The organism is Pseudomonas fluorescens, from assembly GCF_001902145.1.
GTDB classification, from domain to species: Bacteria; Pseudomonadota; Gammaproteobacteria; order Pseudomonadales; family Pseudomonadaceae; genus Aquipseudomonas; species Aquipseudomonas fluorescens_BV.
In genome coordinates, this window is the sequence record NZ_MRST01000025.1 from 631,108 (window position 1) to 677,705 (window position 46,598).

A 46,598-nucleotide genomic window follows, 5' to 3' on the forward strand; every position below is an offset into this window, starting at 1 on the left:
CTCCCCTACAACGCTTCCAACCACCGTTAACCTTAACCCAGTTATCCCGCACTGCTGGTTGTTCTTCTTCCGTTAATGCCAGCACCACTCTCAACGTATTCCCGGGCAATCCGGTACGGGACACATAGCCGCCAGCACGAGCTTTCGTAAGTTGTCCGCTGGTACTCAGCGAATTGCATTTAAGTCCCTTAATAAGGGCATGCTGAGGACCAACAGTACGAAACAACCACTGACATTGCCCAAGGAGCTCTTGGATATAAGTTTCGGTCATCAAAGTCATTCCGGACTCCCAACGATCCCGAATATAAACAGCGGCGTAATCCCGCCCGACATCCGACCAACGTGTCCCCCACTTTGCATTAATCGCAAACACAACTTCACGTAACACCAGCGAACAACCTTGCACCTGCTCTGTCAGCGGCACCTCGAAACTCACTCTATTCGCTACGGGTTTGCTGGCAGCCGTAAATATTTTGAGATCCGGTCGCTTGCCACGTTTTAGGAGCAATTTGCACGTATCGCCCGTTGCAGGGGTGTAGGACGCATCGCCCACAAGGCCAAATTGCGCCGGCAAATCCACCTCCAATGTAAAACTCTCCACCGCCTTCCCCGTACATCCCGAAAGCACCGTAGCCATTAGCAACACCCCTCCCATCCATCTATTCACCACTCCCTCCCTCCCTACGCCACTGCTCTACCACTCGTTCAAAATGCTCCCCTGGCGCCTCGCCGGCCCTCGGCTGCCAATGGATAACACTGCTTCGGGTCGCCTCTGCCAAACGACGCACCACCAGAAATTCGAGCTTCTCCGGCTCCCGCCATTGCCAGGTGCGCGCCTGCGCCAGTACTTGAGCCAGCCAAATTCTCGGGTCTTGGTATTCGACCAATGCCACCAGGTCTTCACTGTGCTCCGCCAACAGGTAACGCAGGATATTGGCGTTCAGGATGGCTTCGGCCTGGGGGTTGGGTGTATCGAGCCAAGGCGGGAGCCGAGGCGCTGGGTAATCGCCCGGTGCAGGGTTTTCGTGATGGCACCAATGGCCTTCGTGCCAATAGCACACACTGATCAGCGGCCCGAGGTAGACCGGCCAATGCTCTTTGGCCAGATGGGCCAAGGCGCGGGCCAAGGTGCGGTTGTCGTGAATGCGGTAAAGCGCCTGCTGGCCCTCTGGCCCTATCAGGAGCCTTTCGCGCCAATGGCGCGCCACATCCGCCAAGTCGGTAGTCGACAGGCTGGCGAGCCACCCCCAGTTTGACTCCGGGTGTTGCAACAGGTCAGCCAGGGCGGGTTCATTGATCTGCTCGAGCAAGAGGATGATCGGGCCAGAACTCGCCAGCTCCGCAGCGGCGGTATCGCTATAGAGGTTGCAATAGTGCGACGGGGCACAACCTGCCAATAGAAGCTGGCGAGCCTCGTGGCTACCCTCCACTATCAGGCACAATCGGTGCCCGTTCTGCTGCTGTTGGGCCATCCAACGACGGGGCAAGCTGTCCATCAAGCCGCCCTCTGCGTGATATCGCACAGGCCTTCGCGGCAGCGCTCGCACAGGGGGCAAAAGTCCGCGTCCAGTTGCCTGGCCAAGTCCATGACGACGCTTTGCGCTGCCGATAACTGCGCGCCAGCGAGCAAAGCCGGGCTCACCGAACTGTTTGCGACCGACGAACCGGCCTGGGTGAGGGGCCTGCTGCTTGAGATACTGCCCGCTTGCATCACCAAGTGTTCCCCGCCAGCCATCAAGCTCAGTTGCGCACCGGCCTCAATGACCAGGCTGGCACCGGCCTTGAGGTGAACCTGCTGCCCAGCTTCGATCACCAGACTCTGGCCAACGCGAGTCAGGCTATCGCCCTCTACCTCCAGGCGACTGTCATGACCCACCCGTTGCTCCAGGTCACGCTGGGCGCGCAGGTAGATGAGCTCTTCGCCGCGTCGATCTTCAAGGTGCAGCTCGTTAGCCCCTCCGTCATCCGGTGAACTGCGGCTACGCAGCACACTGCGTGTCTTGTGCTGTGGCAAAGGATAGGCCGGCAAGTTTGATGCATTGGGCAGGCAACCCGTGACGAGGGGGTGGTCCGGGTCGCCCTCCAGAAAGCTCACCAGCACTTCCATGCCTACCCGTGGAATCACCATGGCACCAAACCCGTCCCCCGCCCAACCGGACGCCACGCGCAGCCAGCAACTGCTCGTCTCCTCGCGTTTGTCCACGCGATCCCAATGAAAGCGCACCCTTACCCGACCATAGGTATCGCAATGCACGTCTTCGCCCGCAGGCCCGGTTACCGTCGCGGTCTGGCTGCCACTGATCGTCGGCCTGGGATGCTTGAGGGCAGGTCGATGCACTGCGCGCCAGGGTGTCGCAGTGAATCGGTTGCGATAACCCTGGAATCCACTGGCTTCAACTATCGACTCTTCCAACACCTGCGGCTGGTAACCCTCATGACGCACCGAAGTCAGCAGCCATAAATCGTTGCAGAGGGGGTCCGGGTGATCACGCAGCTCAAGGAAGTGACCACTGCACAATGCCGGCTGATCGCTCTTGCCCAACACCCTGTGGCGATCACGCTGGTGACGCTCCAGGCCGCGTCGCGCCAACTGCGCGCCGCGCGCATGCCCCGTAAAACCGGCAGGGTAGTCATAGTCTTCCAAAGCTTGCGCCTGCCCGGCACCGGCATGCTTTTGCAGGCAAAATGAAGGATGCTCGAAGTCATAGTCACGACGTACGGTGCGTCGGCTGCGCGTCTCCAATCGCAGGTCGAAGCGCTGTACAACACGGCTCTGGAGCGCCGGATCAGGCGACGAACAATAACGCTGCACCGGCAACCGTCGAAATACTGTCTGGTCATCACCGAACACCAGCAGATGATTGTCCACGCTGTGACGAAAGTGATAGTGGATGCCCTCCTCCTCACACAGCCGCTGGATAAAATGCAGGTCGGACTCCCTGTATTGCACGCAAAATGCGCGTGGCGGATACACCACCGGCCCGAGTTCAAAGGCATAGGCGTCAGCGAAGATGCCGTGGTGTTCGAGGACCGTCGCAATGATCTGCGGTACGCTGCGCTGCTGGAAAATCCGCTGGTCGCAACGATGGGCAAGGGATGCCAGGCGTGGAGCCAGCGTGATGTGATAACGGGTGAGTCGCGCACCAGGCTCGTCCCGACCGATGGCGTAGACGTGCCCATGCAGGCCCTGGCCTGCTTCCCCGAAGTCCAGATAGGCGGGTTTATGAAGCAATGCCTCCAGGTCAAGAGAAGGATCTTCGCTGACTAGCTGCACCTGTATGAAGTAAGGCTGATCGAGGGCTTCGCTGCCTTTGAACGCTACTACCTGAAGATCTGTATTTATTTCTGAAAGGATAAATTTGAAACATGACGAAAGAAAATTGTTAACCATCCTTTGTTACCCGCTATCAACTTTTCGATTGAACGACTCTCTTTCGCCAATGCCAGCCGGATTGCGAAAAAAGCACCTGAACATGCTCAAGCTTAGCGATTTCAGGCGATTTTCGGCCCACCTTGAATAAAAAAGAAGTTTCGTACAACGAGGATGGAAGTGTCTTCTTACAAAATGTTAATACTTCCCATAACAAACAGAAAAAGCGGACTGCTGCTTGTCTCTTTACAACTAAGCTTTAAGGAAACTGCTGACACTAATTCAAGGCATCTGCTGTTCCAAGGTTTAAATATTCAGTCGCGCCGTCCCGAAAAGACTAACGCTCAGCACATTTCCAGACTCGGTCTGCAATCGCACTGGCGCCGTGCCACCCGGCATCACCACCGCCACGTTGTCGCCCTCAATCCAACCCGCGCGCCATGCCGCGCATGCTACTGCGCTGGCGCTGGTCCCCGAGGACGCGGTAGGCCCCTCTCCTCGCTCAAATACGCGCGCGATGACTCGATTGCCAGCGTCTCGAGCAACCCATTGCAGGTTGACCCCGCCAACACAGAGTTGACCGCACCCTGCCGGCGGTGCAAAAGCGATGGCCTTCAACTGATTGAAAAGTGCCAACTGGTGCATCGTGTCATTGCCCGGCAATGCCGACACCTGTTCAACCAGCGTTACACAATGAGGGTTGCCTATCCGGACAAATTGGCTGCTTCCCCATTGCGCATTGATCGACGCCAATGCCGCCACGTGGCTGAATTCATGATGTGCCGCGACCACAGGGCTCACACCGACCGCCCCCACCGCCAAGGGTCCAAACTCGGGCCTGCCTAACGCCAGCCAGAAGCCTGGTACCTGTTCATGCTTCGCCGGCTCGACATAGGTGATCACGGGCGATACCGCATCCGGCTTGTCGTGATGCACCCGCAACTCGCTACCGTGGGCCATTAACCCCTGGTCAGTTAGCGCCTGAGCAAAAATGGTCAGGCCATTACCACTGCGTTCAGCGAGAGAGCTGTCGGTATTAATGATCAGCAGATCAAACGGTGGCCGTGCCTGAAATGGCCCGACTAACAAACCATCACAGCGATACGCTTTGGCACCGGCCGGTGGTGGTAATGCGCCCCAGCCACATTCGGACGCAATGGCAGATGCGGCCCACATCTTGCGCGTACTTGCAGCCAAGCGGGCGTTGTCGGGCACCTCGATACCCAGGCCGCGCAAACAGGCCGGGCTGACCACTCCGTAGATATTCCCGCGTGCATCGTAGAACCGAGTCATGACCACGCCAGCCTGAGATTTTTCATCGGTTCGTCCGTTCACTTACCTGCTATCGGGACAGCAGCGTATTACAGAACGGTCGATCTGTGGGAGGTGGGCGAAAAGGCAGTAACCCACTGCAAGAACCTGGGGTTCAGCCACTCCCGCAGGGAGTACATACCTTCCAGACCACCTCCTACAGGTTCGACCATTCCTACGTGGTTACCCGACGCCAAAGCGTTCCATTTTCGTAAAAAAAAATGTTCGCAATCTGCGCTTTTAATCCTGATCACAAAAGGAACCCAGCTCGCTCGAGAGGGCCTGATGTGCAAGGATGTCGCGCCGGACATCGTTCGTTGAACGCCAAACCAAGGATTTTTCATGACTGCCATTCCCACCCCTGCCCCCGTGGTTCCCGGGCGGCTGGAACAGATGTCCACCCGCATCGCTTTTTTTATCGCAGGTTTTGGTATCGCCGCCTGGGCGCCTTTGGTGCCTTACGCCAAGGCGCGCGCGAATCTGAATGAAGGCACCCTTGGCCTGCTGTTGTTGTGCCTGGGGGTGGGGTCGATCATTGCGATGCCGGCTGCGGGCGTGCTGGCATCTCGCTTCGGCTGCCGACGCGTGCTCACCGCAGGGACGCTGATGATCTGCCTGGCCCTGCCGATGCTGGCCACTGTCAGTTCGATCCCGCTGTTGATCGCGGGTTTATTCCTGTTCGGCGCTGGCCTGGGCACCGTGGACTCCACCGTCAACCTGCAAGCGGTGATCGTTGAGCGCGCCAGTGGCAAAACCATGATGTCGGGCTTCCACGGGTTGTTCAGCCTGGGGGGCATTATCGGCGCAGCGGGGGTTGCGGGGTTGCTGGGCCTGGGGCTGTCGCCATTGCAGGCGACCCTGGTGGTGGTCGTTATCACCGTGGCGGCACTGCTCAAGGCCGCACCGCACTTGTTGCCTTATGGCAGTGAAAGCTCAGGGCCGGCATTTGCAGTGCCCCATGGCGTGGTGTTGTTTATCGGTTGCCTGTGTTTCATCGTCTTTCTGGCTGAAGGCGCCGTACTGGATTGGAGTGCTGTGTTCCTGAGTGCCGAGCGCGGCCTGGATGAGGCTTATGCGGGCCTGGGGTACGCGGCATTTGCCTTGACCATGACCGCTGGACGCCTGACCGGCGATGCCATTGTTCGCCGCCTGGGCGCTACGCGAGTGATCGTGATCGGTGGCACGCTAGCCTGTAGTGGGTTGCTGCTCACGACGCTATTGCCCGCCTGGGAAACTGCGCTGCTTGGATATGCATTGGTGGGTGCAGGCTGTTCGAATATCGTGCCAGTGCTGTACACCGCCGTGGGGAAACAAACCGTCATGCCAGAGCATATCGCGGTGCCGGCCATCACCACGTTGGGTTACGCAGGCATCCTCGCCGGCCCCGCCATGATTGGCTTTATCGCCCATGGCAGCAGCTTGAGTACTGCCTTCATCCTGATCGCGGTATTGCTGGCGGCAGTAGCCATCAGTGGAAAAATTCTCAAGGTATAAGTCCAAGCTTCAACGCGCTTTGCGAGCATCGTCCTGCTCCCGCCAACGTTCGAGGCTTTTGTTGCTGAGCCACCCGTCCTTGTGAGGCGGGCCAAACAGTCGTGTGCCGTTGGCTCGCTCTAATGACGACAGCAAACCCGGACGGTCAAGAATATTCTTCGCTGTGTAGACACTCAGTTCGCTGTATTTGGACCTGGGCATGCCCGTAGACGTATCCAGCACAGGCGCGCCTTGTTGATCGACCTCATACGGGTCTCGCATCACCGACCGAAGCTTGGCTATTTCAACGTACTGATGCGTTTCGAAGAGATAGTTTCGATCCAGGGTCTCGTCTCGCAAGTGTGCAAACTGGCTTTGCAGCGCCTCCACCACCTGTGCATTGCTTTGGGCATGAAACGGATCCTGGCTGAAAACACTTGGAGAGCTGTTGCCCTGCAAGGTCTGGGCAGCCGCACTGAGGCTGTCGCGTGTGATATCGCCATCACGGCTGAAGATAGCGTCGCTTAACCGAGGGCGCTTGAGAATTTCTCTGACGACCTGGATCGCGTTGTCCAACGCCTCGTTTTCACCCGTAGGCTGAGCAGCGATCCGCTGCAAGGACGTCCAAGTCAAGCGCCCGCCATTCAGGAATGGGTGCACCACGCCGAAGGACTTTTCCAAGGCCTTTGCCAACTGGCTATCCTTTGTAGTCGCACTCGGCAGGGAACCACTTGCCCGTTCAATAGGGGAGTTCTGCAAGTCTCGATAGCGCAGAGCGGATAAGGTCCCACGCAAAAGAAAGGGTTTGGGCGAGCCTCCAGCCGAGGCCGTGGATGGGGTTTCATGCCAGGTTTCAGAGTGGCCGACCGGTGGTGGCGTGGTTGATTGTGCGGCCAGCCTGTCGGGGGGAAGCGGCCGGCCGCAAGGTACTGCACCCTTAATTGTCATGGGTTTTCTCCAACTCTTTTCAGATGCATATCCGCTGGGTGGTCTGTGCCGTGATGGGCAAAATCAACGAATAGACTCTACTCAGGCAGGTACCTCATGTGTGGTTGGATGGGCTCGACAGTTCCGAGTAAACGGCTAATACCAATGACAATATGTAAAACCGTGATCAACCACGCTCATCCAGCCTTCGCCTGCGCCACCAGCCTGCCAGGCTGTTGATCAAGCCGGTGTCTTTCAATGAATCGCCACCGCTCCCCGGCTCCTGCAACTCCGCCAGCAGGCCCCGGGAAAAATCATCCGAAACGGGCGCCTGGAATTTGCGCTCGCCGGCATAAGCCTTCATGCGCCGCGCCTCGGCCTCATATTCGGTCGACGCAAAGGGAAGACTTCGCGACGCTGCGCACTCCTCAGACATTCCCAGACTTGCTTGCTGGGTGTTGCGCAAAAGCTCGAGAGGGCCAGGTTTGGGGGAATTAAACGAGGTTGAAGTCATATGTTTCCCTCATTCTAAAGCTGAAAAACGGCGTGCCAAATCACTACCGCAGGTATCACCTATGTGGCAATCGGGCATAATTCGTTCCTTGAAACATATAAAACTGGCGCCACCTCAAACAGGTGGCGCCGCAAGCGCGGTCAGCGGGACAACGAGTACAGCCCTCTACGGCTGATCTTCCCATCGCCGTCTTTACTGAAGTGGTTATCCATTTCTTCGAGCACATCACTGCGCTTGAGTATTTCCTGGGATAACTGAATCAGATGGTCCTTGGCTGCATCGCCAGTGAGCGGCATGCGCGCCCACTCTTTCAGCTCGCTGATTTTCAGGCTTGAGCCCCCGCTCCTTTTCTTCAACTCGTCGAAATGATTAAGCAGCTCACCGGCCAGTTCCTTGTCAGTCTTGTACTTGAAGTAGTTGTCTCCTTTGATCACCATATTCAGTTTTTGCCGGTCGATAAGACCATCCAGAGCGCCGGTGGAACTGTGCCGATCCATCGCTTCCATCAGTTCGGGACGTCGTAGCAGCTCATTGGCCAGGCGGATGTTCTCGTTCATGACGGGGTTAGGCGACCCCCCTCTTTTCGCCATCGCAAGAATGCTGTCAACGCTGACGTAGCCAGGTTTCTTCGGGTCTCTGAAGGCATTGAAGCTGTCGAGCAGTTGCTGGGCCAACTCTTCGCGACTCTTCAACGCGTACTGCGGATCCGGCCTGCAGGGCGCAGGCGGACACGGTCGACATGTGGTGGGGTCCGGTCGTGGTGGTGGATTGCTCTCAATCGGATTCGGCCTGGGGGGCGGGTTGCTGCAACCTGGGTTCGGCCTTGGCGGCCGATGTTCACAGCCAGGATGCGTGGGCGGCCGATGTCCGCTGAAACAATGACCGACCCAGTGCTTTAATTGGCTCAGCAAATTCGGCGTCCCCTGCGGGCTGGCGTGATGCCCAGGCGCGTCAGCCGCGGTGGTTGGGGCCTGAGGGCTACCAAATACCGGCCCGCCCTTGTTCTCCCTGGATTGGAAATTAACATGGGCAGCATTCTGGCCATTGAAAGAACGCGCAGCCGCAGCCTCGTTAGTGAGTTTGATGTCAACCTTGACCGGTGGAAGGTCAGACGTTGCTGAAGCAGAGACGGGTGTATCCAACATCGATACCGACATAAGTTTCTCCATGACAGTGGGCGATTTTCAGCTTGTCGCTCCAACGTAGTGTCGAAGCCCATCAGCTTTCCCATGTGTGGTTTTACGTCGGAATCAGTTCCTGATTCAGCAACAATATGTGCGATCGAGGTGTAGGAAACAGCTTGGACAGCGGTGATCTTCTCGCGCTGAATGGGCGACACACCTGGCCCAGGCCAAAAAATCGCGACCTTTGAAATCGCGACTTTTCTTCAACGGCTAAAGCTCAAAACCCCACGCTTGCCTGTACGAAAAACGTGCGAGGCTCACCCAGGTACAACCCGGCATTGTTGTCGCTAGAGCGTGTGTAATGCTGCTGGTCGAAGACATTCTTCACGCCCACGCCCAGTTTCAGGTTCGACAGTTGCGCGCCAAAGTCGTAACCGCTGCGCAGGTTGACCGAGACATACCCGGGGATATCACCGTATTGGCCATCAGCAGTGCCTTGGGTGATATAGGTGGTGCCGGTGCCGGGCGCGCGCTGGCCGGACTGGGCATAGACGTCCAGGTTGTGGGTCCAGTGGTTGACGTCGTAGCGCAGGCCCAGGGTCGCCACTTGGCGGGAATACAGTGGCAGGTCGCGGCCTTTGAACGGCACATCGCCTTCGGAGGTGGCCTTGGTGTAGGTGAAGCCCGCGTTGGCGGTCAGGCCGTCGAGGCGCGGGTCGAGGTTGGACAGGTCGTAATGAGCCGATGCTTCGATACCGCTGTGCTTGGTGGCCCCAAGGTTGGTCCAGCCCACGTCATTGCTGACATACTGCAGCTCATCCGAGAAGTCGATGTAGAACAGCGTCACTTCGCCGCCCCAGACGCTGTCGTTGTAGCGCGTACCGATCTCGTAGGTCTTGGCCTTTTCCGGGTTCAGGCCGTTGGCCGTCTGGTCGCCGGTACCGCCCTGGCCCAGTTGAAAATACTGCAGGCTGCCGAAGGAAGTTTCGTAGTTGGCGAACAGTTTCCAGGCGTCAGACACGTGGTACATCACGCTCAGCGCCGGCAGCGGTTCGTTGTTGTGGACCTCACGGCGTTTTTCCTCGGTACGCTTGCCATTCAGGGCCACGACCGGGCGATCATGCCATTCGGTGCGGATGTCTTCGAAGCGAATGCCGGGGGTGATGGTCCATTTGCCGATATCGATTTTGTTATCGATATAGAAGGCGTTGGCTTCGGTGCCCCCCGTGCGGTCCTGATACACGTGACCATCGCTCTGCCCGCCCGGCGTGGGTACGTTGTTGACCAGGTTCAGGCTGGTGGCCTCCTCGTGCATGCCTTCCTTGAGGTAGCGATAACCCACACTGACTTCCTGGGTACTGGGCCCAAGGTCAAACACATGGGAAACGCGCGGTTCGATGCCGAAGGTGTAGTAGGTGCGCGGGTAGGAGCTGAGGGTCTTGAGGTCGCGGTTGGCGATGTTGCTGCCACGGAAACTGTCGGAGTAGTAAGTCAGCACTTCGGCCTGGGTGCGGTCGTCGATCTGGCGGATGTACTTGAAGGACACATCCTTGCGGCGCCCGCTGAAGTTGTCCCAGTCACGCACCGATTGGTACGGGTTGGCATCGAACTGCTGCTGGGTCAGGCCCCCGGGCATATCGGCACTGGCATCGTAATAATGGAAGTTCAGCGAGAAATCGTCTTGATCGGTCGGCGCCCAGTGAGTCTTGAAGATCACGTCATCGATGTCGTTGCCGTTGTTGCTGTTGCGGTAACCATTGCCGTTGACTCCGGAGTACAGCAGCGCGGCGCCAATACCATTGTCGGCAGTGCCACCGATGAAGGCATTCTCCACATGCTTCCAGCCACCGTGGGCAGACGTTTGCAGGGTGGTGCCGACTTCACCGGAGAAGTCTTGCGGGATCGCGCGAGTCACGAAGTTGATCACGCCGCCGACGTTCTGTGGCCCGTAACGTACCGAACCGGCACCGCGGACAACGTCGATACTTTCCAGGTTACCGGCAGAAATCGGCGCCATCGACAGCTGTGGCTGGCCGTAGGGAGCGAACGCAGCCGGTACGCCGTCAATCAGCACGGTGGAGCGCGGTGACAGGCGTGAGGTCAGGCCGCGTACACCGACGTTGAGGGAAATATCACTGCCACCGGTGCCGTTGGATTCCTGCACTTGCACGCCAGGCACGCGGCGCAGGACGTCACCGACGTTCATCGCGCCCTGCTCTACCATGGCTTCGCGGCGAATGACCGTGCGTGCGCCGGGATGGTTCTGCACCACTTCGGCATCGGCGTCGGCAAGCCAGTCGCCTACCACCTTGATGTCGGTAACACCCAGCACCAGCGGCGAGCCGGCTTCACCGGTGCCGTTGCTCATCGGGCGCAAGGTCACGGAGCCGGCGTCAATCTGGTACTCCAGGCCACTGCCTTGCAGCAATTGGCGCAGGGCTTGTTCGGGCGAGAGGTTGCCATCGACCGCGGGGGCTTGCTTGCCGGCCACCATATCGGGGCTGAAGAACACCTGCAGCGAGGTCTGCTGGCCCAGTTGGCTCAAGGCTGCGCCCAGGGATTGGGCACGAATGTGGATGCCCTCGGCAGCCTGTGCGGTACTGATGGCAACGGCCAGGGCCAAGGGCGCCCAGCGGGAAATTTTATTCTTGTGGGGAGCAAGTTTTTTCACGTCGAACCTAGTCCTGTGATCGCAAGCATGCGCGGCCGTTAATGCAAACCAGTTGCAGTTGCAGGAGAAGACGAAGAACTCGAAAAAAACCTGAATGTCAGCGCGAAATAATTTCCTGGCTGCCGTCCGGCAAGGTGCGCAAGGCGACCGGCAGGATGTGGGGCAACGCCTTGAGCAAGGCGTCGGTGTCGCTGGATTTGAAGACGCTGGTCAAGCGCAGGTTGCCCACCGCTGCCGTACTGACACGCAACGGTTGCTCGCGGTAGCGCGACACTTCCCGCGCCACGTCGACCAGGGTGGCGTTGTTGAACACCAGTTTACCGCTGCGCCATGCGGTGAGCTCTTCAGGGTTCACCGCGTAGGCCGCTGCCACTTGGCCTTGAGGGTCGACATGGGTGCCATGGCCGGCGGTGAGCGTGACGATGTGATCGGATGCCCGGCCCTGCACCTTGACCGTGCCGGCTTCGACCGCCACGCGGGTCTGGTCCGCCTCCCGACGTACATCAAAGCGCGTGCCGGTGACGGTCACCTGCCCTGCCCCGGCTGCGACCACAAACGGGCGCCCGGCGTCATGCTGCACGCTGAACATCGCCTCGCCCTGCTTGAGCTCCACGCCCCGACGGCCCTTTTCGTAGTGAACCGCGACCACGCTGCGGCTGTTGAGGTCCATCACGGAACCGTCGGGCAAGGTCACCTGACGATGCTCGCCCAACCGCGTACTGAATTCGGCATTGTAGGGCTTTGGCTGCCCCAGCCCGCTGTACGCACCCAGGCCCACTGCAGCGGCGACCACACTGGCGGCCACGGCATAACGCAGCAGCGCACGCCGTCCAAGGCGCTCGGTCGGCGCATCGCCCATCGCCTGCAAGCGGGCCTTGGGCAGCAAATCCGTCGCACTCCATAACCCTTGCAGCACATCGATTTCGTACTGATGCGCGGGCTGCGACCTGCGCCAGGCATCGAAACGTTGACGTTCCTGGGCGCTCAATGGGCCGTCTTGCAGGCGCACAAACCACTGCGCGGCCTCATCACGGACACGGTGATCCATCGTGGAAGGTCCTGTTTCAAAGCCGGTCATGGCGCGCTCGCATCCAGTCGATCACGCAGATGCCGCAGGGTGCGGATCATATACTTTTCCACCATGTTTTTAGACAGCCCCAGGCGTGTGGCGATTTCCTGCTGGGTGAGCCCTTCGATCTTTTGCCAGATGAAAATCCTGCGACAGTTGAGCGGCAACTCGGCCAGCGCCCGCTCGATGGCGTCGGCCAACTGGATCGCGTGCATGTAATGCTCCGGGTCGCCACTGTGAGGCGTGCTGTGATCAACCGCCTGCAGCGTCAACGCCTCGCGACGGTCTTCGCGGCGGTAGGCATCCACCGCAATATTGCGCGCGGTTTGATGCAGGTAGGCGCGTGGCTGCGCAACCTCGCAGGCAGCGGACTCAAGCACCCGCACGAAGGTGTCGTGCGCCAGGTCTTCGGCTTGCTGACGGTTTCTCAGGCGGCGCGTCCAGGTTCCGATCAACTCTTCGTAGTGCTCGAAAAAGCCTGTTCTGCGGGGCGGCTGAGGGATCATCGCGGGAGCACTGGGGAGGCGGGGCGTGAATAGTAATGCTTCCTATTAAGCAGGGCAATTGCTGCTCATCGCCGGATGCCGCACCCAGCCTCATTATTTTTTGTTTACCCGAGTGCCATGCCCATCCCCATAGTCGGGGCGTAGACGCCAAGCGGTGAACTTCCACTGCCCGCCACCAGTCAGCAAAAAGGACTCTCATAAAACGGTGGGTGGGCGATGCAGATTTCCTTGCAGCAACAAGTGGCCCTGGTCACCGGTGCCAGTTCCGGCATCGGCGCGGGGGCGGCCAAAGCCCTGGCCGCAGCAGGCGCGGCGGTGGTGCTCAACTACAACTCCCAGGCGGCACCGGCTGAGGCCCTCGCCGCGCAGATCAATGCTAACGGCGGCCGGGCACTTGCGATTGGTGGCGATGTGTCCAAGGAGGCCGACGTCGAACGCCTCTTCACCCAAACCCTCGACGCTTTCGGCCATCTGGATATCCTGGTGGCCAACTCCGGCCTGCAAAAAGATGCCAACCTGGTCGATATGACCCTTGAGGATTGGAATACGGTGATTGGCGTCAACCTCACCGGGCAGTTCCTGTGCGCGCGGGCGGCGGTGCGCATCTTCAATCGCCAGGGTATTCGCGAAGGTGTGTCACGGGCCGCCGGCAAAATCATCCATATGAGTTCGGTGCATCAACTCATCCCCTGGGCCGGGCATGTGAATTACGCCGCGTCCAAGGGCGGCGTGGAGATGCTGATGCGCACCCTCGCCCAGGAAGTCAGCGAGCAGCGCATCCGTATCAACGGTATCGCACCGGGGGCCATTCGTACGGCGATCAACCGTGCGGCCACCGAAGGCGCGGCAGAACAAGAGCTGCTTAAATTGATTCCCTATGGTCGTGTCGGTGACGTCGAAGACGTGGCCAATGCGGTGGTGTGGCTGGCCAGCGATGCCTCTGATTATGTGGTTGGCAGCACCTTGTTCATCGATGGCGGTATGAGCCTCTACCCGGAGTTCCGTGGCAATGGTTGATTTCAAGAACGAACCTCAAAGCGCCATCGATGCCCACGGGATCATCGGCGACATGCGCAGCGCGGCACTGGTGAACGACCGCGGCAGCATCGACTTCTTCTGCTGGCCGGAATTCGACAGCCCTTCGGTGTTTTGCGCATTGCTCGACACGCCCGAGGCCGGCACGTTTCAGCTTACCCCGGACCTGCCCAACGCCCGCCGCGAGCAGATCTACCTGCCCGACACCAACGTGCTGCAGACTCGCTGGCTGAGCGATGAAGCGGTGGTGGAGATCACCGACCTGCTGACCGTCAGCGAAAACATCGATGAACTGCCCTTGCTGATCAGGCGGGTACGGGTGGTCAGTGGCAAGGCGACTATCCACTTGAGCTGCGCCGTGCGCCACGACTATGCCCGCGCGCCCACCGAGGCGAAGACCGAGGCAGCCAGCGTGGTGTTCACCGCCAGCGGCCAGCCCGGCCTGCGCCTGATTGGCAGCCAGCCGCTGACCCTCCAAGACAGCACCGCCATCGCCACCTTTACCCTCGCCCAGGATGAAGGCGCCGAATTTGTCCTCGGCGGCCAGGAAGATGCACGGGTCACCAATGACTGTACCGACCTTTACCTGGAACGCACCCTGAAGTTCTGGCGCGGTTGGATCGGCCAGTCCAACTACCGCGGGCGCTGGCGCGAAATGGTCAACCGCTCGGCCCTGGCGCTGAAACTCCTGACCTCGCGCAAACACGGCGCCATCATCGCCGCGGCCACGTTCGGGCTGCCGGAGACGCCGGGCGGCGAACGCAACTGGGACTACCGCTATACCTGGATCCGCGATGCCTCGTTCACCGTCTATGCGTTCATGCGCCTGGGTTTTGTCGATGAGGCCAACGCCTATATGCGCTGGCTCAGGGGCCGGGTCAGCGACTGTTGCGGCCAGCCGACCAAGATCAACATCCTGTACGGCATCGACGGTCGCCAGGAACTGCCGGAAACCACCCTCGACCACTTGAGCGGCCACGGCGGCGCCCAACCGGTGCGGGTGGGCAATGAGGCGTTCGATCAAATCCAGCTGGATATCTACGGTGAACTGATGGACGCGGTTTACCTGGTCAACAAGTACGGCGAAGCCATCTCCCACCAAGGCTGGAAACACACGATGGAAGTGGTCGACCAGGTGTGTGAGATCTGGAACCACAAAGACGTGGGCATCTGGGAAATGCGCGGTGAGCAGCACCACTTCCTGCACTCACGCCTGATGTGCTGGGTGGCCCTTGACCGCGCCATCCGCCTGGCCTCCAAGCGTTCGCTGCCGGCCCCGTTCGCACGCTGGGACCAGACGCGCCAGGCGATCTATGCCGACATCTGGACGAACTTCTGGAACGAAGAACGCGGGCATTTTGTGCAGCATATCGGCAGCACTGCCCTCGACGGTTCGATGCTGTTGATGCCGCTGGTGCGCTTCGTCGCCGCCACGGATCCGCGCTGGCTGTCGACACTGGAAGCGATCCAGAAAAGCCTGGTGCGCGACGGCATGGTCTACCGCTACCGCAATGACGACAGCCAGATCGATGGGCTGCAAGGCGTCGAAGGCGCGTTTGCCGCCTGCTCGTTCTGGTACGTCGAATGCCTGGCGCGCGCCGGGCAAGTGGAAAAGGCCCATCTGGAATTCGAACAGTTGCTGCGTTACGCCAACCCGCTGGGGTTGTACGCCGAAGAGTTCGACAGCCAGGCCCGGCACCTGGGCAACACGCCCCAGGCCTTGAGCCATTTGGCGTTGATCAGTGCGGCTACGTTCCTGGACCGCAAACTCAGCGGGGAGAAGACCGTATGGCAACCGTGACCACCCCGCCCGCACTGCTGTATGTGCGCACCACCCTGCTTGATGTGGCTTACGAAACCCACGGCCCCATCGATGGCGAACCGGTGATCCTGTTACATGGCTTCCCCTACGACCCACGAGGCTACGACGACATCGCGCCGGTGCTGGCTGAGCGTGGTTATCGGGTACTGGTCCCGTATTTACGCGGTTATGGCCCGACGCGATTTATCAACACGCAAGTGATGCGCTCCGGCCAACAGGCGGCGCTGGCCAAGGACTTGCTCGACTTCATGGATGCATTGTCGATCCCGCAAGCCACCCTCGCCGGCTTTGACTGGGGTGGGCGCGCCGCCTGTATTGTCGCGGCGCTTTGGCCGCAGCGGGTACGCGGACTGGTGACCGGCGATGGCTACAACATCCAGGCCATCAGCCAGTCGCTCAAGCCCAGGCCACCTGAGACAGAGCACCGGCTCTGGTATCAGTACTACTTTCACACCCAGCGCGGGGTCGACGGCTTGACGGCCAACCGACGTGGACTCTGCCAATTGCTCTGGACGCTGTGGTCACCGTCCTGGGCCGAAGGGCCAAGCCGCTACGCCTTGACCGCGCCGTCGTTTGATAACCCGGATTTTGTCGAGGTGGTGATTCACTCCTATCGCCATCGTTTCATGTACGCGCCGGGTGATCCCGCGCTGGAATACATCGAGCAGGCGCTGGTGCCGCAACCGCCGATATCAGTACCGAGTATTTCGTTGTGCGGGGCCGACGATGGCGTGGGCCCGCCGTCGCTGGAGGATGATGACGTGGACCACTTCAGCGGTTTTTATCGCCGCCAGGTGTTGCCCGGTGTGGGTCATAACGTTTTCCAGGAAGCGCCCCAGGTCACGCTTCAAGCTTTGCTGGAACTACTGGAGCGGTGAAAAACGCTCCCGATAAGCCTGGGGCGTCACCGACAAAGCCCTTAGAAAGCTGCGGCGCAAAGTTTCTTCACAGCCAAAACCGCATTGCATGGCGATACGTTTGATGGAGGTTGTGCTGTCTGCCAGTTGCCGGCGTGCGTTTTCGACGCGAATCAGTTCCACGGCCCGCGCCGGGGTTTGGCCAGTCTCGGTGCGGTAGTGGCGCACAAAGCTTCGCTCGCTCATGCCAGCCTGGGCCGCCAGTGTGGCGATGCACAGATCCAGCGTCAGGTTATCGGCGATCCAGGCATGCAGCTCGGCAAAACGGCTGTCGCTCTTTTGCAGGGATAACGTCACGCTGAATTGCGACTGACCGCCAGGGCGCTTGAGGAACACAACCAAGTGGCGCGCCACCTCCAGGGCAATCGCACGCCCCAGGTCATCCTCTACCAGGGCCAGGCACAGGTCGATCCCGGCGGTCACGCCGGCAGACGTCCACACCGCGCCTTGCTGGATGAAAATCGGATTGGCCTCCACCGTGAGCGTGGGGAACTTGCGCGCCAGTTCTTCACAGCGCGTCCAGTGCGTGGCCACGCGGCAACCATCGAGCAAGCCACTGGCGGCCAGCAGAAAAGCCCCGGTGCACACCGAAGCCATGCGCCGGGTGTAATGGGATTTATCGCGCACCCATTGCACCAGCGCCGTGTCCTCGGCAGCGCCGTACACGCCCCAGCCACCGGCGATCACCAGGGTGTCGCAGGGCTGGTCAATGGCCGGCAGCGGCTCGGCCAGCAGCGCCAGGCCGGCTGACGTCATCACCGGTTCAGCCTGAGCGGCGATGACGTTGACCGCGTAGGGCAACGGTAAACCACGCTGGCGCGCCAAATCGTTAGCCGATGCGAACACCTGTAGAGGCCCGGTGACATCGAGTACCTGGGCATTCTCAAACGCGAGTACATGAATAACTTTAGGCATGATTGGCGAGATTAGTGGGCTTAATGGCGTATTCGCCAAAGCCTAGGCTTCTACAGTAAGGACGTCCATTCCTTTCGGAGCTTGAATCATGACCTTGCAGATCGGCTTTCTGTTGTTCCCCGGCATCCAGCAACTGGACCTTACCGGCCCCTATGATGTCCTCGGTTCGCTGCCAGACGTGAAGCTGCACCTTGTGTGGAAAGACCTCGCGCCGATCACCTCCAGCACTGGCCTGGTGTTCACGCCGACCATCACGTATGCCGACTGCCCGAACCTGGATGTGCTTTGCGTACCCGGCGGCGCCGGTGTGGGCCCATTGATGGAAGACTCGCAAACCCTGGATTTCCTCAAGGCCCAGGCACAGACAGCACGCTACATGACCTCGGTGTGCACCGGCTCACTGGTATTGGGCGCGGCAGGGTTGCTACGCGGTCGCAAGGCCACCACCCACTGGGCCTACCACGACCTGCTCGCCCCGCTCGGTGCCATCCCCGTACAGGAACGTGTGGTGCGTGACGGCAACCTGTTGACCGGCGGCGGGATCACCGCCGGTATCGACTTTGCCCTGACCCTGGCAGCAGAGTTGTACAGCGAAGCGGCGGCGCAACTGGTGCAGTTGCAGATCGAATACGCGCCGGCCCCACCGTTTGACTCAGGCCGCCCGGAGACCGCGCCCAGGCATGTGCGGGAGGAAGCCAACAAGCGCACGGTGGAGTCACGCAGAGTGCGTGGAGAGATTGTTGCGCGGGCGGCTGCGCGGTTGGGGTGAATGTTCATCCGTGGCGAGGGAGCTTGCTCCCGTTGAGGCGCGAAGCGGCCTGTCCGGTTGTAGCCGACAGTAACCACGATGCGAAGCGAGTCGCTCTTGATCTTGATCTGCTTTTGATCTCAGGCGCCCCGTTAAACCACGCTGGCCGGAATTCGACAGGGATTTGGGGGGTAAACCGGCAGGGATGCCGGTTTAGCCGCCCCGCGCCATGGATGGCGCGTGGCGGCGGCCCCCCAAATCACTGGCGAATTACGGGCACACCGAGCCTGGGCGAGGTGCCGAGTGGTGGGGCAAGAGCCCTTTGGTTACTTTGGGGCTTTTTTCCAAAGTGACCCGCCGTCAGGGCGGAACCCTAAGTGGCCGTTACCGCAGGAATGGATATGTACTCGTTATAACAGCGTCGACTGTCAGGCCGTCTTCGCAGGCAAGCCAGCTCCCACATTTAGACCGTGGGGTGTCAGGTAGATGAGCATCGGCTGTCGTCACGGGAGCAAGCTCCCTCGCCACAAAGAAACTTGCTTGGCTTCCGGCGTGGCTTCAGGCAGGACGCGACATCACCGCCAAGCGCACGGCCAACGCCATCAGCACCGCCGCCAAGCCCCACTTCTGCAGCCAGGCGCTTTTTGTGCGTTTGGCGAAGAAGCGGCTGAGCGCCCCGCCAAACAGGCCCAGCAGCACATGAAACACGCTCGCGATCAACGTCAACACACCGCCCAGCACCATCAATTGCAAGGCGATAGGCCCCGCCTCGGGCCGCACAAACTGTGGCAGGAACACCATGAAAAACAACAACGCCTTGGGGTTGAGCAAACTGTTGAGCATGGCCTGCACAAACACCCGCCCCAAAGCCTCGCGGCGCACGGGAGCAGTGTCCAGGCCGGAGCGCTTCTGCAAGGTTTTAAAGACCAGCCACAGCAGGTAGATCACACCCGCATAGCGGATCAGGTCGAATGCTGGCGGCCAGCTGGCGACCAACGCCGTCACCCCCATGGCGGTCAACGCTGTCAGCAACAGGTCGGCCACGCCAATGCCCAGGGCCGAAGCAACGCCGCCGCGCCAGCCATGGGTGACACCCTGACTGATGACAAACGCCATGTTCGGCCCCGGTGACAGCAACAACAGCAACACAGCGCCGGAAAAAACGCCGAGTGTGACAAGACTGATCATGGTTGAACCGTCCGCTGGAAAAAATCCAGATTAATCGGCGCTTGCAGCCCCTACAAAAAATTGTGCTGGATACATTGCTCACGCAGCGAACCCAGTGATTGCTCAATGCCACAACCAACGTCTAGAATGCGAAACATTATCAATTAAGCCTGCTGCGCCAGGATGACCATGTCGAGCGATCACCCACTGGACCCAACTGCCATCGGCCAGCTTTACCAGGCCCACCATTCCTGGCTGCGGGGCTGGTTGAGCCGGCGCACGGGCTGCCATGAGCGCGCAGCTGACCTCGCGCAGGACACCTTCGTGCGCCTGCTCAACGCGCGTCAGCAACAGACTTTGCAGCAGCCGCGCGCGTATCTGAGCAGCATCGCGCGCAGCTTGATGATCGACCAATACCGGCGCCGCGAACTGGAACGCGCCTACCTGGAAAGCCTGACGCACTTCCCGCAAGTAGAGGTGCCGAGCGAAGAAACAAAGCGGCTGATCCTCGACAGCCTGGAACGCATTGACCGTTTGCTCGACCAGCTCAAGCCGAGGGTGCGCGAGGCGTTCCTGTTGGCCCAATTGGACGGCCTGACCTGCCCGCAGATCGCCTTGCGCCTGGGCGTGTCCAAGGCAACGGTGGAACGCGACCTGTCCAAGGCGCTGCACGCCTGTTACCGGTTGCGCTATGCCGAATTCTGACCCGCGCCTGGTCGACCAGGCCATCGAGTGGATGATCAAGCTGCGCTATAACACCGCTGACGACGCCGCCACCGCGGCCTTTGACCAGTGGCTGCACACCAGCGAGGCGCATCAACAGGCGTGGCAACGGGTCGCCACCATGAATGACGATTTCAACCACTTGCCAGCGCATGTCAGTCGCCATGCACTCGACGGCGCACGCCAGCGCATCAGCCGTCGTGAAAGCCTGAAAATGCTCGGGCTGTTCGCCGGCGCCGCAGGTTTAGCCTGGCTGGGCCGCGACTACACGCCCCTGCCCGCCTTGATGGCGGACTACCGCACCTCCACTGGCGAGCGGCGCTGGGTAGCATTGGAGGATGGCAGCAAGGTCCAGCTCAACAGCGCCAGTGCCGTCGACATTACCTCCAGCGCCGAACAACGGCTGGTGAACCTGCGCCAGGGTGAAATATTGATCAATACCGGCGCCGACCAACGCCCGCTGTGGGTGCATACCCGCGACGGTTACCTGCGCGCCCTCGGCACACGCTTGCTGGTGCGCGAAGAACCCCAGGGCACCCTGCTGGCCGTACAACAGGGTGCGGTGGCGGTGTTTGCCGATCGCCATGACGGCGCCGCACGCCAGGTGATCAAGCCTGGGGAACAGGTGATGTTCAACCGCAGCGACATTCGCCCGTCCCCCAACAACGGCCTGGACCCCTGGGCCTGGAGTGACGGCGTGATCAGCGCCCACAACATGCGCCTGGACGACTTCCTGGCCGAACTGGGCCGCTATCGCAATGGGTTGCTGCGTTGCAGCGAAGCCGTGGCAGGGTTGCGGGTTTCGGGCACTTACCAACTGGATGACACCGACCAGGTGCTCAAGTTGGTCACTCAATCGCTGGCGATCGATGTGACCTACCGCAGCCGCTACTGGGTAACCGTCTCCGCTCGGGTGTGACGGGCAAAAATAAATGAGGTGAATTCTCATTGCCATTCGACCTGTAAGGAAAGGCCGATCAACAGGCCGGTTTTGTCCACTTCCTTCAGGAGCATCCGCGGTCATGCAAGCGTTCCCCTCCAAACGTTCTCCCCTCAGACACGCCATCAATGCCACCCTTCTTGGCGCGTGTGTGGCGGCCAGCGCCTTGCCGTATACCGCAACCGCCCAGGAACCCGGCAGCGAGCGCCAGGCCCGCGCCTGGAACATTGCCCCTGGCCCTCTGGCGGGCGCCCTTGATCAGTTTGCGCGGCAGGCCGGCATCAGCCTGTCGTATGACGCAGGCAGCGTAGCCGGCAAAAGCAGTGCTGGGCTGAGCGGCACCCTGGAACCACAACAGGCCCTGAGTCGACTGCTTCAAGGCCAGGGTTTGCAAGCTCAAAGCCAGGGTCCGAATGCTTGGTTACTGTTGCCCCAACAGGCCGCCAACTCGGCGCTGAACCTGGGCGCCACCACCATCACCGGAGAGCGTCTGGGCGCCACCACCGAAGGCAGCGGCTCCTACACCACCGGCGCGGTGACCATCGGCAAGGGCGAACACAGCCTGCGACGCACGCCGCAATCGGTGAGCGTGATGACCCGCAAGCTGATGGATGACCAGAACATCACCACCATCGACCAATTGCTGGAGCGCACCCCGGGGATCACCAGCTACGAGTCGCCCATGGGCGGCAAGTATTTTTACTCCCGGGGCTTCAAGATGCTCGGCCAGTACCAGTTCGATGGTGTGCCGCTGGACATCGGCAAAGACTACATCCAGGCCGACAGTTTCAGCGCGAACATGGCGATCTATGATCGGGTGGAAGTCCTCAAGGGCGCTGCTGGCATGCTCAAGGGCGCCGGTACGGCCAGTGGTGCGGTGAACTTCGTGCGCAAGCGGCCCCAGGACAAGCCCACCACCAGTCTTGGCCTGTCAGCGGGCACCTGGGATAACTACCACGCCGAACTCGACACCGGCGGCCCGTTGAATGACAGCGGCACGGTGCGTGGCCGCGCGGCGGTCAGTCAACAGAATCGCGGTTCCTACATGGACCTTGCCAAGCGTCAGGACCAAGCGTTTTACGCAGCCCTGGACATGGATGTCAGCCCTGACACCACCCTAGGCTTCGGTGCCAGCTATGAGGATGTCGACTCCACGCCGTGCTGGAGCGGCCTGCCGCGCTACCGCGACGGCAAAAGCCTCGGCCTGAGCCGCTCCACCTGCCTGGGCCAGGCCTGGAACGATTGGCAAAGCCAGCGCACCACGCTGTTCGCCGATATGACCCATCACTTCAATGACAACTGGAAGCTCAAAGTCAGCGCCGTGCACAGCCGCAACCTGCAAGACATCAAATATGCCGCCAGCGAAAGCACCGTGGACTATGGCAACCCGGCCCCAACGCTCACCAGCTACGCGGCATTGTTGGACTACGATCACAAGGACTACGGCCTGGATGCCTATGTCGACGGTCAGTTTGAAGCCTTTGGCCTGCAACATGAGCTGATCCTCGGCGCCAACGGCAGTCGTGGCACTCAGGACGATGTCTATGCGATCCGCAATCTGCCCCAGCGCCAAAGCGTTTTCAACCCCAACCACCACTTCCCGGAACCTGCCGACGATACGTTCTGGCCCAACATGTACCGTGGCGGCACGGTCAAGGAAACCGCCACCCAATACGGCGCCTACGCCACCTTGCGCCTGCGCCTGGCCGAACCGTTGATGCTGGTGCTCGGCAGTCGCGTCAGTTGGTACGAAAACCGCCGCGAGTCCTTGAACCTGGCGTGGGGCGAGTGGGCCGACCAGGACGCACGCACCAAGGAAACCGGGGTAGTCACGCCGTTTGCCGCATTGATCTATGACCTCAATGACAACCTCTCGGTGTACACCAGCTACGCCGATATCTTCCAGCCGCAAAGCTCCTACGCCACAGTCAGCGGTTCGGCCCTGAAGCCGAAAGTGGGCGAGAACTATGAGTTGGGCATCAAGGGCGAATGGTTTGACGGGCGCCTGAACAGCTCCGTGGCGCTGTTTCGCGCCATCGAAAAAAACGCCGCCCAAACCGATTTCGAGACCCGCTGCGGCAGTTCCTCGGACGGCTACTGCTATACCGACACGGGCAAAGTGCGCGCCCAAGGCGTGGAAGCCGAACTGAGCGGTGCACTGCTTGAACGCTTGCAAGTATTCGGCGGCTATACCTACACGCAAACCAAAACCCTGAAGAACATCGATAGCAATGCCGAAGGCGCGGTCTCTAACACCTACGTACCCCGGCATATGCTCAGGGTGTGGGGCGACTATCAGTTGGACGGCGCGCTTTCGAAATGGACCGTCGGCGCAGGGGTCAACGCCCAAAGCAGCAACTACCGGCTGCAGACCATCAAACTGGAACAGGCCGGCTATGCATTGTGGAATGCGCGCCTGGCGTATCAGGTGGACGACACCTGGACGGTGGCGATCAACGGTAACAACCTGTTCGATAAAAATTACTACCAGACCGTGGGCACCTCAGGCTGGGGTAATCTCTATGGAGAGCCGCGTAACCTTACGCTGAGCCTCAAAGGCAACTTCTAAGCACCGCACATCCCCTTCCTGCCCTCCTGTAGGAGCGAGCTTGCTCGCGAAAAACGTCAACGATAACGCGTGCTTCCTGAATAAACGCGGCGTCTGTGAGTTTTTCGCGAGCAAGCTCGCTCCTACAAAAAAGCCCCTCTTACAGCCGTCAAAAGCTTTTCGTCGCTGGCAGGCAAATACCTACGTTTGTTCCTACACTGCAAAAAGCCATCATCGATTCTCGATTATTCTGAAAAACCCGCCATACACGTCAACAAACCGTCATATCATAAAGACATTGAGAGGGTCATCGAAGAAAAAGGACAAAAAGCCAAATCATTGACACAAATCCTCAAAAGCGCCACCATTTAGCCATCACCCAGTAAATGCCTGCGTCTAGACAGCCATTACGTATTACCCAGCAACAGAAGTCGTTCGATTTGCATCACTTGTAAAGCACACATGCCTTATGGATGAGCAGACGAATAGGAACGTTCTGGTGGTGTATTGAGGATCTGATTTATGCGCGGTAAATCGTCGGTTGATAGCCTGTTCTTGACTCGCACCGGTTTCGTTGAGTTTTTTGTTGTTTTCGTAAAACTGCTTCACGGGCTGACCGCAATCTCGCCGGCGATCATCCTGCTGTTCTACCCGGACCCGGTCGCGGAACACATGCGCACTCACTATCTGGGCCTGCTGGCGTTCTTTGCGATCCTGACCATTATCTTGTTCCAGGCCCTGGGGGTTTACTCCGATGACCTGTTCAGCAATCGCCTGCGTTTTCGCGTGATGCTGGTGGCCTGGGTCTCTGCATTTTGCATCCTGTTGTTCATGTACCAGATCCTGCTTCTGTTCCCGCAGTTGAGCCCACGCAACCTGGTGTTCTGGTTTTCCGCGAGCCTGCTGTTGTTTGGCCTGGAGCGGATACTGATGCTGCGCCTGTACCGCCATCTGATGGACAACGGCAAATTCCTCCAGCGCACCGTGATCCTGGGCTTTACCGATACGGCCGTGCATGTGGCTGAACACCTGTCGCGCAACAGTGATATCCGCTCCGGCCTCATCGGTTTTATCGACGACCGTACCGAGCGCATTCCCAAGGAGTTGAGCCGCCTGCCGTTGCTGGGCAATACCCGCGACCTGGAAAAGCTGATCCGCTCCGAACAGGTCAACCAGGTGATGATCACCCTGCCTTGGGCCGCCGAGCAGCGCATCAACGGGCTGGTCAAGCGCCTGCGACAGATGTCGGTGAACGTCATGCTGGTGCCGGACATGGCCGCCCTGCGCTATGGCCATAACCGCATCACCGATGTGGGCGGCATCCTGATGTTCAACACCTCGCAGTTACCACTGCGGGGCTGGTCGCCCTTTATCAAGCGTTGCGAAGACCTGCTGCTGGCCAGCATCGGCCTGTTGCTGCTGTCGCCGGTGATGCTGGTGACGGCCATCGCGATCAAACTCGATTCCAAGGGCCCGGTGCTGTTTCGCCAGAAGCGCTTTGGCTACAACGACAACCTGATCCGGGTGTTCAAGTTCCGCTCGATGTACGTCGAGCAGACCGACCTCAACGCCGAGCACCAGACCACGCGCCAGGACCCGCGCATCACTCGGGTCGGCAGGATCATCCGCAAAACCAGCATCGATGAGCTGCCCCAGCTGTTCAACGTACTGCTGGGCAATATGTCGATGGTTGGCCCGCGCCCCCACGCCACGGCCACCAAGGCCGCCGGGATTCCGTTCGAGGAAGCGGTCAGCGAATACAGCTCGCGCCATCGGGTCAAGCCGGGCATCACCGGCTGGGCGCAGATCAATGGTTATCGCGGCGAGACCGATACGCTGTTCAAGATTCAGAAACGGGTCGAATACGACCTGGAATACATCGCCAAATGGTCCGTGTGGCTGGACCTCTACATCGTTTTCATGACGGTCCCGGCCGTTCTTTCCACCAAGGAAGTCTATTGATGAACCCACTTAACGGATTGATTCCCTGCATCATCTCCGGTGGTTCGGGTACGCGGCTGTGGCCAGTCTCGCGGCAGAACATGCCCAAGCCCTTCATACGCATGCGCGACGACCAGAGCCTGTTGCAGAAGACCTTCCTGCGGGCCAGTCACTTGCCGGGCGTCGACAGCATCCTGACCGTGACCAACCGCGACCTGCTGTTTCGCACCCTGGACGACTACCGCGCGGTGAACACCCAGCGCCTGGGCCTCGACCTGCTGCTGGAGCCGTTTGGCCGCAACACCGCCGCTGCCATCGCCGTGGCAGCCTTGCATGTGCAGGAGCATTTCGGCGCAGACGCGCAGTTGCTGGTGATGCCGGCCGATCACCTGGTCCTGGATGAAAGCGCCTTTGCCCAGGCAGTGGAAAAAGCCCGTGCGTTGGCCGAGGCCGGTTACCTGGTGACCTTTGGCATCCAGCCCGACCGTGCCGAAACCGGCTTTGGCTATATCGAACAAGGGCCGGCACTGGGCGCTGGGTTTCGGGTGCAGCGCTTTGTCGAAAAGCCCGACCAGGCTACCGCCCAAGGCTACCTGGACGGCGGCAAGCACCTGTGGAATGCCGGCATGTTCTGCTTCAAGGCGGCCGCCCTGCTGGAAGAATTGGCCAGCCACGCCCCGGCGGTCCTGGAGGCGGCCAAGGCCGCACTGGAGCACAGCCAGAGCCTGCAAAACAGCAGCAGTCGCCAGCGCGAACTGAGCCCGGAAGGTTTCGGCACCGCGCCGGATATCTCTATCGATGTGGCCCTGATGGAAAAATCCGCCCAGGTCGCGGTCGTGCCCTGCGACATTGGCTGGAGCGATATCGGCTCCTGGGAAGCCCTGCGCCAACTCACCCCCAGTGACGACAATGGCAACCAGATCAATGGCGAGGCCATCCTGCACGACGTGCAAAATTGCTATATCGACTCGCCCAAACGAGTACTCGGTGCGGTGGGCGTGCGCGACCTGATCATCGTCGACACCCCGGACGCCCTGCTGATCGCCGACGCCCATCGCAGCCAGGACGTGCGGCATATCGTTGCCGAACTCAAGCGCCAGAATCACCCGGCGTTCAGCCTGCATCGCACCGTCACCCGGCCCTGGGGCACCTACACGGTGCTGGAGGAAAGCACGCGGTTCAAAATCAAGCGCATCGTGGTCAAGCCCAAAGGCTCGCTGTCCCTGCAAATGCACCATCACCGCAGCGAGCATTGGGTGGTGGTCAGCGGCGCAGCGATGATCACCAATGGCGAGCGCGAGATCCTGCTCAACATGAACGAGTCCACCTACATTCCCGCCGGGCACAAACACCGCCTGACCAACCCCGGCATCATCGACCTGGTGATGATCGAGGTGCAGAGCGGTGAGTACCTGGGTGAAGACGACATCGTGCGCTATGACGACATCTACGGCCGCGCGCCGGTTGAAGTGAAGCCCTGATGCGTACGTCATTGATCATCCCCACCCGCAACGCGGCCAGCCACCTGGACCGCCTGTTGCCAGCGCTGCGCATGCAGACCTTGCAACCGGACGAAATGCTGGTGGTCGACAGCGCATCGAGCGACGACACCGTGGCGCGTTTTCGCGAATTCGGCGCCCGCGTGGAGCGGATCGATGCGCGTGATTTCAACCACGGTGGTACCCGGCGCTGGGCCAGTGAACAGGTGGGCGGCGACGCCTTGATCGTCATGACCCAGGACGCTATCCCCGCCACCGCCGAGACCTTCGCCAACCTGATCAGCGAGCTGCAACTGGACCCGCTCAATGGCGTGGCCTATGGACGGCAGCTGCCGCACCCCGGTGCCGGCGTGCTCGGCGCGCAGTCGCGGCACTTCAATTACCCAGCGGCCAGCCGCACCAAGCGCCTGGACGATGCAGCGCAACTGGGCATCAAGACCTGCTTCAGCTCCGACTCATTTTCGGTGTACCGGCGCAGCGCCCTGAGCGCGGTGGGCGGTTTCCCCCAGGATGTGATTGGCAGTGAAGACGCCTATGTGGCCGCGCGCATGCTGCTGGCCGGCTACCAGGTGCGCTACGCCGCCAGCGCGCAGGTGTATCACTCCCACGATTACCGCTTGCTGGAAGAGTTTCGCCGCTACTTCGATATCGGTGTGTTCTACGGCCGCGAACCGTGGATTCGCCAGGCGTTTGGCGACGCCGGCGGCGAAGGTAAACGTTATGTGCTGGCCGAACTGCACGCATTGCGCGAGGCCAACGCGCTGTACCGCGCCCCCGAAGTGGTGGTGCGCAGTGCCTTTAAATTGCTGGGTTATCGCCTCGGCCACCTTGAACGCCACCTGCCCAACGCGCTTAAACGACGCCTGGGCATGTTTTCCACCTACTGGACTTGAGCCGTCATGAAGACTATCAACCGACGTTCCCGTCTTACCCTGCTCGGCCTCTTGAGCGCCTCAATATGGCTGGCTGGCTGTTCGACCCCCGCGCGGGTGCCGCTTCCTGATAACGACACGCTCAAGGCAGGTCATCAAGCGGCACTGACCCTGGCCGACCTGCCGCCGCCACAGGTGCTGATCCAGAGCGGCGACTCGCTGCGTATCGTGCGTGATGCCCAAGAGCCGGCGGCGGCCGATGACATGACGATATTCGTGGTGCGCCCTGATGGCGTGATCTCGGTGCCCAATATTGGCCGGGTCAAGGCGGCCTTGCGCACGCCCGAAGACCTGGGCAAGGAAATCACCGAGAAGTACAAGCGCATCTACCGCGAACCGGCAGTGACGGTGAACATCGCCAGCGCACCGAGCAACAAGGTGTTTATCGGCGGCGCGGTGCCAAACCCGGCGTTTTTCGACCTGGCCGGCAACGTCAGCGTCGAGCAGGCGCTGCTCAGTTCCGGTGGTGTGTTGCCCTCGGCGGATGCCTCCAACGTGGCCCTTATGCGCACCGGGCCGGATGGCAAGTACAGGACGTACTTCATCAGCCTGGAGAGCATGTTGACCAACCCCAATCACCCGCGGGTGGCGTTGCAGCGCGGAGATTTGATCTTTGTGCCGCAGTCGGGCATCGGCGCGACGGTGGAGGCCGTGGATATGTACTTCACCAAGCTGTTTCCGGTTAGCAAAGGGGTGGGACTGGGCTTGAATTATCAGCTCAATGGCAACAAGTCCGGCGATACCTATATCAGCGCTCCACAATGATCATGACGCAGGCTTTGTATCACTTGAGCACGCCGATTTCATTCGACGAACAACATCTATCCAATGGAGTGATCCTGTGATCGAAATCCGCTCTCTTCGCGACCTGCTGCGGCTGTTCTTCATCTACCGCCGCGAGTTCAAACTGGCCGTGATCACCACGATTGTGGTCGCCGTGCTCGGTGCCTTCCTGTTGCCGGCTCGCTACGAGTCCGACGCGCGCTTGCTGGTCAAGCCGGGGCGGGATAACACCACCTTGCCGATCGAAGCCGCCAACCGCCAGACGCTGATTGCCCCGAGCACCCAGCACGACCCGATTGTCGACGAAGAAAAAATGCTCACGGGCCGGCCTATCGTGCACATCGTTGCCGAGCGCTATATGGCGATGACCGCCGAACCACCACAAGGCTTCTGGAAGGTCACCAAGTTCTACATCAAGAAGGGCATGGGCGAAGTCATCAATGGCATTCGTAGTGTGCTGCAGTTCGTGGGCCTTGCCGAGAAACAAAGCCCGCTGGAGCGCTTGGCGACCTCACTGGAGAAGAACTTTACCGCCGGTCACGAGCCGGGCTCTTCGGTGATCGAGATTTCCTTCACCTGGGACGACCCGGCGGTGGCGCAAAAAATCGTCGAGGAATGGGTCAACGCTTACCTCGAAGAACGGGCGCGAATTCTCGGGCGCAAGAGCCTGCACACCTTCTATGAAACCGAACGCGCCAAGGTGGCAGAGAATATCCAGAGCCTGAAAGATCAGCTGCAAGGTCGCTTGAAGCAGATCGACTCGATCAGTGTCGATGCGCGCCTGAAGAACCTGACCAACCAGATCGACCGCGTCACCGACGCCAAGGTCAGTGCACAGAACCAGATCTCAGGGATTCGCAGCCTCCTGGCCAACGCCAGCCAGCAGATCAAGAGCCAGCCGGCAGACGTGGTGACGATGCGCGAAACCAGCCTCAACCCCACCCAGCTCGACCTCAAGCGCCAGCTCAATGCGCTGCAAGTGGAGCGGGCACGGCTGTTGCGCACCTACCTGCCGGGTACGCCGCAGGTCAATCAGATCGAGCAGAACATCCGTGACATGCAAGCCCTCAGCGCCCAGGAAGCCACACGCCTGGAACGCTCGCAGAACACCGCGCCCAACAGCCTGGTAATCAACGTCAAGCAGCAAATGATCGACGCCCAGTTGCAAGAACGCAAACTGGCCGGGGAAATCGAGAACTACGACAAGACCCTTGCCGAACTTCGCGCCCAGCGTGACCAGGCGATGACCGAAGAACCGCAACTCAACACCCTGAGCCAACAACTGCGCACCGCCGAAAAGAGCTATGCCTTGTACTCGGACAATCTTGAACAGGCGCGAATCGACCACGAACTGGACAACAGCCAGATCAGCAACATCGCCCTGATCGAACACGCCACCCTCAACCCGGCACGCGTGTTTCCCAAAAGCCTGCTGATGCTGTTGTTCGCCCTGCCCGCTGGCGTGGCCGTGGGCTTGCTGACCATCTATGTGCTGTATCTGCTGGACCAGCGCATCCACGATGGCACACGCTTGCAGGAGATGTTCCATGTGCCGCTGTGGAGCAGCATTCCTGATGTGCAAGACGCAACGCCGGCAGCCGTCACCGCCAGCCTTTATCGCTTGTACAGCCTGCTGCCCCTGGACCGCATTGCCGCCGAAGGTTTTGCCCTGGGCCTGACCTCGGCGCGACATGGCGAAGGGGTGACCTTTATCACCTGGCAACTCAAGCGCCTGCTGGAGGAGCGTGGCCATCGGGTCTCGGTCAACGGTGAGAACGCGCCAACGCCAGGTGAAGTGTTGCTGCTGGACGCCTCGGCGCTGTCCTCCAACCCGCAGGCCTTCCTGACGCTGCGCCGCGCCGACCAGGTCGTACTGGTGATCGAGGCCCGCACCAGCACCGTACCGACTATCGAAAATGCCGTGTCGTTGCTGACCACCGCGTTCGGCAAAGTGGACGGCATGATCCTCAACCGCCGCCGCTTCGAAGTACCGGCCAAGGTCCTGGCGCGACTCAACAGCTGGCGCGGGGCGGCCTGATGCGTATCGCATTGCTGGCTCCCCTGCCACCGGAGCAGACCGGGATCGCCGACTACGCCGCGCACCTGCGCCATGCGTTGATCGAACAGGGCCTGGAAGTGGTGACCCCGCTCGCCGGCTGCCTGGAACTGCCTGAACAGTTGAAGCGTCTGCAGGCCTTCGATTGGCGCGGCGTGGACCTGGTGCATGCCGAACTGGGGGGTGGACGCTTCGGTGAGTTCCAGGCGCTGGAGTACCTGCGCCGGGCGCAACCGCACCTGCCTTTGACCGCCACGGTGCATGACCCGGAGCGCCTTATCTGGCGCAGGGCCAAGCTGTTTTTCCCCTTGACGCTGCTTGAACGCCTGCCCCACCCGCTGCCCCAGGCGGCGGCGCTGCTGGCCGACCCGTTGACCTTGCACGAAGAACGGCGCCTGGCCAAAGGTATGCGTCGCCTGATCACCCTCACCCGCCTGGGCGGCGACTGCCTGCGCCAACGCATGGGCCTGCGCCCGGAGCAAGTAGCAGTGATTGCCCATGGCAACCTGCCCATCGCGCCCCAGGCCTTGCCGCCACTGGCACCGCTGCGCCTGCTGTATTTCGGCTTTATCTACCGTGGCAAGGGCATTGAGGACCTGCTCCAGGCCCTGGCCCAGTCACTGGCCGCCCACCCGCAATGCCGAGGCCAGGTACGCCTGACCCTGGCCGGTGGCACCGCGCCGGAAATGACCTTTGACCCCGCCGGCAACTACCTCGATGGCCTGCGCCAGCAGATCAGCGCCCTGCATCTTGAGGATGTGGTGGACTGGCAACTGGATCTGCCGTCGGCGCAGATCCCTTCTTCAATCCAGGCGCACCATGTGATGGTGCTGCCCTATCGCGAATCGAAAAAACTCAGTTTCCTGGGGCAGATGCGCGGCACCAGTGGCGCGCTGTCGTGGGCCAATGCATGCGGGCGCGGGGTAATCACCTCCAACGCCCGAGCCTTTGCCGAAGAGGTGGCCGGCGGCAATGGCATCACCTATCAGCAGGGCGATATAGCGTCCTTGAGCAACGCCTTGAGCCGCTTGATCCTTGACCCGCTACAGGCGCAGCAATGGGCCGCACGGGCAGGAGAAATCGGCCACCAACGCCAGTGGGCCAACACGGCCCAGCGGTTTGCTGAATTATTTCGGGATGCTTGTGAGGAGCCGTTGCGATGAACCTGTCATCCGTTCGCCCACTGTGGCGCTACCTGCCGCTGGCGCTATCGATCGCCGTCGGTAGCACCCTGCTGTTGAGTAAAAAAGTCGATGCGCAGCCGGTGAACCTGGCCCCGGAGCGAAACGTGGTCTGGAAGGATTTTCTCGGCGTGAACGCACACTTTCTGTGGTTCACGCCCGAGCAGTACCGTAAGCAGATCCACCAATATAAGAAGCTTGGATTGCAATGGGTGCGGGTCGACCTGCACTGGGATCGCCTGGAACCCAAAGAAGAGGAATATCAGCTCAGCACCTTCGATGAGCTGGACCGCACCCTGACCGCCGAAAAACTGCGCTCGGTGTTTTACCTGGTGGGCTCGGCGCCCTTTATCACCACCGCTCCCAAGGGCGCGCCGTTCCAGGACCAGTATCAACCGCGGGACCCCGACATCTATGCGATGCGCCTGGCAGTCCTGGCCAAGCGCTACCCGAATATCGATGCCTGGCAGGTGTGGAATGAACAGAACCTGCCGAACAACTGGCGCCCCAAAGTCAACGCCAAGGAATACGCGCAATTGTTGTTGGCCAGTCACAAGGCCTTGAACATTGCAGCACCGGACAAACTGCAGGTCATGGGTGGCATGGCGTACTACAGCCAAATGCCGCCCCGTGGCAAAACCCTGATGTTTGAGGCGCTCGGCGCGCTGGGGGTGCAAAGCCTGGGCATGATCGCGGCCTATCACCCCTATTCGATGACCCCGGAAACCGACGAGCCAGGCAAGAACGAAGTGCTGCTGCGCGGCGATCAACTCAATTCAATGCTGCACGGTGCCGGGATCAAGCAGGTATGGGCCACTGAATGGGGCTGGTCCAGCTACGCCGGCCCCAAGGAAATGCAGGACCTGATCGGTGTCGACGGGCAAGCCGATTACACCTTGCGCCGCCTGGCGTTGATGGCGTCCCAGGACTACCAGAAGATCTTCCTGTTCGCGCTGTCCGACCTTGACCCACGCGCTTCGCCACGCGACCAGCATTACGGCCTGTTGAACCTCAATGGCGAACCCAAGCCGGTGTACACCGCCCTCGCCCGCTTCCTCGACATCACCGGCCCCACGCTTAAACCTGGCACAACGCCGAAGCTTGAGGATGTACCGGACAGCTTCTACAGCGTGGCCTGGACCCGCCCTGACGGAAAACACCTGCTGATGTATTGGAGTGCCAAAGGCAGCAGCATCAGCCTGCCCGGCATCAAACGCGCAGAACTGCTGGACCCTTTGACCGGAGCCCGGCAAACCCTGAGCGACGACAACGGTATTCGCCCAGTGGTGAAGCCGAGCTTGCAGATACTGGTGTGGTAGCCCTGGGCATGGAGAGCTGTACATGAGAATCCTTTGGATTGTGCCCTACCTGCCGTGGCCGACCACCAGCGGCGGCAAGACGCGGCAGTACCACTTGCTGCGCACCTTGAGTGAGCGCGGGCATCGCATCACGCTGCTGGCGCAATCAAAAACGCTGGCCGATGACGCGGTGCGCGCGGCCCTTGAGCCGTTGCTCGAACGCCTGATCGTGGTACCGCGCCGGCCACTGAAACACCCGCTGACCCTGCTCGGTGGCCTGTTCGCGCCCTGGCCGCTGTTGACCACGGTCAACGGCCTGTCGGCACCGTTGCAAGCCCAGTTTGCGCAACTGTTGAACGAAAGCTGGGACGTCATTCAGGTAGAACACAGCTACAGCCTGCAGCCGTTTCTGCGCAACCTGCAGCAGCAACGGCGTGAATTTGTACTGACAGAGCACAACCTGGAATCGAGCCTCGGCGGCGCCACTTACGACCGCTTCCCCAGGTGGGCCGCGCCTTTCGTGCAGTACGACCAGTGGCGCTGCCGGCAATGGGAACGCAAGGCATTCGACGCCGCCGCCCAGGTAGTCGCCGTGACCGAGGCGGACGCCCAGGCCATGCGGCCATTGTCATCGACGCCGGTGACCGTGGTGGTCAACGGGGTGGACAGCCGGGCCTTTGCCGAGGTCAGCGCCGATGCGCAGAGCCAGCGCCTGTTGTTCGTTGGCAACTACGAATATGCACCGAACCTGGACGCCGTGCAGTGGCTGCTCGAAGAGATCTTCCCCAGGGTCTGGTTGCAGCGCCCGAATGCGCGCCTGGCGGTGGTCGGCTATGGCTTACCCGAACACTGGCGCGAGCGTTGGCCAGATGAGCGTATCGAGTGGCTGGGCTTTGTTCCCGACCTGTGCGCCTTGCAACGCCGCTGCGCCGGTTTTGTCGCCCCGTTGCGCCATGGCGGCGGCTCCAAGCTCAAAGTGCTGGAGGCGATGGCCGCCGGCTTGCCGCTGATCAGCACGGCCCAGGGCGTCTCCGGGTTGGCGGTGCAGCCACAGGTGCATTACCTGGCCGGCGAAAACGCCGAGGCCCTGGCCGACGCCGTTGTGCGCCTGCTGGACGAACCGGCGCTGGCCGGACGACTGGCCGATGCCGCACGCGACTATGCGCGGCAATACCACGACTGGGCGGTGGCGGCTAATGAACTGGAGCACCTCTACCGCAGCTCGCTCACCGCCAAGGAGTCTCAGCCATGCGCGTAGCCCTGGACTATCGCCCCGCCACGGTTGCGCCGTCTTCGGGCATCGCCCGCCAGGTCGTGGCTCTGGAAGACGCCCTGCGCGCGCGGGGCAACACCGAGGTGGTGCTCTTCACCGAGGCGCCCCTGGACCATCAGCAACGCCAGACTGCCGTTTGCCCGCCCTGGGCCAGCCCGCTGGACGGCCTGCAACGCCCACAAGTGCGCCTGCGGTTCGAACGCGGTTTCTTGCCCAGGGCTTTGCACGAGCAGCAGATCGACCTGTATATCGCCACGGCCAATATGGGCTTGCCACTGTGCCGCAAACCCGCTGGCACCCGCTATGTGCTGGTGTTGCATGACCTGTTTCAACTCACCCACCGCAACTTCCATCGCTCCAAGCTCAAGGCCCTGGCCTACCGCCTGATCGACGGGGCCTCGATTGCCTGGTCGGTGTGGCAGGCTGATCGAGTGTGGTGCCCTTCGCAGTTTTCCTGCAATGAAGCCGCGCGCCTGTTCCCCTGGGCGCGGGCCAAGTTCCGCGTGCTGAACAACCTGGTGCCCGAACTGAATGCAGCGCCAGAGCCGCTGCCAGCCAACCTGCCGGCACGTTACTGGCTGGTGGTGGGTACGCGGGAGCCGCGTAAGAACATGGAGTTCTTCCTGCGCCAATGGCAGGCCTGCCGAGCGCTGAACCTTGATGTGCCGGACTTGGTTCTGGTGGGCCACGCCAGCGATGTGCCGGCGGCACTTGGTGACCTGCCGGGCCTGCACTGGTGCAACGGTTTGTCGGACGGCCAACTGCAAGCGCTCTACCGTCATGCCGCGTGCCTGTGGCAGCCGTCCTACGCCGAGGGCTTTGGCCTGCCGGTGGTGGAAGCCTTGAGTGTCGGCACGCCAGTAGCGGTGGCACGCGGCAGTGCCCTGGATGAAATCGCGCCACCCAACGCCCCGCGCTTCGCACCCCATGACGCCGAGCAATTGCACAACGTCATGCAACAACTGGCAGCCGCCGATGCCACGCAAGACGGCGAAACATACCGCGCCTGGGCCCGGCAATTTGCCGAACCGGCCTATCGCTCGCGCCTGGACACTTTGCTCAAGGAATTGGATCGCTAATGCTGCCAGGAAAATTCGTCAGTCTGCTGCTGGGCCTGGTGTTCGGCGGGTTGCTGTTGGCCCTGTCGCCAATCAAGGTCATGCTGGTCGTGGCCGGGGTAGCCGTGGCCTTGACGCTGATCCGCTTTCCCCTGTGGGGCTTGCTGATTTTCGCGGTACTGGCCACCAGTATTCCCTACACCACCTTGCAACTGGGTATCCGCACCACCGTCAGCGAGGCGGTACTGGGGCTGACCTGGCTCGGAGTGTTCTGGCAATCGTTCATCGGCAAGACCCGTGGTTTCATGCTATGGCGGCCGACTGAACGTGCGCTGATGTGGCTGATGCTGTTCAGCACCATTCCGTTTATCTGGGGCATGCTGATCATCCATGCCGAAGGCAACGGGCCGGTGAACTGGGTGCGCTGGCTGATGAACCTGTCGATGTTGTTTATCGTGCCGCTGCTGCTGCGCACCGACGCCGACCGCGACAAGGTGGTGGTCGCCCTGTTGCTGGGTAACCTGGCGATGCTGTTGCTGTCGATCTTCATGTTCCTGAAGACGCGCAACGCGATGTCGATGATCGATATTCTCACCGACCTCAAATACGCCCACCCGGAAGCGGTGAAAGACATTTTCTCCGCCAACTACACACGCATGGCCTCGCCCTGGGTGCACCCCAACCTGACCGGTGGCGTGCTGGTGCTGTTTATTCCCCTGGCGCTGTTTTATGGCTGGACCCGCAGCGGCTGGCGCCGGGCGCTGGGCCTGGCGGTGGCGGTGCTGGGGTGTGCCGGCCTGCTGCTGAGTATTTCTCGCGGTGCCATCGTGGCCCTGGCGCTGGTGTTGATCTGGCTGGCCTACAAGCGCGTGCCGAACAGCGGGCGCATCATCGGTATCGGGGCGGCGTTTGCCGTTGCACTGGTCATGTTCTATCCGCCGTTGCAGGAGCGCTTGATGACCATCTTCTCGACCACCAACGCCAGTACCGAAATCCGCTTTGACGAGTACGCCAGGTTTCCCGCCGCCATGGCGACCTTCCCCCTGGGCATCGGCTTCAAGATCGACCCGCCCGTGCCTGGCTCCAATCTGTTGGGCATCTCAAACCTGTGGCTGAACTTTATCTACAAGGTCGGTATTCCAGGGATGCTGCTGTTTATAACCGTCACTGTGTTGTGGTGGCGCGAAGTGCGGCCCCTGGGCCAGGTGCGCAAGGTCACCGCCGACAATGCGCTGTGGCTGGGGTGCATCTGCGGCGTGTTGGCGGCGCTGCTGACAGGGATTTTCGACCACTACTTCAGCTTCACCTTCGTACTGATCGCGCTGTTCTGGCTGTTGATGGGCATGAGCCTGCAACAGGTGCGCCTGCGCCCCTCCATTACCGCCCCTGTCGCTGCTATTGCGCCAAAGGATAACCAACCATGAAGCACCGGATGATTCACTCCACCGATTTGCGCGACCGCCTCCCCACGCTGGCCAGTGAACTGGGCGTATGCCTGCCAGACCTGGAAGAGGCGCTGGACTGGTGCCTGGCCAATGACGTGGTATTTGAAGAGGGCGAAGGCGACAACAAGCGCTTCTGGATCAGCTCCATCGACCAGGAAACCGCGATTGAGCACCCGGTGGCGCGCCGCCTGTTCCACCGGATGAAACAGGACCTGGCGGCCCAGCTGCTGCCCCGTTACGGCAAAAACTGGGCAACCGTCAAAGACCGGTGGCGCAGTGTCTGGGACATGGCCTACAACATTTTGATCAACAAGATCCCCAGCCACCATGTGCGCATTGCCTGGCTGCGCCTGGGTGGCGCGAAGATCGGCAAGGGCTCCAGCTTGTGGCGTAACACCGAAGTGCTGGGCATGCACAATTTGGTGGTCGGCGACGATTCGGTCATCGGTTGGCATTGCCAGGTGGACGCCCGCGCCGGGCTGGTGATCGGCAACCATGTGGCGATTGCCTCGCATGTTTTGCTCATCGCCGGCAGCCATGATTTGCAGGCGCCGGAGTTCTGGTCGATTTCCGGGCCGACTTACATCGACGACTACGTCTGGATCGGTAGCCGTGCGTTGATCGGCTTCGGCACGCACCTGGGCTATGGTTCAGTGATCAGCGCCAATACCGTGGTGGCCAAAGCCGTGGCGCCCTACAAAATCATTGGCGGAAGCGGTGCCAAAATCATGGGCGAGCGTTGCCATGACCTGAACTATAAGGTGGGTGGCAAGGGCCTGTTCACCCTGTTTCACTGATGTTCGGCAGCACGCTCTGGCTGACCCTGGCGACGCTCGCCGGACTGGTAGCCGGTTTTGCCCGCGAATGGCTACTGGTGGCGGCCTGGGGCGCGGGCAGTCGCAGCGACGGGTTTCTGGTGGCGGTGTTTTTGCCCGAAGCATTGCGCATGACCCTGGCTGCCGGCTTGCTCGCAGCGGCTGCCCTGCCCCTCTATCAGCAACGCGACCCGCGCCGCCAGCAAGCCTGGCTGGCCAGCCTGTCCCCCCGCCTGCTGGGGGTGGGCCTGGCCCTGTTTGCCATACTGGCGCTGGGCGCGCCGCTGTGGGTGCGCCTGATCGGCCCCGGCCTGGACGCCGCGGCCCATGCACAAGCCGCCGCCAACCTGCGCTGGCTGGCCGCCTGTGCGCCAGGCCTGGTGATGCATGGGTTGTTCAGTATTCCCTTGCAGGCACGCCAACGTTTTGTCCTGCCGGGCCTGGGCTCTTTACTGTTCAATCTGCCACCGGTGCTGTACCTGTTTATCCGTGGCAGCTCCAGCGACAGTACAGCGCTGGCCATGAGCTTTTTTGCTGGCAGTGTCTTGATGTGCCTGCCGTTGCTGGCGCCGGTCTGGTCTTTCGGCTGGCGGCCATGGCAGGTCACCGGCGACCCGCTGGCAGGCCGCGAACTGCTGGGGCGCATCGGGCCGTTGTTGGCCAGCAACGTGGCCAGCCAGGGCCTGGCGCTACTGGAACGATTGATCGCCAGTTTCCTGGGGGAAGGCGCGGTTACGTGGGTCAACCTTGCACGCAAGCTGATCAACCTGCCACTGATCGCCTTGATGAGCCTCAACCAAGTGCTGCTGGGCATGATGAGCGGCGAGCAAGGTCAACAGCGCTTGGCCCTGCTGCGCCGCGGCCTGGATGCAGCGACCCTGCTGAGCCTGCCTGCGGCCTTCGGCCTGATTGGCGCCAGCCCCACGCTGATTCATCTGCTGATGCCCGCTCAGAGCACCGACGGCCCACTGCCGGCGCTGCTGGCCTGGTTCGCCACGCCACTGGTGTTTGGCGCCTGGAACGCCATGCTCGCCCGCTATGCCTATGCCAGCGGCGACACGCGCCTGCCGCTCAACTGCGAACTGCTGGGCAGCCTGGTCAACGCCGCCTTGCTGGTGGTGCTGCCCTATTGTTTCGGCCTGTCGGGGATCGCCTTGGCGGCGTTGGGGGGAGTTGTGGTGACCAACCTGTTGCTGATGCACCGCCAACAACTGCTCGGCCAACTGGGCTGGCCGTTGCACTGGGGCTTGAGCGGGGTGCTGTTGGGTGTGGCAGCGCTGGTCCTGCACCCATTGCACAACGATGGCTGGCAGTTGGGGTTGAGTAGCCTGGCCGGCGCGCTGGTGTTGGTGGGGCTGGGGCTTTGGCTCAAGCCGTGGAAAGCCTGAGGCCGGTTCCCACCAGAACGGTGGGAGGGGACCTGTTCAATCCTCCAGTGGCTTGGGGGCTTTGCCAGCGGCTTTGCTACCCTTGGTCGCAGGCGCTGGAGCCGCTGGAGCAGGCTCTGGCTGCGCAGGTGCGGCAAGCTCCTTCTCCGCCTGAGGCATCTGGTCGATGGCGCTGAAGAATTCCTTCAGGTCGAGGCTGTCCGGCGGCACGGTTTTCTCGAGTTTCTTCTCGCCGTCCTTGCCGATCAGGATCACTTTGGTGCCGCTGCCGACGCCGAGCTTGAGGGCACGGATCAGTGCATTGGTTTCAGGCGGCGTGAGCTTTTTGCTGTCCTTTGGGTCCTTGGCGAACTTCTCCCCTTCGGCACCAATGCTGCCGAACTTTACGGTGTAGAACACCATGCTGCGCTCTTCGAAGGACTGCTTGGTGGCAGCCTCTTCCAGTTGTTTCTTCAGCGTTGCCAGTGTCGGGTTTCCAGCATCAAGCTCCACGACCACCAGGGGGCGCGTCTTGCCCAATTCCTGCTTGAGCGGATTATCATCAGCGGCCAACAACGGCCCCGTAAAAGCCATCAAGGTAGCCAGGGTCAGCGACCGGATGAGCATGCGCACCTCCTTTGAATTCCATGCAGGGTTCTTGAGTTTCATGTCTGCGACAGCCAAATTCAAGGATGATTCCTACACCACCTTGAGAAGCGTAGGTCAGGAAGCCCGCTACGCAAGGGCTTGGACAGTGGCCTGGTCATTGTTTCTTCCGGTTACGAGACCTTCCACTGCGGCCAATGCCGGGCGAAAACGGGCGCCACGACGGGGTCGGCATCTACCCGCTCCAGGCGTTGTGCAAAGCCCGGCGCCAGGTTGCCGAGCACCTCGCGCGCGTCGTCCCAACGCGACACCGCCGCCGCCATGATGCCCAGTGCATTCGGCGCGTTGCTCGGGGTAAACAGCTGGCCGGCAAACTGATCGGCAAACACGACCCAGGCCTGGTGCAGGTAGCGCCGTGTGCCGCTGACCAGTTGCGCTTGCTGCGCCTCATCGGCATTGCCCAACCAGCGTTGCGGGTAGTCGATGATACCGATCGCCGAATAGCAGTTGGCGGCGATATACAGCAAGCCGCGCAGGATCTGTGTACGATCGCCGGCCAGCAATCCGGCCTTGGGATACTCCAGGCCCAGGTGGATCAGGATCGCGGCGCTTTCGGTCAGTACCTGGCCATTTGGAGTGACCAGGGTGGGGATCTGCTTGAGTGGATTGATACGTGCAAGCGCGTCACTGCCCTCGCCATCCTGCCAGGAACTGGCCTCCACGCGATGCCACGGCACTGCGCAGCGCTGCAGGGCGATTTCGATCATGCAAGAACCGGATTCGTCGGTGCCATAAAGGGTGTACATGGGCGTTTCCTCCTGGGCGATAGGCGATAGGGACAGCATGGTCCATTGCCTAGAATAGCCCCATCTGCCCACCCACAAGGGTACCGAAATCGTCATTCACGAACGGCAGGATTGCGTCAGCCACGGGCTGCAATTGGCGCGTGACGTAGTGGTCGTAGTCGATAGGCGCCTGCCGTACTTCCAGCGGTTCCGGGCCGTTGACACTGATCACGTAGCTGATCCAGCCACCCCGCTGATACTGGCGCGGGCGGCCCAGGCGGTCGTTGTACTCGTCTGCCAGGCGCGCGGCGCGTACGTGAGGCGGGACGTTGCGTTCGTAGTCGTGCAAGGGCCGGCGCAGGCGTTTGCGGTAGATCAACAACTCATCGAATTCGCCGCTCAAGGTACGCCGCACGTAGTCGCGTATGTAGTCTTGATGGGGTTGGCGGTGGAAGATGCGTTGGTAGAGTTCCTGCTGGAATTGCCGGGCCAGGGGCGACCAGTCGCTGCGCACGGTTTCCAGGCCTTTGTAGACCATTTCTTCGCTGCCATCTTCGCGCACGACCAGGCCGGCGTAGCGCTTTTTGCTGCCCTCCTCGGCGCCACGAATGGTCGGCATCAGGAAGCGGCTGAAGTGGGTTTCGTATTGCAGTTCAAGGGCGCTTTGCAGGCCGTACTCGTTGCTCAGGTGCGCGCGCCACCAGTCGTTGACGTGCTGCACCAGCGCCAGGCCGATGCGGTTGGCGTCCTGCGCAGAATGCGCGCTGCCCAGCCAGACGAAGGTGGAGTCGGTGTCACCGTAAATCACCTCGTACCCTTGGGCCTCAACCAGTGCGCGGGTCTGGCGCATGATCTGATGCCCACGCAGGGTAATCGAGGACGCCAGCCGGGTGTCGAAGAACCGGCAGCCGCTGGAGCCGAGCACACCGTAAAAGGCGTTCATGATGATCTTCAGTGCCTGGGACAACGGCGCATTGCGCTCGCGCTTGGCCTCTTCGCGGCCTTCGGACACCCGCGTGACGATGGACGGCAGGCAATGCCGGGTGCGGGAGAAGCGCGCGCCGCGAAAGCCTTCCACCGAGTCGCTGTCGTCGGGATGCTTGAGGCCTTCGATCAAGCCCACCGGGTCGATGAGGAAGCTGCGGATGATCGATGGATAAAGGCTTTTGTAGTCCAGCACCAGCACAGATTCATAGAGGCCCGGGCGCGAGTCCATGACAAACCCGCCGGGGCTGGCTTGGGGCGGTTTGTCGCCCAGGTTCGGCGCGACGAAACCCTGGCGGTGCATCAACGGCATGTACAGGTGGGTGAAGGCGGCCACCGAGCCGCCGTTACGATCGGCCGGCAACCCGGTGACGCTGGCGCGCTCCAGCAAGAACTTGAGCAGCTCGGTTTTCTCGAAAATCCGCGTGACCAGTTCGCAGTCCTTGAGGTTGTAGCGCGCCAGGGCAGGCTTGTCCTCGGCAAACATGCGGTTGATTTCGTCCATGCGCTGGTACGGCGTGGAGATGTCCTTGCCTTCGCCGAGCAGGGTTTGCGCGACGTTTTCCAGGCTGAAGGATTCAAAACTCCAAGTGGCCGAACGCAGCGCTTCGATACCGTCGATGATCAGTCTTCCCGCCGCCGCCGCAAAGTAGTGATTGCGGCTGCCGTGTTCGCGCCAGGCCATGGCTTCACCGCCACGTCCCAGCAACAGCGGCACGTTCAGGCGCTGGGCGTGTTCATGGAGTACGCGCAGGTCGAACTGCACCACGTTCCAGCCGATGATCGCGTCGGGGTCAAAAGTGGCCAGCCATTGGTTGAGGCGTTCGAGCAGTTGAACGCGGGTGTCGCAATAGTCGAGCTTGAAATCCACGGCGTCGGTTTTGTTCGGCGGGCCGAGCATGTACACCTGGCGTTCGCCGCAGCCTTCAAGAGCGATGGAATAGAGATCGCCCTGGGCAGTGGTCTCGATGTCCAGGGACACCAGCTTCAAGGGAGGACGGTAGTCGGGGGCAGGCTTCATCTGCGCGTCAAGCAAGGTGCCGCTCGCATCCGCAGTGCCGCCGAACCACACCGGGGCGGTGATAAAGCGCTCCATCATGTAGCGCTCGGGCGGCCGCACGTCACCTTCGTAGACATCGACCCCGGCGGCGCGCAGGCGCTTCTCGATGTCCATCAACTGGCGGTGCTGGCGGGCATACAGGCCCAGGACCGGGCGGTGATGAAAGTCGCACAGCTGCAAGGGGCGCAACTCGAGATCGCGCTCACCCTTGAGCAGCCAATCGAGCGGCTTGCGATGGGCCTCCGGGATGAACACCACCGAGGTTTGCACGGGTAGGCGAATACACCGAGGCCCTTGGTCTGTGGCCAGCCAGAAGCTGACCTCCGTGCCCGCCGGGGTATCGCGCCAATGCCGGGTCAGGACAAAACCCTGCTGTAAATCCACCGTACCGTACCTCAAGAATCGCTTTCAGGGCGTGATTCTACTCGGCATCCGGGCTAACGCGGCGGGTAAACGCACACGCAGCGCGCAATCTGATAAATTTGTTGCAGGGTATTTTTTGAAGCGTAAAGGGCTGGGGACAGATCTCCCCCCTCGCCCCATCACCTTGGTGGGGTTTTGCTCAGATAATTTTCGATATTGCGCATTTGCTCGTCCCAGCCACGGGAGTTCATCTTGAAGGCTTTCTGACGCCGCGCTTCGGGCACCTTGTCAAAACCGGACTCGACAACCTGCAACAGGATACCTGGAGCGCGATCTTCAATAGTGAACTCCACCAGCGTAGGTGTTTCCTCGTCGTAGTCGACGCCCTCTTCTACTGCGAAAGGATGCCACCAGAAAGAAAACAGCGTTTGGGGCAGGATGCGTTCGATCCTGGCCTTCCACACGACATGTTCGTAGCCTGGGTAGGTAATCGGCGCTTCGATGGTTTCTCCGGCCACGAAGGTTTTACCTTTAAGCGCGATACCGAACCACTTACCAAATTGCTCGGCCTGCGTGAGTGCCTCCCAGACCTGTTTACGTGATGCGTTGAGCAGCACTTTGCGTTCGATGCGATCTAATACGTGCATGAGTCACCTCCTCCACTGAACACTAGGCGACATCAACCAATGCGCAACCTTCAGTTGTGCGCGATGATGATGTCCCCCTCCTTACCTGGCCATAGGTTATGACTGACCCACTGAATGGAAGTTGCTTGTGCAAAGGTGTGCGCTACCAAGTGGACAGCCTGGACATGCCCACCAGCCACTGCCACTGCGCAAGCTGCCGCAAGGCACATGCGGCCGCGTTTGTCGCCACAGCCGGGGTGATGCGTGAACATTTTCGCTGGACACTCGGTGAGGAACTGCTGACGTCCTTTGAGTCTTCGCCGGGCAAATTCAGACATTTCTGCTCACGTTGCGGCTCACATCTGATCGCTGAACGTGGGCATCAGCCCCACGTGATCGTGCGGGTGGCGACGCTGGATGATGATCCGGGCGTCAGGCCCACCTCGCATATCTGGACGGCCCATGAAGTGCCCTGGCTGGCTTATGACGGCGTAGCGCGCTGGGACGAGTGGCAGGTCTGAGTCAAACCCGTGGATCGCCGGGGGCCTTGACCGGCGCTGCATATTGCGGCTTGAGGTGGCCTTCCTGGTCGAGCAGCCAGGCATCCATGATTTGTCGCACCACAGGCCCGGCTACACGGCCGCCGGCCTCACCGTTTTCGATCATGACTGAAATCACGATTTTCGGATGTTCGGCCGGCGCAAAGCCGACGAACAAGGCGTTATCGCGATGCCGCTCCAACGTCTTGTTGCGGTTGTAGCGCTCACCCTGCTTGATCGCCACCACCTGGGCGGTACCACTCTTGCCGGCGATGCGGTATTGCGCGCCTTGCGCTGCCGCTCGGGCGATACCGCGGGGATCGTGCATCACCAATTGCATGCCATGGTTGACCTGCTCCCAGCCACGCGGGTCCTTGAGGATCACGTTGGGAATTGGGTGCTCATCCACCGGTGGCACACCATTGATTGTCTTGGCCAGGTGCGGTCTGTTCCATACGCCTTTGTTGGCGATCAATGCAGTGGCCTGGGCCAATTGCAGCGGTGTTACTTGCATGTAGCCTTGGCCAATGCCGAGGATCACGGTTTCACCTGGGAACCACGGCTGGCGTCGGGTTGCACGCTTCCAGGCTTGGGATGGCATTAAGCCGGCAGACTCCTCGAACATATCCAGGGACACTTTCTGACCCAGGCCGAACTCGGCCAGATAGTCGTGCAGGCGATCGATCCCGAGTTTATGGGCCAGATCATAGAAGTAAGTGTCGTTGGAACGCATGATGGCCGCGTCCATGTCCACCCAGCCGTCACCACTGTGGTTCCAGTTGCGGTACTTATGGTCAAAGTCTGGCAACTGATAGTAACCCGGGTCGAACACTCGGGTTTGTGGAGTAACAACGCCACTGTCGAGACCGGCGATGGCCACTTCCGGCTTGATGGTTGAGCCCGGCGCATAGAGCCCGCGTAGCACGCGGTTGAACAGCGGTCGGTCAATGGAGTCGTGCAGCGCAGCGTACTCCTTGAAGCTAATGCCTGTGACAAACAGGTTCGGATCGAAACTCGGCTTACTGACCATAGCCAGTACTTCACCGGTCTGCGGGTCCAGGGCGACCACCGAACCACGACGGTCACCCAAGGCCTCTTCGGCAGCTTCCTGTAGCTTGACGTCGAGGCTCAGGACAATATTTTTGCCAGGGATTGGATCGGTGTGCTTGAGCACGCGCAGCACACGGCCCTGTGCGTTGGTCTCTACCTCTTCATAACCGACATGGCCATGCAGTTCAGACTCGTAAAAACGCTCGATTCCGGTTTTGCCGATAGATTGGGTACCGCGGTACTCCACCGAATCAAGGGTCTTGGATTCCTTTTCGTTAATACGACCGACGTAGCCAATGGAGTGGGCAAAGTGCGCGCCCAGAGGGTAGTGGCGAACGAATTGTGGCTCGACGTCCACGCCAGGTAGACGGAACTCGTTGACGGCCAAAACGGCGATCTGCTCTTCGGTCAACTCGTAGAACAACGTGACGGGAACAAACGGGTGACGGGCCTGCTTGAGCGCCTTATCAAACACCGCACGGTCTTCAGCAGGCAGGTGCAGCAGATTGACGACTTCGTCCAGCTCACCCTTGAGGTCGGCTGTGCGCTCACGGGTGATGGTCAAGTTGTAACTCGGGCGGTTGTCGGCCAGGACTACGCCATTACGGTCATAGATCAAGCCGCGAGTCGGTGTGATGGGCAGTACGTGGACCCGGTTGTTTTCCGAAATTGTGGAGTGGTAGTCGTACTGCACGACCTGCAGGAAATACATGCGGCCTACCAGCGCACACGTGATCCCAATCACCAGCAATGCGCAGGCAAACAAGCGTTTGTTAACCAGGCGGTTTTCTTTTTCATGATCTTTGATAGGTATCGGTTCAGGCATTTCTACAACATCTCGTTGAAAAAGGTCGACGCCGCATCCTGCGGATAAAGATCAATCCTTGTGAAAATGTGCTGCACCATAGCAAAAATGCAGAAACACTTTGTATCGAATTCCCTCAACGGCAGCTTATTTAATGTTGCTGAAAGCGCTGGAATTTTCGAGCGCCCAAAACAAAACCCCAACTGCTTTCGCAATTGGGGTTTCGGAATTTAATCTTGACGATGACCTACTCTCACATGGGGAAACCCCACACTACCATCGGCGATGCATCGTTTCACTGCTGAGTTCGGGATGGGATCAGGTGGTTCCAATGCTCTATGGTCGTCAAGAA

Annotated in this window: 38 protein-coding genes and 1 rRNA gene (1 of these 39 running past the window's edge); 21 read left to right on the forward strand and 18 right to left on the reverse strand. The window is 60.7% G+C overall.

Going from position 1 to position 46,598, the window contains the following annotated elements; genetic code table 11:
• From BUE92_RS19265 to BUE92_RS19280, 4 genes are all read right to left on the reverse strand, one after another.
• Positions 1 to 637: the 5' portion of a hypothetical protein gene (locus BUE92_RS19265; protein WP_256673986.1), read on the reverse strand. The gene continues 107 nt to the left of window position 1, outside the view; only the first 637 of its 744 coding nucleotides appear in the window; its start codon is at positions 635 to 637; its stop codon lies off the left edge, out of view.
• A gap of 22 nt (positions 638 to 659) precedes the next feature.
• A complete protein-coding gene (locus BUE92_RS19270) occupies positions 660 to 1,496 on the reverse strand; it encodes a DUF4123 domain-containing protein (RefSeq protein ID WP_073525739.1) in 837 nt (278 codons plus the stop codon).
• Complete coding sequence (gene tssI, locus BUE92_RS19275) at positions 1,496 to 3,391, reverse strand: type VI secretion system tip protein TssI/VgrG (RefSeq protein ID WP_073525740.1); 1,896 nt, start codon at positions 3,389 to 3,391, stop codon at positions 1,496 to 1,498. Before tssI ends, BUE92_RS19270 begins: the two co-directional genes overlap by 1 nt.
• A 285-nt stretch (positions 3,392 to 3,676) precedes the next feature.
• On the reverse strand, positions 3,677 to 4,663 hold the full coding sequence (locus tag BUE92_RS19280) for a diaminopimelate epimerase (RefSeq protein ID WP_073525741.1): 987 nt from the start codon (positions 4,661 to 4,663) through the stop codon (positions 3,677 to 3,679).
• Between the two features lie 360 nt (positions 4,664 to 5,023).
• Here BUE92_RS19280 and BUE92_RS19285 point away from each other — a divergent pair, with 360 nt between their 5' ends.
• Entirely contained in the window at positions 5,024 to 6,175 is a 1,152-nt protein-coding gene (locus tag BUE92_RS19285; RefSeq protein WP_073525742.1) for an MFS transporter, read from the forward strand.
• A 9-nt stretch (positions 6,176 to 6,184) separates the two neighbouring features.
• Here the strand turns inward: BUE92_RS19285 and BUE92_RS28530 are convergent, their stop codons facing one another.
• The 6 genes from BUE92_RS28530 to BUE92_RS19315 all read right to left on the reverse strand — a co-directional run bounded on the left by BUE92_RS28530 (position 6,185) and on the right by BUE92_RS19315 (position 12,965).
• Positions 6,185 to 6,847 (reverse strand): type III secretion effector protein, encoded by a 663-nt coding sequence (locus BUE92_RS28530; RefSeq protein ID WP_256673987.1) that lies wholly within the window; start codon positions 6,845 to 6,847, stop codon positions 6,185 to 6,187.
• A 421-nt stretch (positions 6,848 to 7,268) separates the two neighbouring features.
• Positions 7,269 to 7,445: a type III secretion effector protein gene (locus BUE92_RS28995; protein ID WP_081372202.1), complete on the reverse strand. Its 177-nt coding sequence runs from the start codon at positions 7,443 to 7,445 to the stop codon at positions 7,269 to 7,271.
• Positions 7,446 to 7,735: 290 nt separating this feature from the next.
• Positions 7,736 to 8,269: a hypothetical protein gene (locus BUE92_RS29000; RefSeq protein WP_256673988.1), complete on the reverse strand. Its 534-nt coding sequence runs from the start codon at positions 8,267 to 8,269 to the stop codon at positions 7,736 to 7,738.
• A gap of 727 nt (positions 8,270 to 8,996) precedes the next feature.
• The gene (locus tag BUE92_RS19305; RefSeq protein ID WP_073525744.1) at positions 8,997 to 11,390 is read right to left on the reverse strand and encodes a TonB-dependent siderophore receptor; all 2,394 of its coding nucleotides are present in this window, start codon (positions 11,388 to 11,390) and stop codon (positions 8,997 to 8,999) included.
• A gap of 97 nt (positions 11,391 to 11,487) precedes the next feature.
• Positions 11,488 to 12,438: a FecR family protein gene (locus tag BUE92_RS19310; protein ID WP_073525745.1), complete on the reverse strand. Its 951-nt coding sequence runs from the start codon at positions 12,436 to 12,438 to the stop codon at positions 11,488 to 11,490.
• A 26-nt stretch (positions 12,439 to 12,464) separates the two neighbouring features.
• Positions 12,465 to 12,965 (reverse strand): sigma-70 family RNA polymerase sigma factor, encoded by a 501-nt coding sequence (locus BUE92_RS19315; RefSeq protein WP_073525746.1) that lies wholly within the window; start codon positions 12,963 to 12,965, stop codon positions 12,465 to 12,467.
• A gap of 216 nt (positions 12,966 to 13,181) precedes the next feature.
• On the opposite strand from BUE92_RS19315, the gene BUE92_RS19320 reads away from it, so the two are divergent.
• Genes BUE92_RS19320 through BUE92_RS19330 form a run of 3 tightly spaced genes read left to right on the forward strand, consistent with a single transcriptional unit; the run spans position 13,182 to position 16,700 of the window.
• Positions 13,182 to 13,982, forward strand: coding sequence for a glucose 1-dehydrogenase (locus tag BUE92_RS19320; protein ID WP_073525747.1), 801 nt, complete (start codon positions 13,182 to 13,184; stop codon positions 13,980 to 13,982).
• Positions 13,975 to 15,801: a glycoside hydrolase family 15 protein gene (locus BUE92_RS19325; protein ID WP_073525749.1), complete on the forward strand. Its 1,827-nt coding sequence runs from the start codon at positions 13,975 to 13,977 to the stop codon at positions 15,799 to 15,801. Before BUE92_RS19320 ends, BUE92_RS19325 begins: the two co-directional genes overlap by 8 nt.
• A complete protein-coding gene (locus BUE92_RS19330) occupies positions 15,789 to 16,700 on the forward strand; it encodes an alpha/beta fold hydrolase (RefSeq protein ID WP_073525750.1) in 912 nt (303 codons plus the stop codon). Before BUE92_RS19325 ends, BUE92_RS19330 begins: the two co-directional genes overlap by 13 nt.
• On the opposite strand, the gene BUE92_RS19335 is transcribed toward BUE92_RS19330, so the two are convergent.
• Positions 16,686 to 17,654 (reverse strand): GlxA family transcriptional regulator, encoded by a 969-nt coding sequence (locus tag BUE92_RS19335; RefSeq protein WP_073525751.1) that lies wholly within the window; start codon positions 17,652 to 17,654, stop codon positions 16,686 to 16,688. The two genes, BUE92_RS19330 and BUE92_RS19335, sit on opposite strands and share 15 nt — an antisense overlap.
• An 88-nt stretch (positions 17,655 to 17,742) precedes the next feature.
• On the opposite strand from BUE92_RS19335, the gene inhA reads away from it, so the two are divergent.
• Entirely contained in the window at positions 17,743 to 18,423 is a 681-nt protein-coding gene (inhA, locus tag BUE92_RS19340; protein ID WP_073525752.1) for an isonitrile hydratase, read from the forward strand.
• 537 nt (positions 18,424 to 18,960) lie between these two features.
• Here inhA and BUE92_RS19345 read toward each other — a convergent pair.
• Positions 18,961 to 19,590, reverse strand: a complete 630-nt coding sequence (locus BUE92_RS19345; RefSeq protein ID WP_073525753.1) for a LysE family translocator — start codon at positions 19,588 to 19,590, stop codon at positions 18,961 to 18,963.
• A 168-nt stretch (positions 19,591 to 19,758) separates the two neighbouring features.
• Between BUE92_RS19345 and BUE92_RS19350 the strand changes: the two genes are divergently transcribed.
• The 15 genes from BUE92_RS19350 to BUE92_RS19425 all read left to right on the forward strand — a co-directional run bounded on the left by BUE92_RS19350 (position 19,759) and on the right by BUE92_RS19425 (position 39,449).
• On the forward strand, positions 19,759 to 20,274 hold the full coding sequence (locus BUE92_RS19350; RefSeq protein WP_073525754.1) for a sigma-70 family RNA polymerase sigma factor: 516 nt from the start codon (positions 19,759 to 19,761) through the stop codon (positions 20,272 to 20,274).
• Positions 20,261 to 21,211: a FecR domain-containing protein gene (locus BUE92_RS19355; RefSeq protein ID WP_073525755.1), complete on the forward strand. Its 951-nt coding sequence runs from the start codon at positions 20,261 to 20,263 to the stop codon at positions 21,209 to 21,211. The genes BUE92_RS19350 and BUE92_RS19355 overlap by 14 nt, the downstream gene beginning before the upstream one ends.
• Before the next feature lie 103 nt (positions 21,212 to 21,314).
• Complete coding sequence (locus tag BUE92_RS19360) at positions 21,315 to 23,801, forward strand: TonB-dependent siderophore receptor (protein WP_073525756.1); 2,487 nt, start codon at positions 21,315 to 21,317, stop codon at positions 23,799 to 23,801.
• Between the two features lie 501 nt (positions 23,802 to 24,302).
• A complete protein-coding gene (locus BUE92_RS19370; protein WP_073525758.1) occupies positions 24,303 to 25,742 on the forward strand; it encodes an undecaprenyl-phosphate glucose phosphotransferase in 1,440 nt (479 codons plus the stop codon).
• Positions 25,742 to 27,202 carry a mannose-1-phosphate guanylyltransferase/mannose-6-phosphate isomerase gene (locus BUE92_RS19375; protein WP_073525759.1) on the forward strand — a complete coding sequence of 487 codons (1,461 nt, stop codon included), beginning with the start codon at positions 25,742 to 25,744 and terminating at the stop codon, positions 27,200 to 27,202. The genes BUE92_RS19370 and BUE92_RS19375 overlap by 1 nt, the downstream gene beginning before the upstream one ends.
• On the forward strand, positions 27,202 to 28,113 hold the full coding sequence (locus BUE92_RS19380; RefSeq protein WP_073525760.1) for a glycosyltransferase family 2 protein: 912 nt from the start codon (positions 27,202 to 27,204) through the stop codon (positions 28,111 to 28,113). Before BUE92_RS19375 ends, BUE92_RS19380 begins: the two co-directional genes overlap by 1 nt.
• A gap of 6 nt (positions 28,114 to 28,119) precedes the next feature.
• The gene (locus BUE92_RS19385; RefSeq protein ID WP_073525761.1) at positions 28,120 to 28,917 is read left to right on the forward strand and encodes a polysaccharide biosynthesis/export family protein; all 798 of its coding nucleotides are present in this window, start codon (positions 28,120 to 28,122) and stop codon (positions 28,915 to 28,917) included.
• A 76-nt stretch (positions 28,918 to 28,993) separates the two neighbouring features.
• Positions 28,994 to 30,973, forward strand: coding sequence for an exopolysaccharide transport family protein (locus BUE92_RS19390; RefSeq protein WP_073525762.1), 1,980 nt, complete (start codon positions 28,994 to 28,996; stop codon positions 30,971 to 30,973).
• Positions 30,973 to 32,154: a glycosyltransferase gene (locus BUE92_RS19395; RefSeq protein ID WP_073525763.1), complete on the forward strand. Its 1,182-nt coding sequence runs from the start codon at positions 30,973 to 30,975 to the stop codon at positions 32,152 to 32,154. The genes BUE92_RS19390 and BUE92_RS19395 overlap by 1 nt, the downstream gene beginning before the upstream one ends.
• Positions 32,151 to 33,491, forward strand: coding sequence for a beta-galactosidase (locus BUE92_RS19400; protein WP_073525764.1), 1,341 nt, complete (start codon positions 32,151 to 32,153; stop codon positions 33,489 to 33,491). Before BUE92_RS19395 ends, BUE92_RS19400 begins: the two co-directional genes overlap by 4 nt.
• Before the next feature lie 22 nt (positions 33,492 to 33,513).
• Positions 33,514 to 34,728, forward strand: a complete 1,215-nt coding sequence (locus BUE92_RS19405) for a glycosyltransferase family 4 protein (protein ID WP_073525765.1) — start codon at positions 33,514 to 33,516, stop codon at positions 34,726 to 34,728.
• Complete coding sequence (locus tag BUE92_RS19410) at positions 34,719 to 35,822, forward strand: glycosyltransferase family 4 protein (RefSeq protein ID WP_073525766.1); 1,104 nt, start codon at positions 34,719 to 34,721, stop codon at positions 35,820 to 35,822. Before BUE92_RS19405 ends, BUE92_RS19410 begins: the two co-directional genes overlap by 10 nt.
• The gene (locus BUE92_RS19415) at positions 35,822 to 37,225 is read left to right on the forward strand and encodes an O-antigen ligase family protein (RefSeq protein ID WP_073525767.1); all 1,404 of its coding nucleotides are present in this window, start codon (positions 35,822 to 35,824) and stop codon (positions 37,223 to 37,225) included. The genes BUE92_RS19410 and BUE92_RS19415 overlap by 1 nt, the downstream gene beginning before the upstream one ends.
• The gene (locus tag BUE92_RS19420) at positions 37,222 to 38,043 is read left to right on the forward strand and encodes an acyltransferase (protein WP_073525768.1); all 822 of its coding nucleotides are present in this window, start codon (positions 37,222 to 37,224) and stop codon (positions 38,041 to 38,043) included. The genes BUE92_RS19415 and BUE92_RS19420 overlap by 4 nt, the downstream gene beginning before the upstream one ends.
• On the forward strand, positions 38,043 to 39,449 hold the full coding sequence (locus BUE92_RS19425) for a lipid II flippase MurJ (protein ID WP_073525769.1): 1,407 nt from the start codon (positions 38,043 to 38,045) through the stop codon (positions 39,447 to 39,449). The genes BUE92_RS19420 and BUE92_RS19425 overlap by 1 nt, the downstream gene beginning before the upstream one ends.
• Before the next feature lie 36 nt (positions 39,450 to 39,485).
• Here the strand turns inward: BUE92_RS19425 and BUE92_RS19430 are convergent, their stop codons facing one another.
• From BUE92_RS19430 to BUE92_RS19445, 4 genes are all read right to left on the reverse strand, one after another.
• Complete coding sequence (locus BUE92_RS19430) at positions 39,486 to 40,055, reverse strand: DUF4174 domain-containing protein (protein WP_073525770.1); 570 nt, start codon at positions 40,053 to 40,055, stop codon at positions 39,486 to 39,488.
• A 152-nt stretch (positions 40,056 to 40,207) separates the two neighbouring features.
• Positions 40,208 to 40,840 (reverse strand): glutathione S-transferase family protein, encoded by a 633-nt coding sequence (locus tag BUE92_RS19435; RefSeq protein ID WP_073525771.1) that lies wholly within the window; start codon positions 40,838 to 40,840, stop codon positions 40,208 to 40,210.
• A 49-nt stretch (positions 40,841 to 40,889) separates the two neighbouring features.
• A complete protein-coding gene (locus tag BUE92_RS19440; RefSeq protein ID WP_073525772.1) occupies positions 40,890 to 43,247 on the reverse strand; it encodes a DNA polymerase II in 2,358 nt (785 codons plus the stop codon).
• A gap of 158 nt (positions 43,248 to 43,405) precedes the next feature.
• A complete protein-coding gene (locus BUE92_RS19445; RefSeq protein WP_073525773.1) occupies positions 43,406 to 43,873 on the reverse strand; it encodes an SRPBCC family protein in 468 nt (155 codons plus the stop codon).
• A gap of 98 nt (positions 43,874 to 43,971) precedes the next feature.
• Between BUE92_RS19445 and BUE92_RS19450 the strand changes: the two genes are divergently transcribed.
• Complete coding sequence (locus BUE92_RS19450; protein WP_073525774.1) at positions 43,972 to 44,373, forward strand: GFA family protein; 402 nt, start codon at positions 43,972 to 43,974, stop codon at positions 44,371 to 44,373.
• 1 nt (position 44,374) lies between these two features.
• Here BUE92_RS19450 and mrdA read toward each other — a convergent pair whose 3' ends face one another.
• Both mrdA and rrf read right to left on the reverse strand, forming a co-directional pair.
• Positions 44,375 to 46,267: a penicillin-binding protein 2 gene (gene mrdA, locus BUE92_RS19455; protein WP_073525775.1), complete on the reverse strand. Its 1,893-nt coding sequence runs from the start codon at positions 46,265 to 46,267 to the stop codon at positions 44,375 to 44,377.
• Positions 46,268 to 46,480: 213 nt separating this feature from the next.
• Positions 46,481 to 46,596 (reverse strand): 5S ribosomal RNA (rrf, locus tag BUE92_RS19460).
• Positions 46,597 to 46,598 lie beyond the last annotated feature (2 nt).

What these genes read in the sequence shown, in the direction of transcription:
- BUE92_RS19345 (WP_073525753.1), bottom strand. Translation starts at nt 19,590, where the DNA reads ATGATCAGTCTTGTCACACTCGGCGTTTTTTCCGGCGCTGTGTTGCTG.
- BUE92_RS19420 (WP_073525768.1), top strand. Translation starts at nt 37,222, where the DNA reads ATGAAGCACCGGATGATTCACTCCACCGATTTGCGCGACCGCCTCCCC.
- BUE92_RS19330 (WP_073525750.1), top strand. Translation starts at nt 15,789, where the DNA reads ATGGCAACCGTGACCACCCCGCCCGCACTGCTGTATGTGCGCACCACC.
- BUE92_RS19285 (WP_073525742.1), top strand. Translation starts at nt 5,024, where the DNA reads ATGACTGCCATTCCCACCCCTGCCCCCGTGGTTCCCGGGCGGCTGGAA.
- BUE92_RS19405 (WP_073525765.1), top strand. Translation starts at nt 33,514, where the DNA reads ATGAGAATCCTTTGGATTGTGCCCTACCTGCCGTGGCCGACCACCAGC.
- BUE92_RS19375 (WP_073525759.1), top strand. Translation starts at nt 25,742, where the DNA reads ATGAACCCACTTAACGGATTGATTCCCTGCATCATCTCCGGTGGTTCG.
- BUE92_RS19310 (WP_073525745.1), bottom strand. Translation starts at nt 12,438, where the DNA reads ATGGATCACCGTGTCCGTGATGAGGCCGCGCAGTGGTTTGTGCGCCTG.
- BUE92_RS19425 (WP_073525769.1), top strand. Translation starts at nt 38,043, where the DNA reads ATGTTCGGCAGCACGCTCTGGCTGACCCTGGCGACGCTCGCCGGACTG.
- BUE92_RS19435 (WP_073525771.1), bottom strand. Translation starts at nt 40,840, where the DNA reads ATGTACACCCTTTATGGCACCGACGAATCCGGTTCTTGCATGATCGAA.
- BUE92_RS19380 (WP_073525760.1), top strand. Translation starts at nt 27,202, where the DNA reads ATGCGTACGTCATTGATCATCCCCACCCGCAACGCGGCCAGCCACCTG.
- BUE92_RS19325 (WP_073525749.1), top strand. Translation starts at nt 13,975, where the DNA reads ATGGTTGATTTCAAGAACGAACCTCAAAGCGCCATCGATGCCCACGGG.
- tssI (WP_073525740.1), bottom strand. Translation starts at nt 3,391, where the DNA reads ATGGTTAACAATTTTCTTTCGTCATGTTTCAAATTTATCCTTTCAGAA.
- BUE92_RS19450 (WP_073525774.1), top strand. Translation starts at nt 43,972, where the DNA reads ATGACTGACCCACTGAATGGAAGTTGCTTGTGCAAAGGTGTGCGCTAC.
- BUE92_RS19335 (WP_073525751.1), bottom strand. Translation starts at nt 17,654, where the DNA reads ATGCCTAAAGTTATTCATGTACTCGCGTTTGAGAATGCCCAGGTACTC.
- BUE92_RS19385 (WP_073525761.1), top strand. Translation starts at nt 28,120, where the DNA reads ATGAAGACTATCAACCGACGTTCCCGTCTTACCCTGCTCGGCCTCTTG.
- BUE92_RS19445 (WP_073525773.1), bottom strand. Translation starts at nt 43,873, where the DNA reads ATGCACGTATTAGATCGCATCGAACGCAAAGTGCTGCTCAACGCATCA.
- BUE92_RS19370 (WP_073525758.1), top strand. Translation starts at nt 24,303, where the DNA reads ATGCGCGGTAAATCGTCGGTTGATAGCCTGTTCTTGACTCGCACCGGT.
- BUE92_RS19395 (WP_073525763.1), top strand. Translation starts at nt 30,973, where the DNA reads ATGCGTATCGCATTGCTGGCTCCCCTGCCACCGGAGCAGACCGGGATC.
- BUE92_RS19410 (WP_073525766.1), top strand. Translation starts at nt 34,719, where the DNA reads ATGCGCGTAGCCCTGGACTATCGCCCCGCCACGGTTGCGCCGTCTTCG.
- BUE92_RS19315 (WP_073525746.1), bottom strand. Translation starts at nt 12,965, where the DNA reads ATGATCCCTCAGCCGCCCCGCAGAACAGGCTTTTTCGAGCACTACGAA.
- BUE92_RS19415 (WP_073525767.1), top strand. Translation starts at nt 35,822, where the DNA reads ATGCTGCCAGGAAAATTCGTCAGTCTGCTGCTGGGCCTGGTGTTCGGC.
- BUE92_RS19270 (WP_073525739.1), bottom strand. Translation starts at nt 1,496, where the DNA reads ATGGACAGCTTGCCCCGTCGTTGGATGGCCCAACAGCAGCAGAACGGG.
- mrdA (WP_073525775.1), bottom strand. Translation starts at nt 46,267, where the DNA reads ATGCCTGAACCGATACCTATCAAAGATCATGAAAAAGAAAACCGCCTG.
- BUE92_RS19360 (WP_073525756.1), top strand. Translation starts at nt 21,315, where the DNA reads ATGCAAGCGTTCCCCTCCAAACGTTCTCCCCTCAGACACGCCATCAAT.
- BUE92_RS19355 (WP_073525755.1), top strand. Translation starts at nt 20,261, where the DNA reads ATGCCGAATTCTGACCCGCGCCTGGTCGACCAGGCCATCGAGTGGATG.
- inhA (WP_073525752.1), top strand. Translation starts at nt 17,743, where the DNA reads ATGACCTTGCAGATCGGCTTTCTGTTGTTCCCCGGCATCCAGCAACTG.
- BUE92_RS19350 (WP_073525754.1), top strand. Translation starts at nt 19,759, where the DNA reads ATGTCGAGCGATCACCCACTGGACCCAACTGCCATCGGCCAGCTTTAC.
- BUE92_RS28995 (WP_081372202.1), bottom strand. Translation starts at nt 7,445, where the DNA reads ATGAAGGCTTATGCCGGCGAGCGCAAATTCCAGGCGCCCGTTTCGGAT.
- BUE92_RS19430 (WP_073525770.1), bottom strand. Translation starts at nt 40,055, where the DNA reads ATGCTCATCCGGTCGCTGACCCTGGCTACCTTGATGGCTTTTACGGGG.
- BUE92_RS19320 (WP_073525747.1), top strand. Translation starts at nt 13,182, where the DNA reads ATGCAGATTTCCTTGCAGCAACAAGTGGCCCTGGTCACCGGTGCCAGT.
- BUE92_RS19280 (WP_073525741.1), bottom strand. Translation starts at nt 4,663, where the DNA reads ATGACTCGGTTCTACGATGCACGCGGGAATATCTACGGAGTGGTCAGC.
- BUE92_RS19400 (WP_073525764.1), top strand. Translation starts at nt 32,151, where the DNA reads ATGAACCTGTCATCCGTTCGCCCACTGTGGCGCTACCTGCCGCTGGCG.